Origin of the sequence: Bradyrhizobium sp. NBAIM14, from assembly GCF_020193895.1 — a bacterium.
GTDB lineage: Bacteria > Pseudomonadota > Alphaproteobacteria > Rhizobiales > Xanthobacteraceae > Bradyrhizobium > Bradyrhizobium yuanmingense.
On record NZ_JADYVQ010000019.1, the window covers coordinates 1 to 56,999 of the forward strand.

Annotated in this window: 49 protein-coding genes and 3 pseudogenes (1 of these 52 running past the window's edge); 22 read left to right on the forward strand and 30 right to left on the reverse strand. The window is 64.0% G+C overall.

Features of this window, described 5'->3' with window-relative positions:
* Positions 1-869: 869 nt before the first annotated feature.
* From I6F28_RS30360 to I6F28_RS30400, 9 genes and pseudogenes are all read right to left on the reverse strand, one after another.
* Positions 870-1,883, reverse strand: a complete 1,014-nt coding sequence (locus I6F28_RS30360) for a TetR/AcrR family transcriptional regulator C-terminal domain-containing protein (RefSeq protein WP_225142607.1) — start codon at positions 1,881-1,883, stop codon at positions 870-872.
* Positions 1,880-2,536, reverse strand: a complete 657-nt coding sequence (locus tag I6F28_RS37550) for a TetR/AcrR family transcriptional regulator C-terminal domain-containing protein (protein WP_225142707.1) — start codon at positions 2,534-2,536, stop codon at positions 1,880-1,882. Before I6F28_RS37550 ends, I6F28_RS30360 begins: the two co-directional genes overlap by 4 nt.
* A 30-nt stretch (positions 2,537-2,566) precedes the next feature.
* Positions 2,567-4,144, reverse strand: a pseudogene (locus tag I6F28_RS30370) (DHA2 family efflux MFS transporter permease subunit); the annotation flags it as partial.
* Complete coding sequence (locus tag I6F28_RS30375) at positions 4,141-5,184, reverse strand: HlyD family secretion protein (RefSeq protein ID WP_225142611.1); 1,044 nt, start codon at positions 5,182-5,184, stop codon at positions 4,141-4,143. The pseudogene I6F28_RS30370 and the gene I6F28_RS30375, both read right to left, overlap by 4 nt.
* Positions 5,185-5,274: 90 nt before the next feature.
* Positions 5,275-5,922, reverse strand: coding sequence for an NAD(P)-dependent oxidoreductase (locus tag I6F28_RS30380; RefSeq protein WP_225142612.1), 648 nt, complete (start codon positions 5,920-5,922; stop codon positions 5,275-5,277).
* Positions 5,923-6,023: 101 nt separating this feature from the next.
* Positions 6,024-6,113 (reverse strand): annotated as a pseudogene (locus I6F28_RS37905) (alkylhydroperoxidase AhpD-related protein); the annotation flags it as partial.
* A 126-nt stretch (positions 6,114-6,239) separates the two neighbouring features.
* The gene (locus I6F28_RS30390; protein WP_225142616.1) at positions 6,240-7,169 is read right to left on the reverse strand and encodes an MBL fold metallo-hydrolase; all 930 of its coding nucleotides are present in this window, start codon (positions 7,167-7,169) and stop codon (positions 6,240-6,242) included.
* Between the two features lie 93 nt (positions 7,170-7,262).
* Complete coding sequence (locus I6F28_RS30395) at positions 7,263-8,480, reverse strand: NAD(P)/FAD-dependent oxidoreductase (protein ID WP_225127700.1); 1,218 nt, start codon at positions 8,478-8,480, stop codon at positions 7,263-7,265.
* Between the two features lie 1,162 nt (positions 8,481-9,642).
* The gene (locus I6F28_RS30400) at positions 9,643-10,599 is read right to left on the reverse strand and encodes a helix-turn-helix transcriptional regulator (protein ID WP_057026662.1); all 957 of its coding nucleotides are present in this window, start codon (positions 10,597-10,599) and stop codon (positions 9,643-9,645) included.
* 381 nt (positions 10,600-10,980) lie between these two features.
* On the opposite strand from I6F28_RS30400, the gene I6F28_RS30405 reads away from it, so the two are divergent.
* Positions 10,981-11,910, forward strand: coding sequence for a helix-turn-helix domain-containing protein (locus I6F28_RS30405; RefSeq protein ID WP_225142617.1), 930 nt, complete (start codon positions 10,981-10,983; stop codon positions 11,908-11,910).
* A 27-nt stretch (positions 11,911-11,937) separates the two neighbouring features.
* Here the strand turns inward: I6F28_RS30405 and I6F28_RS30410 are convergent, their stop codons facing one another.
* Together I6F28_RS30410 and I6F28_RS30415 are read right to left on the reverse strand one after the other, a co-directional pair.
* On the reverse strand, positions 11,938-12,849 hold the full coding sequence (locus I6F28_RS30410) for a catalase (RefSeq protein ID WP_036008212.1): 912 nt from the start codon (positions 12,847-12,849) through the stop codon (positions 11,938-11,940).
* Between the two features lie 141 nt (positions 12,850-12,990).
* Positions 12,991-13,236: a hypothetical protein gene (locus I6F28_RS30415; protein WP_157784020.1), complete on the reverse strand. Its 246-nt coding sequence runs from the start codon at positions 13,234-13,236 to the stop codon at positions 12,991-12,993.
* 154 nt (positions 13,237-13,390) lie between these two features.
* Here I6F28_RS30415 and I6F28_RS30420 point away from each other — a divergent pair.
* Positions 13,391-13,583 (forward strand): annotated as a pseudogene (locus I6F28_RS30420) (type III glutamate--ammonia ligase); the annotation flags it as partial.
* A gap of 14 nt (positions 13,584-13,597) precedes the next feature.
* On the opposite strand, the gene I6F28_RS30425 reads toward I6F28_RS30420, so the two are convergent.
* Complete coding sequence (locus I6F28_RS30425) at positions 13,598-14,713, reverse strand: L,D-transpeptidase family protein (RefSeq protein WP_346276401.1); 1,116 nt, start codon at positions 14,711-14,713, stop codon at positions 13,598-13,600.
* Positions 14,714-15,251: 538 nt separating this feature from the next.
* A complete protein-coding gene (locus I6F28_RS30430; protein WP_036008091.1) occupies positions 15,252-16,112 on the reverse strand; it encodes an AraC family transcriptional regulator in 861 nt (286 codons plus the stop codon).
* A gap of 211 nt (positions 16,113-16,323) precedes the next feature.
* Here I6F28_RS30430 and I6F28_RS30435 point away from each other — a divergent pair, with 211 nt between their 5' ends.
* The 6 genes from I6F28_RS30435 to I6F28_RS30460 are packed head-to-tail and all read left to right on the forward strand — an operon-like array spanning position 16,324 to position 23,384.
* Positions 16,324-17,901 (forward strand): ABC transporter substrate-binding protein, encoded by a 1,578-nt coding sequence (locus I6F28_RS30435; RefSeq protein ID WP_036029296.1) that lies wholly within the window; start codon positions 16,324-16,326, stop codon positions 17,899-17,901.
* On the forward strand, positions 17,898-18,899 hold the full coding sequence (locus I6F28_RS30440; RefSeq protein ID WP_225114620.1) for an ABC transporter permease: 1,002 nt from the start codon (positions 17,898-17,900) through the stop codon (positions 18,897-18,899). Before I6F28_RS30435 ends, I6F28_RS30440 begins: the two co-directional genes overlap by 4 nt.
* A complete protein-coding gene (locus I6F28_RS30445) occupies positions 18,899-19,732 on the forward strand; it encodes an ABC transporter permease (RefSeq protein ID WP_225127698.1) in 834 nt (277 codons plus the stop codon). The genes I6F28_RS30440 and I6F28_RS30445 overlap by 1 nt, the downstream gene beginning before the upstream one ends.
* Positions 19,729-21,417, forward strand: coding sequence for a dipeptide ABC transporter ATP-binding protein (locus tag I6F28_RS30450; protein WP_225142619.1), 1,689 nt, complete (start codon positions 19,729-19,731; stop codon positions 21,415-21,417). The genes I6F28_RS30445 and I6F28_RS30450 overlap by 4 nt, the downstream gene beginning before the upstream one ends.
* Positions 21,414-22,709: an ArgE/DapE family deacylase gene (locus tag I6F28_RS30455; protein WP_225142620.1), complete on the forward strand. Its 1,296-nt coding sequence runs from the start codon at positions 21,414-21,416 to the stop codon at positions 22,707-22,709. The genes I6F28_RS30450 and I6F28_RS30455 overlap by 4 nt, the downstream gene beginning before the upstream one ends.
* A 39-nt stretch (positions 22,710-22,748) precedes the next feature.
* A complete protein-coding gene (locus I6F28_RS30460; protein ID WP_109142917.1) occupies positions 22,749-23,384 on the forward strand; it encodes a pyridoxamine 5'-phosphate oxidase family protein in 636 nt (211 codons plus the stop codon).
* A gap of 152 nt (positions 23,385-23,536) precedes the next feature.
* Here I6F28_RS30460 and I6F28_RS30465 read toward each other — a convergent pair whose 3' ends face one another.
* A complete protein-coding gene (locus tag I6F28_RS30465; protein ID WP_225127695.1) occupies positions 23,537-24,034 on the reverse strand; it encodes an EamA family transporter in 498 nt (165 codons plus the stop codon).
* 249 nt (positions 24,035-24,283) lie between these two features.
* Between I6F28_RS30465 and I6F28_RS30470 the strand changes: the two genes are divergently transcribed.
* On the forward strand, positions 24,284-25,141 hold the full coding sequence (locus I6F28_RS30470; RefSeq protein WP_036029308.1) for an SDR family oxidoreductase: 858 nt from the start codon (positions 24,284-24,286) through the stop codon (positions 25,139-25,141).
* 64 nt (positions 25,142-25,205) lie between these two features.
* On the opposite strand, the gene I6F28_RS30475 is transcribed toward I6F28_RS30470, so the two are convergent.
* Positions 25,206-25,721, reverse strand: coding sequence for a YciE/YciF ferroxidase family protein (locus I6F28_RS30475; protein ID WP_225127693.1), 516 nt, complete (start codon positions 25,719-25,721; stop codon positions 25,206-25,208).
* Positions 25,722-25,808: 87 nt separating this feature from the next.
* Between I6F28_RS30475 and I6F28_RS30480 the strand changes: the two genes are divergently transcribed.
* From I6F28_RS30480 to msrA, 5 genes are all read left to right on the forward strand, one after another.
* Complete coding sequence (locus I6F28_RS30480; protein WP_036029310.1) at positions 25,809-26,003, forward strand: hypothetical protein; 195 nt, start codon at positions 25,809-25,811, stop codon at positions 26,001-26,003.
* Between the two features lie 123 nt (positions 26,004-26,126).
* On the forward strand, positions 26,127-26,306 hold the full coding sequence (locus I6F28_RS30485) for a hypothetical protein (RefSeq protein WP_036008060.1): 180 nt from the start codon (positions 26,127-26,129) through the stop codon (positions 26,304-26,306).
* Positions 26,307-26,487: 181 nt separating this feature from the next.
* Complete coding sequence (locus I6F28_RS30490) at positions 26,488-28,809, forward strand: molybdopterin guanine dinucleotide-containing S/N-oxide reductase (RefSeq protein WP_225127691.1); 2,322 nt, start codon at positions 26,488-26,490, stop codon at positions 28,807-28,809.
* 20 nt (positions 28,810-28,829) lie between these two features.
* Positions 28,830-29,252 carry an OsmC family protein gene (locus tag I6F28_RS30495; protein ID WP_036029314.1) on the forward strand — a complete coding sequence of 141 codons (423 nt, stop codon included), beginning with the start codon at positions 28,830-28,832 and terminating at the stop codon, positions 29,250-29,252.
* A gap of 269 nt (positions 29,253-29,521) precedes the next feature.
* Positions 29,522-30,037, forward strand: coding sequence for a peptide-methionine (S)-S-oxide reductase MsrA (gene msrA, locus I6F28_RS30500; RefSeq protein ID WP_036008049.1), 516 nt, complete (start codon positions 29,522-29,524; stop codon positions 30,035-30,037).
* 70 nt (positions 30,038-30,107) lie between these two features.
* On the opposite strand, the gene I6F28_RS30505 is transcribed toward msrA, so the two are convergent.
* The 7 genes from I6F28_RS30505 to I6F28_RS30535 all read right to left on the reverse strand — a co-directional run bounded on the left by I6F28_RS30505 (position 30,108) and on the right by I6F28_RS30535 (position 37,358).
* The gene (locus I6F28_RS30505) at positions 30,108-31,268 is read right to left on the reverse strand and encodes an MFS transporter (protein WP_225114627.1); all 1,161 of its coding nucleotides are present in this window, start codon (positions 31,266-31,268) and stop codon (positions 30,108-30,110) included.
* 117 nt (positions 31,269-31,385) lie between these two features.
* A complete protein-coding gene (locus I6F28_RS30510) occupies positions 31,386-32,618 on the reverse strand; it encodes a Zn-dependent hydrolase (protein WP_225127690.1) in 1,233 nt (410 codons plus the stop codon).
* Entirely contained in the window at positions 32,611-33,396 is a 786-nt protein-coding gene (locus I6F28_RS30515) for an ABC transporter ATP-binding protein (protein ID WP_036041970.1), read from the reverse strand. The genes I6F28_RS30510 and I6F28_RS30515 overlap by 8 nt, the downstream gene beginning before the upstream one ends.
* Positions 33,393-34,166 carry an ABC transporter permease gene (locus tag I6F28_RS30520; RefSeq protein ID WP_225114630.1) on the reverse strand — a complete coding sequence of 258 codons (774 nt, stop codon included), beginning with the start codon at positions 34,164-34,166 and terminating at the stop codon, positions 33,393-33,395. The genes I6F28_RS30515 and I6F28_RS30520 overlap by 4 nt, the downstream gene beginning before the upstream one ends.
* Positions 34,167-34,227: 61 nt before the next feature.
* Positions 34,228-35,172 (reverse strand): ABC transporter substrate-binding protein, encoded by a 945-nt coding sequence (locus tag I6F28_RS30525; RefSeq protein ID WP_225127688.1) that lies wholly within the window; start codon positions 35,170-35,172, stop codon positions 34,228-34,230.
* 105 nt (positions 35,173-35,277) lie between these two features.
* Positions 35,278-36,003, reverse strand: coding sequence for a histidine utilization transcriptional repressor HutC (hutC, locus tag I6F28_RS30530; protein WP_225127686.1), 726 nt, complete (start codon positions 36,001-36,003; stop codon positions 35,278-35,280).
* On the reverse strand, positions 36,000-37,358 hold the full coding sequence (locus tag I6F28_RS30535; protein ID WP_225127684.1) for a formimidoylglutamate deiminase: 1,359 nt from the start codon (positions 37,356-37,358) through the stop codon (positions 36,000-36,002). The genes hutC and I6F28_RS30535 overlap by 4 nt, the downstream gene beginning before the upstream one ends.
* 87 nt (positions 37,359-37,445) lie before the next feature.
* On the opposite strand from I6F28_RS30535, the gene hutI reads away from it, so the two are divergent.
* Genes hutI through hutU form a run of 3 tightly spaced genes read left to right on the forward strand, consistent with a single transcriptional unit; the run spans position 37,446 to position 41,897 of the window.
* On the forward strand, positions 37,446-38,660 hold the full coding sequence (hutI, locus tag I6F28_RS30540) for an imidazolonepropionase (RefSeq protein WP_225127682.1): 1,215 nt from the start codon (positions 37,446-37,448) through the stop codon (positions 38,658-38,660).
* A complete protein-coding gene (hutH, locus tag I6F28_RS30545; RefSeq protein ID WP_225127680.1) occupies positions 38,657-40,216 on the forward strand; it encodes a histidine ammonia-lyase in 1,560 nt (519 codons plus the stop codon). Before hutI ends, hutH begins: the two co-directional genes overlap by 4 nt.
* 10 nt (positions 40,217-40,226) lie before the next feature.
* Positions 40,227-41,897 (forward strand): urocanate hydratase, encoded by a 1,671-nt coding sequence (gene hutU / locus I6F28_RS30550; protein ID WP_225127678.1) that lies wholly within the window; start codon positions 40,227-40,229, stop codon positions 41,895-41,897.
* A gap of 89 nt (positions 41,898-41,986) precedes the next feature.
* Here the strand turns inward: hutU and I6F28_RS30555 are convergent, their stop codons facing one another.
* Positions 41,987-43,996, reverse strand: coding sequence for a putative bifunctional diguanylate cyclase/phosphodiesterase (locus I6F28_RS30555; RefSeq protein ID WP_225142622.1), 2,010 nt, complete (start codon positions 43,994-43,996; stop codon positions 41,987-41,989).
* A 268-nt stretch (positions 43,997-44,264) separates the two neighbouring features.
* On the reverse strand, positions 44,265-45,398 hold the full coding sequence (locus I6F28_RS30560) for a hypothetical protein (protein WP_225127676.1): 1,134 nt from the start codon (positions 45,396-45,398) through the stop codon (positions 44,265-44,267).
* A gap of 453 nt (positions 45,399-45,851) precedes the next feature.
* Between I6F28_RS30560 and I6F28_RS30565 the strand changes: the two genes are divergently transcribed.
* Positions 45,852-46,658: an ABC transporter substrate-binding protein gene (locus tag I6F28_RS30565; RefSeq protein WP_225127675.1), complete on the forward strand. Its 807-nt coding sequence runs from the start codon at positions 45,852-45,854 to the stop codon at positions 46,656-46,658.
* On the opposite strand, the gene I6F28_RS30570 is transcribed toward I6F28_RS30565, so the two are convergent.
* The gene (locus I6F28_RS30570) at positions 46,632-47,330 is read right to left on the reverse strand and encodes an ABC transporter permease (protein ID WP_036007971.1); all 699 of its coding nucleotides are present in this window, start codon (positions 47,328-47,330) and stop codon (positions 46,632-46,634) included. The two genes, I6F28_RS30565 and I6F28_RS30570, sit on opposite strands and share 27 nt — an antisense overlap.
* Positions 47,331-47,627: 297 nt before the next feature.
* Here I6F28_RS30570 and I6F28_RS30575 point away from each other — a divergent pair, with 297 nt between their 5' ends.
* The 4 genes from I6F28_RS30575 (at position 47,628) to I6F28_RS30590 (ending at position 51,827) form a co-directional block, all read left to right on the forward strand.
* On the forward strand, positions 47,628-48,479 hold the full coding sequence (locus tag I6F28_RS30575; RefSeq protein WP_036007996.1) for a 3-hydroxybutyryl-CoA dehydrogenase: 852 nt from the start codon (positions 47,628-47,630) through the stop codon (positions 48,477-48,479).
* Positions 48,480-48,616: 137 nt separating this feature from the next.
* Positions 48,617-49,081 (forward strand): group III truncated hemoglobin, encoded by a 465-nt coding sequence (locus I6F28_RS30580; protein WP_036029348.1) that lies wholly within the window; start codon positions 48,617-48,619, stop codon positions 49,079-49,081.
* 237 nt (positions 49,082-49,318) lie between these two features.
* The gene (locus tag I6F28_RS30585; RefSeq protein ID WP_036007969.1) at positions 49,319-49,972 is read left to right on the forward strand and encodes a QcrA and Rieske domain-containing protein; all 654 of its coding nucleotides are present in this window, start codon (positions 49,319-49,321) and stop codon (positions 49,970-49,972) included.
* A 130-nt stretch (positions 49,973-50,102) separates the two neighbouring features.
* The gene (locus I6F28_RS30590; protein WP_085972394.1) at positions 50,103-51,827 is read left to right on the forward strand and encodes a methanol/ethanol family PQQ-dependent dehydrogenase; all 1,725 of its coding nucleotides are present in this window, start codon (positions 50,103-50,105) and stop codon (positions 51,825-51,827) included.
* Between the two features lie 94 nt (positions 51,828-51,921).
* Here the strand turns inward: I6F28_RS30590 and I6F28_RS30595 are convergent, their stop codons facing one another.
* The 5 genes from I6F28_RS30595 to I6F28_RS30615 all read right to left on the reverse strand — a co-directional run.
* Positions 51,922-52,179, reverse strand: a complete 258-nt coding sequence (locus I6F28_RS30595) for a hypothetical protein (RefSeq protein ID WP_225127674.1) — start codon at positions 52,177-52,179, stop codon at positions 51,922-51,924.
* Positions 52,180-52,251: 72 nt separating this feature from the next.
* On the reverse strand, positions 52,252-54,564 hold the full coding sequence (locus I6F28_RS30600; RefSeq protein WP_225127673.1) for a xanthine dehydrogenase family protein molybdopterin-binding subunit: 2,313 nt from the start codon (positions 54,562-54,564) through the stop codon (positions 52,252-52,254).
* Between the two features lies 1 nt (position 54,565).
* Positions 54,566-55,018 carry a (2Fe-2S)-binding protein gene (locus tag I6F28_RS30605; RefSeq protein WP_024342565.1) on the reverse strand — a complete coding sequence of 151 codons (453 nt, stop codon included), beginning with the start codon at positions 55,016-55,018 and terminating at the stop codon, positions 54,566-54,568.
* A gap of 648 nt (positions 55,019-55,666) precedes the next feature.
* Positions 55,667-56,230, reverse strand: coding sequence for an S-(hydroxymethyl)glutathione synthase (gene gfa / locus I6F28_RS30610; RefSeq protein ID WP_036007953.1), 564 nt, complete (start codon positions 56,228-56,230; stop codon positions 55,667-55,669).
* A 31-nt stretch (positions 56,231-56,261) separates the two neighbouring features.
* Positions 56,262-56,999, reverse strand: the 3' portion of a protein-coding gene (locus tag I6F28_RS30615; protein WP_027574628.1) for an S-(hydroxymethyl)glutathione dehydrogenase/class III alcohol dehydrogenase. It continues 372 nt past the right edge of the window; 738 of the gene's 1,110 nt are visible here — the last part of the coding sequence; its start codon lies beyond the right edge, outside the window; the stop codon is at positions 56,262-56,264.

The following is a 56,999-nucleotide window of genomic DNA, read 5'->3' on the forward strand; positions in this document are numbered from 1 at the left end:
CGCCCGGCCCGACCCAAAATGCGCGGGTGACGAGGCGGCTTTCTCTCGGGCCGGTTCAACGGACGACGACGTGTCGACTTGCTCAAGCCCAAGATTGTCGGGGACGCGATCCGCCGTCGTCAGATGCGCGGCAGGGTGGAACGGATCCATCTGCTTATCGAGCCGGCCCATCTCCGCTCTCCATGCAGCTATCTATCAACTTCGCCAGTTCCGCCGACGCGGCGGAATGAGGGTACCCGAGGATTCGATCAATCGGAACGGAAAAGGCTCCAATCCGCGCGTGAGCCACTCTAACGGTAGCTTGCAAGAGACACGGCGCCAACCAGATGCCAGGGTCTACCCCGCGGATGCTCCGACCGCGCGGATGTTAGCCGGTGAAATGCAGCACTTTGATCGTGCGACGAACGCCCACTTTCAGTCGGATTAGCCCGGTCGTGCGACCAGCAAGTCATTGATCGTTCTCAACCCAAGGCTGACTCTTAATCAGCGGGTCCCAGGTTCGAGCCCTGGTGCGCCCACCAAGTTCTTCAAGGACTTGCCCTCGCGAACCGTTTGAGACGACCGAACTGAAACGGTTTTTCAAACGGTGATTTTGGCGACCAATCGGCGAGGCCACTCTCGGCATTGTGATCTACTTTACCCGCCGAGGCGGAGGCGAAGCCGACTCGAAGGCCGCCCGACAGAACCGCTTTCAACGTTCTGTCTGGATTAGAGCCGGCCGACATAGCCGGCATCTTCCCACTTCGTTTCTTTGTCGTCGGCGACGCATGGGGGCAGCTGCGCCGCGCTGCGAGTATGTAGAGAGACCGGCGCATCCTGGCCATGGCAACCCCACCTCACAGTAGGATTGTCGCTGCGAGTGGCACCAGTCATGCCGTCAATGCCGCTCGCGCAACGATTCCTGTCCTCTCGTCAGGCTCGGCGCCGTCGAGAAAGACTTTCACCGCGGTGCGAGCGCGCAAATCGATGTCGGAAAGCGTTGGTAGGTCGCCGAGCTGAAGCACGGCCTCCAGATGGACGTTTCCATGGAGCATCCCAAGAAACTGACGGGCGCCGGCTTCGCAATGTGCTAGATCGATTTCTCCGGCCTGCTTCGCTTTTGCCAGAATTTTCGTAAGGACCGCGATGGCCGGCGTAGGTCCGTGTTGCGCGTAGGCCCGTGTCGCATCGGGGTAGCGGTCCGCTTCAAGTATGGCTGTATAACAGACCTCCAGCAACGACGGCGTCATCATCGTTTCGAGGAGATTGCGCCCAATGATGATGAGTAGTTCCCTGAGTGGCAAGGAAAGCTGGTCGGCACTGACGCTCAGCGCGTTGGACGAGTAATGGCTGACGACTTTGGTGAACTGGTCGACGAGAAGTTGCTGCACGTTCTCGCGCCGCGTTGACCTTTCGCGCAGTAGCTGCCGGTAGAGACCGTGCGGTGTCCATGTCCAGCTCGGTCGGCCGAGCAAGAACGCCGAGAGAACCGCGCAGTTCGACCAACCGCGAAGCTGGCTCGCCTTGCCCGGGACCGCTTCGCGGACCCGCAGGATATCGCCCGTCGCACCCCACCGAAGAAATCTGACGGCATCGGCCGGTGGCAGGATCGTCACCATCATGCGCGTCCACCACGGCTCAACGAGCAGCCAACTCCCCGTGCTCGTGGGCCGCATGGCAAAGACATGCTTATGCCTGTGATGGACGAAGCGATGCCACCATTGCCGTCGAAGGCCGGGCACGAAACAGACGATCCAGTCGGCGGGGTCGACTGTCACCAGGGACCCATTATCGTCGATGCTGTTCGCCAGGTCCGCCGGGACGTCGCCGACAACCTTCAGTCTTGAAGGGCTCTCGCTCGGGCCAGACCATCTTGACCGGCCAATATCATTGGCTGCGCTCATCGCTTCATACTCCGCGTGCTCCCGCATCCATGAATGAAGCTTTCGATACTGGCTCTGACGCGGTCGGCGGCTGGGGCTTCCAGGCTCATTGCCGGAGTCAGCATCAGCGCCTGGTAGAGCGGTTCTCTCAATAGTCCCAGCAGTTGCTCGGCGTATAGCTGAGCGTCCGATATCGACAGGATCCCCCGCTCATCTGCTGCGGACAGAAACTCCCGTAGCTTGAGTGTGACAATCGCTTGTCCCGCCTCGTGCACCCGCTTCTTCAGCGCAGGATTGCGTGCACCCTCGGTCATCATCATCCGAACGAAGCCGACCAGGGTGGTCGAGTATTCCTTCCAGGCGACGCGTCCGAACGCGATGAGTGTTTCGCGTGCATCATCTACGGTGCCGGGGCGCGCTCTCCTCACCAATGGCTGCGATATGAGGAAGGCTTTGTGTTCGGCGATCGCGACAATGAGATCGTCGACGCTCTCGAATGCCGATAGAATGTCTTCCGTGGAGTATCCGCTTCGATCCAAGATATTGTCGAGGTCAGCGGGCGCGCCGCTCGGATTGGCGAGAGCCTCGCTGACCGCCAGCACGATCTCGGCGCGAGGGTCTGGCCTCGACACGGCATTGGCTTGGCGGGAGGGTTTCGACGCGGGGTATGTCATGTACGGCTCCTCGGTTCGGGCTAACTGCGCCGCGCGCTTCTTCGCGTGCAGGGCAAACGCGATCTTGATGGTGACCAGAACCGGCGCAGCGATGACGAAAAGAAGAGCGATGGCAGCGAACGCGGTGTCGAAAGCGATCACCGTGGATTGACCGGTGAGGGCTCGACCCAACAGACCCATCGCAGTCCGGCCGGCGGCCACGCTGTCCATTCCTCGTGCTGCGAGCATGGCACTCGTCGTTCCCAGCCGCTCGCTGACCGCGGGAAGGCCTGCGGTGACACTCGCGCCAAGCACCGTGGCATTGGTGGTGACATTGTGGTCGATCATGGTCTGGAGCCCGGCTACCCCCATGAGGCCACCGAGCTGGCGCCCGGCGTTGAAAAGACCGATGCCGGACGCTCGATTGTGGTTGTTGAGGTCGCTGAAAGCGATAAGGGTGATCGACAGGAAAAGGAAGCCAAGTCCAAAGCCGCGAAGCAGGATGGCGGCCATCATGTCGTCGGCGCCACTTTCGCTGGTCGAGCCGGACAGCATCCACATCGCGGCCATGATCATCAGGATTCCGAACGGCACCGTGGCGATAGGGGGAGCGCCCCTGACCTGCATGAGAAAGGCAGCAATGAGGAGCGCGCCGACGAAAAGCGCGCCGCTCGGCAATAGGAGCTGGCCGGCCTCACTTGGCGTGAACGCGAGTACGGACACGGCAAACGACGGGATCAGGAACGCGCTGCCGAACAAGGCGGCACCGGCGACGAAACTGACGATGAAGGCGAAGGAAAAATCGCTCGACCGGAACAGGGTGAAATCGAACAGGCCTTGGCTTTTGGCGATCGCCTGTTGGCCGAGAAACGCCAGCAAGGCGGCTGCGCCGATCACGGTCAGCCACGCGATGCGAGGCTCCTCGAACCAGCGCCATCGGCTGCCTTGGTTGAGAACATAGGTGAAGCAGAAGAATGTGACTGAGATCAGCAAGAAGCCGACCCAGTCGAACGGAAGGCGCGCAGCCGCAACGGGCCTGGGGCCGTCTGCGATCAGCAGAAGTCCGATAGCGGCGAGGGCTACCGGAACAACGCCGAAGAAGATCCATGCCCACGACTGGCTCTCGATCAACCATCCCTGGAGCGCCGGAGCGATGGTCGCAGGAGCGACCACGGACCCCATCGCAAACAGAGCCTGAAGGATCGGCTGGCAGGATCGCGGATAGGCGAGAAAAATGATCGACTGTCCCGCGACAAGCAAGGTGCCGCCGGAGAAGCCCTGTATGATGCGGAGTGCGACCAGCAGATCTAACCGATACGTGATGGCGGCGATGCCGCAGGTAGTGCCCATGACCAGCGTCGAACCGATGATCAGGCGGCGCGGAGTGGTGCGTGTCATGAGCCAGGAGGCGGCCATGAACCCGACTAGCTTCGTTGCGGTGTATCCGATGTCCAGCCAGGCGAACTCGTCGGGAGTCGCATGGGTGTCGCCAATGATGTCGTTGCGCCCGAGCGACAGGACGGTGCTTGCGATTGCCTCCGTCAGAGTGGCGAGCACGATGCCCGCGACAAGAATGCTTCCCGCCGCGCGCCTGTCGTAGCCTGGCGTGGCGTCGGCGATCGCGGTCATGTGCCGCTTCCTCGATCTATTTCGACACGCGCCGACAGGCCAGGCACGACGCGGCCGGGCAATGGATTTCTGTCGAAGCGGATTTTCACAGGCACGCGTTGAACGACACGAATGAAGTTCCCCGTCGCATTGTCAGTGGGGAGCAGGGTGAACGCAGAACCGCTGCCGGGCGCAAAGCTGTCCACCACACCTTCAATCGTCTGGTTCGGATAGCCGTCCACCTTGATGCGGGCGCGCTGACCGGGCCGGATATGTTCGATCTGGCTTTCCTTGAAGTTCGCCACCACCCACACGTCCTTGACCGGAACGATGTCGAGCAAGGAGGTGCCCGGCGCGACAAGCCGGCCGACGCGAACCTGGCGGTTGCCGACGACGCCGTCGACCGGCGCATGCACCACGGTGTGGTCCAGATCGATCTGGGCGAGGTCGCGTGCGGCGTGCGCTTGCGCCACTGCAGCAAGTGCAGCTTCGCGCTGGCTGGCAAGGACGGCGATGCGTGCCCGCTGGGCCTCCACCGTTGCCGCCGCCGCCGATACGCCCGCCTCGGTTCTCGATAACGCCGCATCGCTTTCATCGACCTGCGCCTGGCTGACCGCGTTGGTGCGGATCAGTTCGCGGCGGCGATCGGAGGACTTCCGCGCCAGATTCATCTCGGCCACGCTCGCAAGTCTTTGAGCTTCGGCCTGCCGTATCAGGGCATGCTGGAGTTGGATCTCCGCATCGACATTGGTGAGGCGGGCTTGGGCGGCTTCGACATTGGCCTCGGCTTGCGCCAGGCGTGCGCGGTAGTCGCGATCGTCGATCCGGAACAGGACGTCGCCTGCACGAACGGTCTGGTTATCCTGAACCTCCACGGCCGTGACGTAGCCTGCAGCCTTCGGCGCGAGCGAGGTCATTTCGCCGCGAATATAGGCGTTATCGGTGAATGTCTCGTTCGAATGGGCATACGCCCAGCCACCAGCCACAAGCACGACAGCGCCGAGGCACAGCACCAAGCCGACCGCCTTCTTGTTAGCATGCACCACAATACCCTCCTGCAACGGTTGTTGTCGCTGACAGCTCTGCCCATTCACTCGCGTTCCGGCCGCCATCGGCGGAGATCGCGGTTTCACCGCAATTCGTCGCCAAACCTAGTTGCGCACCGTTATGGCCTTCTTGTATGTCGCGGGGTCATCGAGGATCTTGACCAAATACTCGGCCACGTCCGCGCGGGTGGCTGTTGAGGTGATATTCCAGCGCAGATCGGTCCCGGCTTTCAGGTTTCCGCGAGCACGCTTGAATGTCAGCGTCGCCGGTCGAACGATCGTCCAATCGCAGTCACTCTCCCGGACAGCTGCCTCCTGCGCCTCCTTGTCTGCCATCACCTCCTTGAGTGCGAGCTTGACCATGAAGCCTGCGCCAAAACTCCCGGTGTGGTAGCTCTCACCGACACTCACCGAGCTCTCAACGATGAGTCGACTCTGGCCTGGAGGCATGGCGGCCAGAATGTTCTTGGTTCCCACCGAGCAAACCGGGACACCGGGCTGGCGTCGACCCAGATCCTCCTTCGCCTGAGGTACCATCCCCAACGTGCAGATCACCGCATCCGCACCTTGGACCGCAGAGGCCACCGAGGCTGCATCCATTGCATCGCCCCTGACGATCCTGAGATTCGGATGCGTCAAGGGCATGCGCTTTGGGTCACGGACAAAGGCAGTGACGACGTGACCCGCGGACAAGGCGGACTCAACGACGAGCCGTCCTGTCGACCCCGTTGAGCCAAAGACAACGACGTTCATCACACTCTCCCATCGCGCGGCTTCGAGGCGCGATCGCCGTGCGGAGGGTCCGTGAAGCCAGCAGCATCTTTGCGCGGACACTCAGGTTGCGCCGGGGTCATCAACGGGAGCGGGCACTCACCGTGGCGGGTGGCTTCCTTGATATGCATGTGCACGCAGAAGGCGCAGCCGTTGACCTGCGAGGCGCGCACGGTCTCGTGTTTCATCGAGGTAGAGCTCCAAAAGGATTTTGGGTGAGCGGGCCGCGCTCCGGCGCTGGTAGCGCGGCCCGTATCGAATGAAGCGCTTACGAGGCGTCTCTCGATCGAACTGTACGATCAGTAGTCCCAGAAGACCGGCACCCAGCGAAAGGCGTCGCCGTCGACTGCCACATGTCCGACGGACGGGAACGGCAGGTGAGTGGCCACCAGCAGTCCACCGGTCTCAGCCAGTTCCCGCAACAGATTGATACGAACGCGGGCCGACTCCTCGGGATCGTGTTCGAAGCCGTTGTACCAGTCGGGGTGCTCGAACCCGACCGCGAACACGAGGTCGCCGGCGAACGTCAGCCGGTCGCCGCCGGACGCCACGCGGACCACGCTGTGCCCGGGGGTGTGGCCGCCGGTGCGAGTGACGATCACTCCCGGTGCCACCTCGTACTCCTCCTCGAACGGCCGTAGCTGGCTGCGGTACTCTTTCACGAAGCGCTTGGCGGTCGATCGAAGCGCGTCCGGGAAACCCGGCGGCATGGCGACGTGGGAGAAATCGGGCGCCTCCCAGAACTTGATCTCGGCGGCCGCCACGTGGATCCGCAGGTCCGGACGTAGCCGTTCCTTGACCCCTTCGACGAGCAGCCCACCGATGTGGTCCATGTGCATGTGGGTCAGCACCACGTCGGTCACGGACGCAAGATCGATGCCGGCGGCCTCCAGTCGCTTGATCAATTGCCCGGCGCGCGGCAAGTGCAAGTCCGGGTCGAGCCCAAGCCCAGCATCGACGAGTATGGTCCGGTCGCCGCTGCGCACCACGACCACATTCAGCGCCCAATCGTAAGCGTCGGGCGGCAGGAACATGTCTTTCAGCCAGGTCGCCCGGACGGCCGGGTCGATGTTGTGTGCCAGCATCGCGGTTGGGAGCGGTAGCACGCCGTCGCTGACCACCAGCACGTCAATGTCGCCGACCTGAACCGCGTAGCGCGACGGAACCAGTTCGTTGGGCCCCGGTCCGCCGGAGTGTGAGGTGTTGGCTAAGCTCGTGTCGACGTCCATGCTCGATCTCCTGTTTCATGTTCAAGGTACTGGCTGATCTCGGTTGAGTTGGCCGCGCAGCCAGCGAGAGGCGCGGCCCATTTCGCGTGAAGCCTAGAAGAAGCCACTCACGTCAGTCACACGCTCCGGATCGGCAGAGGCCAGCGCGGCGGCACGCTCGGGCTGTGGCGGATAGATCCAGACGGTGTTGATCTCCTGCTTGGTCTTCTTGGCGACCTCGCCGACCATCGCCACTTTGCGTTCCCAGCCAACGGTGAACAGGGCACCGGCTTCGCCGAGGTCGAGGCAGGTGACATAGCCCTTCTGGTGATAGGGCTTGGTCGGAACGCCCAGCAGTTCGGCGGCGGCGTTGTTGCCGGCAAAAGCGCCCATTCGCGTGGCGTGCTGACACGACATCAGCGCGTAATTGCCGATATCGTCGCTTGCGGCCCTGGCGGCATCACCGGTAGCGAAGACACCTGGCACTGATGGCACGCGCAAATCCCGGTCGACCAGTAGGCGGCCGAAATTGTCGCGCTCGGCCGGGATCTGCTGGGTCAACGGTGCCGCGCGAATACCTGCCGCCCAGATCACGGTCGCGGCCTCGATGTGTTCGCCGTCGGAAAGCGTGACGCCGGATTCGTCCAGCGATGTAATGCCGGCGCCAAGCCGGGTCTCCACGCCGAGCTTGCGCAGGGCCTCTTCGATGACAGGACGGGGGCCTTCGCCCATATCAGGCGCGATCGCCTTGTTGCGGTCGACGATGATGACGCGCGTCTTGGCGTCCTTGCCGAGGATTCCGCGCAGTCGCGAGGGCATCTCGGTGGCCGCCTCGATGCCGGTGAAACCGCCGCCGGCAACGACAACCGTGTCACGCCCGTTCGCCGCCGGCCGTTTCGCCAGGCCGTGCAAATGCTTGTCGAGGGCGACTGCATCATCGAGCGAGTCGACGCTAAATCCGTGCTCGCTGAGGCCCGGAATGTTCGGACGGAATAGCCGGCTGCCGGTCGCCACCACCAGCCGGTCGTAGGAAAGGGTCTTCTTCGCACCCTTGGTGGCGACGATGCCCACCGTGCGGGATTTGGCGTCGATGGTTTCGGCGCTGCCTTGCACGTAAGTAACATCGACGGCCTTGAGCACATCCAGCAGCGGCGCCGTCAGGGTCTCGGGCTTCGGTTCGTACAGCCGCGGCCGGACCACCAGCGTTGGCTCTGGCGCGACCAGCGCGATCTCGAGCTCCTCGGGCGAAACGCCCTGGATATCGCGAAGGCGGGCTGCGGAAAGTGCGGCGTACATGCCAGCGAAGCCGGCTCCTATGATAACAAGTCGCATGTGATCTACTCCTTGGTTTGATTTTCTCGGTAGTGCCCGCCGCTTCTCTTTGGCGGCAAGCATCCTCCGATCGACGTCGACGCGAACAGGCGGACCGAAGACCGGCGGGCCCTATGGTAGGCAGTTCGGTGCCGAAGACATCGGCGTGGGATTTTCACAAGCCGCGCGGCAGCCTCCGAAAGGGGATGCCCAGCCACGGTTAAGGGTCACGGGCAAAGCTGGGCTCGGGCCCCAGTTCTGGTAGGGGAGCTGGGCGCCTACTTTGGACATGATGGAAATCACGGGACTGGTCCGTTGCACGGCCTGCGCTGGAATTTCCACCTCCTCCCCCGCTGCTGAAGTGAAGCGAACTCCCAATGAAAGTCCGTACACGAGTGCGGTCACGAAGCCTTTTCGGCGTGAAGTGATTGCAAGCCGGTCGACCAAGTTCTTCCTGAGCATGTTGTCTCCGTCTGCTGGGGCGTGGGGCACCCTCATGATCTAGCGGACCGAAGATGCGACTGCGCCAGAGCGATTGCTGTACCTGCAGAGCGATTGCTGCTAACGCACGCGGCGTTGCGCTAGGGCTTTCGCCCAGCCAATCGCTGAACGCCACGGCGGGGCGTACGAGGACCGCGTAGCCGAGCTCCGCCGCCAGCGACAAAAAACCATGCGTCGGCGACTTGCAGCATGTTCATGGTGATCGAGCGGTACTGTGGCGCAGCCGAACGGACGGCGAGATCCCGGTGCTTTCCTTGAAGGCTCGGCAGAAGTGGAAGCTCGACAGGCCCGCCTCGCGAGTGAGACATCGGTATCGATGTCCGCGCAAGTGTTCGCCGGTGCGGCGGCATTGCCATCGGCGACAACGCGTCAATGACCGGCTGGATCGCGGTCCAAGAGATCGCAGGGGATGATGCCGTGCCGGACAACGCGCTCGACTGTTGTCTGCGGATTACAGCATCATGTTTCAAGAACCCGGGAATACCCATCGCGAGGTTGAGCCCGGTCGATGAGTGTCATCGTGCGAGAACGCGCCGCTCCAAACACCGCCGATATCCCACTCACCGCTAGAACCGCAGTGATGCCGTGGGGGAGAGCCATGGACGTGGTCGGCCATAAGTGCGACTGCGTCGTGGACATTTCCCGCTGTGGGGAAAAGCTTGTTACGGTAGAACGAATGCCGTCAACGCTTGTGACGTCTCCAGTCGCTTGGCGTTTCGCCGGTCAGTTTCTTGAATGCCGCGGCGAAGGCGGTCTGGGAGGAGTAGCCGAGGGCCGCCGCGATCGAAACGACGGATTCATCGCTATCGCGCAGCATGCTCATGGCCTGCTCGAGCCGGTACTGGCGCAGCCAGGCATGAGGCGAAAGCCCGGTGCTTTCCTTGAAGGCACGGCAGAAATGAAAGCGCGATAGACCGGCATCCGAAGCCAGCGCCGCGAGCGAGACGTCCGAATCGCTGTCCGAGCGCAAGCGGTCGGTGGCACGGAGCAGGACCTTCGGCGAAAGCCCGCCCATTGTTGGCTGGATCGTCGTTGGCGAGCCGGTGTGCGCAGCCAGAAGACGCGTGGCCAGGAGGTCTATTAATTGGTGCCTGAACAGCGTATCCAGCGCCTCATTGCTCTCCAGGACATCCGTCGCGCTCAAGATCAATCGGGACGTAATGGGGTCGTGATGCGCCGTTCGCTCCACGAGGTCGATCGGTGTGGCGGTGTTGGCTTCGTCAGCGACGCGCTTGAGCACTGCGTGAGGAAGATAGAGCTGGACGACATCAACAGGTTTCGGAATATCCCATCGTGAGCTTGATCCTTCCGGTATGATTATCAATACACCAGGCCGAAACGTTCCGATCGCAACCGATCTGCCTGTCCGACGCTCCATGCGCTGCATCGAGCCGTTGTAAGCCATGATGACGTGATGGCTCATAGGCTCGACGACGTCGTGCAATGGCTCATGTTTCCAGTGAGCGATCGCGCTCCCAGAGGGGTCCAAAGCCATGCTGAGTGGTTTGGTGTGAAGCACGCGTGCCATCTCAACATCGGCAGGACGGCGGTCGGCAACCTGCAAATAACGCTGCTGCGCGCCGGAAGCGTCTGACTGGTTTTGTTGGTGCGAATGATCGCGCAAGATTGGCTGGCTCATGAACCTGTCCTAGCTTCGAGGAGCATCGTTGAGCGTTCGGCGCGCGTTCTAAGCGGGTACAGGCCCAGCGTCTTTCTCAAAACTCCCGTGCTTTGCCTGATCCTGCTGTAAGCTGATGCTAGGCGCCCGCGCCGCGATTAGAGTCGCAATCAGCGCGGCGGACGGTGGCGGTTAACTGCTGTCGAAATAGGCAATCGACGCCGGGAGCCGTCGTAAGCGGCAGCGAATGGACAAAATCGCTGACGTTCTCGAGCAGACATCGAGCTTTGTGTCACGAAACTGCCACGACGAAACTGGACGACCGTGCGCTAGCGTCAGATAATGGTTCACGAAATCACGTGCGGGCGCTTGTCAGTCCAACTTCGCTGAGAGAGTTATCCTATGACCCAGGCGAGCGCCTTCGGCCGGAAGCTCGGGCGGTTTTTGCACCTGAAGGATGCGCCGCCCTCGCTGATAACGAGTTCGCTGCGCGGGGTGGAGCTCGCGGTCACCGAAACCCGGGATGACAATCCAGTGCCGGGTCTTTCCGGTTCCTTTACCGCGGAGGATGCTTTCGTCGTCAGCCTCAAACTTCACGATTATCCCGACTGCGAACTCTGGGAAAATGGCAAGTGCGTGATGAAAGCGGATGTTCCCGCGGGAGCGACCTATCTGTACGACCTCAAGCGCGATCCGCGCTACGTGATCGACAAGCCGTTCCACTCCCTGTTTTTCTATTTGCCGCGCTCGGCGCTCGACGCTCTCACTGAGCAGCCCCGCATGCCGCGCGTCGGTCAGCTTGCCTGTGAACTCGGCGTAGGCCATGACGACACGGTCGTCCGTCATATCGGCGCGTCATTGCAACAAGCGCTGCGTCGACCAGACGAGACGAACCAGCTTTTCATCGATCACATGATGCTCGCGCTCACCGCACACGTCGCCCAGGCCTACGGCGGGCTACGTCCTTCTGAACCGAATCGCGGCGGCCTTGCGCCGTGGCAGGTCAAGCGCGTCTGCGAAAGGCTGGAGTCCGATCTCGGCGGAAAGCTTTCGTTGCAGGAAATCGCGGCCGAGTTCGATCTTTCGATCAGCCACTTTTCGCGCGCGTTTCGCATCTCCACCGGCCTGCCGCCGCACCAGTGGCTGCTGCGCCAGCGTGTGAAGGCGGCCAAGCAACTGATGACGGTTCGCGACCTGTCGCTGTCGGAAATTGCAATATCGGCCGGGTTCGCCAATCAAAGCCACTTCACGAGGGTGTTTTCGTCTGTGGTCGGCGTCAGCCCGGGAACGTGGCGCCGCGAGGCGCAGGGTGCACCGGAAAGCAAGAAGTGATCGGAGCCCCGGCAGAAGCCTTTTCGCTCAGCGACGCGTTGCCTGCGAGATTGCGTAAGCGGCGCGACGCACCGCAAACATCTCGTCCAACGGATGACCGATTCCATCGGCCAGAGTTGCCGGATTGAACATGGGTTCGTCGCAGGCATCATTTTCTTCGACACCAGTGATCACGATCGTTCCCAGCCGTACCGCTTCGCGTCCGTCCTCATCGGGCCATCGGACGGTCACGTCCATGACCGGGTCGCCCGGACGGTCCAGCAGCGCCATCACACTGAACCTCATATCGCGAGCCGCGATCCGGGATTCGAGGTCGTGCAGCAGCTCGGTGGGTTTTGCATTGGCTGCGGCCCTGCGCCTCGCCGCCTGTTCGCCGACTGGCGTGACCTTGAACTTGATGAACCTTGTCTCGCCTCTTGAATTGGTCGCGGGAAACGCGTGCACGCCCCAATAGGTTGTTGAGGCAAAGCTTGCGGCAGGCGGATGCGCGACGATGTAGCTCGCCTGATGCAGCGTCTCGGGATTGGCAACTGAAAATGTCTCGACCATTCCCAGATCCGGCTCGCCGTCGGGTCCTGGAGTACGTGCTCGAAGGAAAGCCAGCATCTGGTCGGGGGTCCTCGCGAAATGAACCGGGGCACTCTGGGTTAAAATATCCGAGCGCTCGCCATCGCTGCCAAGCCGGAAGCTGAATCCGCGCAATAACAGGTAGTTGGTGTCTGGGCCTTCCGCCACCGAGAAGCGCGCCAGGAGGCGCGAAGGCTTGGTGAAGCTACAGGATTTCGTGATCTCCTTGGCCTGGTCCGATGGGGTATAGGTGCCGCGAACGCAGCGGCCATTGGCAAAGCTCGCACGTGACTTTGGCGGAAGGCCGGCAACCGTCTTCATGGCGGCGACTATGGATGCGGAGCCGGCAAGGCCGCGGGGGAACTTGGGCAGGACGGGACCTCGTGATCTAGAGTTGGTAAAGTTCTTGGGCAGGACAACTTGGGCGTCTTTCCCGAATCCTTCCCGCCTTGTCCGTTTCTGCGACAAAGCTTGCCGACGGCAGCATCCCCGATGCGTACCGTTCGCAGGCCCTCAGTTCGCTTCTGGTCCGGCGAACTTTGGCCAAGGCTGATGCTTGGCCCGCCATTTCGGGCCAGGACCACGCATGTAGTGCAGCTCGGGCCGGTAGCTATCGCGTAGGTCCAAAAACAGGTTCTGAAGAATGCTGGCGATGTCGGACACGGTCACAGCCGTCTTCGAACAAAAAACAGACTTTGCGGACCAGCGCGCAGAAGCCGGTGCGATCACACGAGGACTGACAATGTTTTTCCAGATCATCGTTCTTCTCCGTCCGCTTGGATGTCGGCCGATGATTTAGCGGATCGGGTCTGCTGCTGCGCCAGAGCGATTGCCGTACCTACAGAGCGATTGCTGCTAATGCATGCGCCCGGCCAATCGGTCGGGCCTCCGCAGGTTCCGCGAGACCTTCAGGCACACCGTGACCTCGGCCAAGCGGCTCCCGATGAATCTGCTCGATGCCTTGCGAGCGCTCGAACATTTCAAGCGTGCTGCGGGATCATCTCGGGGAGTTCGTACCCGCCTATCTCAAGCTGAAGCATGAGGAGTGGAACGATGACGCACGCCATCTGACCCAATGGGAGCGAGACAACACTCTGGACTGTTGAGTCGCAACAGGTGTTCAGCACTGGCGCGATGGGAAGCCGGCACGCGCCGTATCACACATAGACGATCCGGAGGACCAGGTACCAAACCATTTGCTCGTCAACGAACCATCATTGTCGGTCCAGGGGATCGGTGGCAATTGCGGCAGGTAGGATGCATATGGCATCACTTTCGCAAGCGTCACCCTGCCCGGGTACCGTGCGAGAAAAGCCTTGTTCATTCCGCCGTCGAATCCGCTGTAGATCGGGGCAACTGGCACGTTGTCTTCAAGCAATTGCGCGTACGCGCGCTCGTCGGCGCGCCGTTTTTCCAGCGCCCTTCGCGCGATTTCCGGATTGACGACAAAGGGAGGGCATTTCTCGATCGGATTGAACACGAGAGGGTGCGGCGAACTCGGGGAAGGTTGCGCATCGAACACATAGCGGCGGTTACACACATCCACTTTGGGTTCGAGTTGTGTCGTCTCGAAATGATCGTTGCCGACCTTGAGCATTTCCCAGAAGGGCAGGTTGGGATTGTTTCGATGGCGCGCCAGATTCACCGGTGTCAGGCGGAACGGATAGGCCTGGACCTGGAACGATGTTCGGCCGCCGCGGAATGAGTCACGCGCCAGCGAATAAATCTCGCTGATCTGCTCGTCCGTCATGGCATAGCAACCGCTCGACCAGCAGTCGCCGTGGATCATGAGGAAGCTGCCGTTTCGCTTGTTTGCCCTGTCGAAGCTGTTCGGATAGCCGAGGTTGATCGAGAGATAGAAATTGGAGTTGGGGTTCATCAACTCAGGCGTAACTGTATAAAACCCTTCCGGAGCCTGTCGGTCGCCCTCGTACAATTTCGGCCCGAGATCGCCCGACCACCGGCAGATCGGATAGGTCTTCAGCAATTGGAAACGGCCGGCCGTGTCCTGCTTCCAGACTTCGAGCTCTGCCTCGTCCTTGAAAAGACGCACAAGGATAGGGGAGTATTTCGGCATCTTCTTCTGTTCGAGCAGCGCGAGCAGCTCGGCCGGCAATTCCTGCGTCGCCTTGGCGGGCAACGGCTTGCTGCTTTCGCCAAAGCATGTGGCAGGTGCTAAGGCAGCGGCAAAAGCCGCCGCCAGCACAATTGCGTGTCGGACCATGGCGCGTATCACTGCTGTACCTCCGGCCCGCCGCGCGCCGCTATTTCTCAAATCCGACGAACATCGTAGCCTCCTCGACCGACTTCCGCTCCGACACCATCGCATTCGCCGGAAAAGTCTATTCATTCTACCCCCGATGTCGCCGAACCACCGGACGCTGTTTCAGCAGTTCGACGCCGCGCCGGCAAGCACGCGAAGGCGCAACACAAGTCGTTCGATTGCAATACTATGGATCAATCAAACGACATCGTCTACGGAGTGAACGACCTCGAGGCAAGGTGCTCTCCGCAAGCCTCGCCGGTTCGGCAGGCTCGGCTGAACTCGACGAGAGGTGATCGCGCTGGTGCACCGTGCCTCGCCGGTACCTCCGGCAGGCGCCAGGCGATCCATCACGGCGCCTGTACGCTTCAGCACGCGATGACACATCATGGTTCTGCTGCAAGATGGTCCCCGCTACGGGCGAACGCACACGCTGGCGCGACCACCTTTACTACAAAATGGCTGTCTCGGCGCGGCTTTCATCTCGACGAATCGGCGTCGTCGCTAGCGACTAGCGCAGCACGACTTCTTGATCTGTCCAGCGAAGATAATGCCGCGGTGCAGCGCCTAGCTCGCGCTTAAACATGGCGGCGAATGCGCTCGGGCTGTCATAGCCCACGTCCAGCGCTACGCATGTGACGGGTTCGCCTGCGCCCAGGCGTGCCAAAGCTTCCAAGAGCCGCACGCGTTGTCGCCACACTGAAAAGCTCTGACCGGTCTCGCGGCGGAACAGCCTCGTCAGCGTTCGCCGGCTGAGGCTGCATTTGTCTGCCCAGTCGTCGAGCGTGAGGTCCGAGGAGGGGTCGCCAAGCACTGCCTTACAGATCGCCGCAAGGCGGGGGTCCGGTGGCACCTGCACGTGAAGCGTCACCTCCGGCATGAGTGAGATCTCGGCGAGCAGGAGTTCGAGAAGCTTGCCGTCGCGTCCGTCCTGGTCGTAGGTCTGCGGCATCCGCACCGCCTCGTCCATCAGGGCTTCGACGAGCGAGGATGCACGAATCAGGCGGCACGTCTCCGACGTTCCTCGTCGGCGATCAGGCGTGACATAGATCGTCTGGGCCTCGACTTCACCCCAGGCGCGCGACTGATGTACAACGCCAGCCGGAATCCATAAACCATGGCCGGGTGGAACCACGAAATGACCGCGCTCGGTCATCATCGCCGTGACGCCGGTGATCTGCAGGATGAACTGGTCGCGCCGATGCGCGTGCCGCGTGCTGGTGCTCTCGTTCGGATAAGTTGCGGTCATCGCGGCGACCGGCCGCGCGATCGTCTGAAGTTGTCCGGCATAGTTGGCGGCCGCTGCGGGGCCCTCCTGTTTGCTGCAGGTGCGCAATTCGCCAGTCACATCTCGCCGCGCTACGACTTTCACGTGTCGTGAACTCCCGATCCAAGTCCTTTTCTGCAAGGCTCTTATGCATCTTCCGGGCCAGATATGGCCCGATCGCGATGGTTCTTGTCCCCGATCAGGTAGCGCGGGACAGGGCGTTTGGCAACAATGCTCGCGCCGGCCAGATTCGTCAAAGCCGAATACGGCGTCTGGCAACGTCCTTCTCACGCCGATATGCGACACGGAGAGCTCGATGAACAGACGCGAATTCACCCAGGCCATGCTGGCCGCCGGCGCCGCTATCCCCTTCGGCATCACGCGAGCGGCCGGCCAGACCCGCGGTGGAACACTCAACACCATCATCCAGCCCGAGCCGCCGCTGCTGGTCACCGCCTTCAACCAGCAGCAGCCGACGCTGACGCTCGGCGGCAAGATCTACGAGAGTCTTCTCAAATATGGCGCTGACCTCAAGCCGATGCCGGGCATGGCGCAGTCCTGGGAGATTTCGCCGGACGGGCTGACCTATACGTTCAAGCTGTTTCCCAACATCACCTTCCACGACGGCAAGCCGATGACGTCCGAGGACGTCGTGTTCAGCTGCATGAAGGTGTTGACCGAGACGCATCCGCGCGCGCGGCAGAATTTTGCGCGCGTCGCTTCGGCCGAGGCGCCTGATCCGCTCACCGTCGTGTTCAAGCTGAAGCAGCCCTTTGCGCCGTTCCTCGGCTGCTTTGACTGCACCTCGGCGCCGATCGTGCCAAAGCACATCTATGAAGGCACCGACTACCGCAAGAACCCGCTGAACGACAAGGCAATCGGCACCGGCCCATTCAAGCTGAAGGAATGGGTGCGCGGCTCGCATGTCCATCTGGTGCGCCATGAAGGATACTATCTGAAGGACCAGCCGTACCTGGATGAGATCATCTACCGCATCATCCCGGACTCGGCATCGCGCGCGCTGGCGCTGGAGAACGGCACGGTGCAACTCGCGCAATGGACCGACGTCGAGTTCTTCGACGTGCAGCGCTTCAAGGCGCAGAAGAACCTCGAAGTCACCACCAAGGGCTATGAGTATTTCGCGCCGCACCAGTGGCTCGAGATGAACAACCGTATCGCGCCGATGAACGACAAGCGCTTCCGGCAGGCGGTGATGCACCTGATCGACCGCGACGCGCTCGCCAAGCGGGTCTATTTCGGCAGCGCCAAGGTCGCGACCGGCCCGATCTCGTCCAAGACGAAATTCTACGACGGCAAGGTCAAGCGCTACGACTATTCGATCGACAAGGCCAAGGCGCTGCTCGACGAGATGGGGCTGAAGCCCGACACCAACGGCAAGCGCGCTGAGATCAAATACATCGTGCCGCCTTACGGCGAATCCTATCAGCGCGCCGGCGAGTTCTTCCGCCAGAGCTTTGCCCGCGTCGGCATCGATCTCGTCCTCGTCGGCACCGACATGGCCGGCTGGGCCGAGAAGGTCGGCAACTGGGACTATGAGATGACCCAAAACCTGCTCTACCAGCTCGGCGACCCCGCGCTCGGCGTCTCCCGCACTTACGTGTCGTCGAACATCAAGAAAGGCATCCTGTTCTCGAACACCGAAGGCTATTCCAACCCTGAGGTCGACAGGCTGTTCGACGAGGCCGCCGTCACGCTCGACGAGGCCAAGCGACTGGAGCTTTATTCCAAGGTGCAGCAGATCCTGGTCGAGGACGTGCCGGTCGCCTGGACGCTGGAGCTCGAATATCCGATCATCTACGACAAGGCGTTCAAGAACATCGTGTCGACCGGCATCGGCTCGCACGAAACCTTCGGGTCGGTCTACAAATCGTGATCCGTCTCGGCAGCGCGGCGACGATCGGGCTGATGGCACTGAGCCGGATTGCCCAGCTCGTCGCCGTCATCCTCGTCATCGCCACTTTCAACTTCGTGCTGGTGCGGGCCGCCCCTGGCGATCCCGCCCAGGTCATGGCCGGCCAATCCGGCGCGTCCGATCCGAAGCTGCTGGAAGATCTGCGCAAGGAATATGGGCTCGACAAGCCCTACGCCGTGCAGCTCGCAAGCTATCTCGGCCGCGTCGTCAGGCTCGACCTCGGCTATTCCTACCGCCAGCGCCGCGCGGTGGTCGATCTCATCCTGGAACGGCTGCCGGCGACGCTGCTGTTGACGGTGACGGCCTTCTGCCTCGCGCTGCTGATCGGCACGACCCTTGGCGCGCTCGCGGGGCTGGCGGCGGGCAGCGTGCTCGATACGGTCTTCACCGTGCTGTCGCTGGTGCTTTATGCGACGCCGGTGTTCTGGCTGGGGCTGATGCTGGTGCTGGTCTTCTCCGTGACACTCGGCTGGCTGCCGCCGTTCGGTTACGAGACCATCAACGTCAAGCTCTCGCCGCTGGAGCATGCGCTCGACATCGCCAAGCACATGATCATGCCGGTGACCTCGCTGGCGGCGATCTATCTCGCGATCTATGCCCGGCTGATGCGGTCCTCGATCATCGAGGTCGCCCAGCAGGACTTCATCAAGACCGCGCGCGCCAAGGGCCTGTCCGGGCCCAGCATTGTGGTCGGCCACATGCTGCGCAACGCGCTGGTGCCCGTCGTCACCGTGGCCGGCATGCAGGCCGGCGCGCTGGTCGGTGGCGCCGTGGTCATCGAGACGGTGTTCGCCTGGCCGGGCCTCGGCCGGCTGACCTTCGATGCGCTGCTCCAGCGTGATTATCCCGTGCTGCTCGGCATTTTTCTCATTCTGTCGATTGTGGTCATCGTGCTCAATCTGCTGACCGACCTGATCTACAGGCTGATCGATCCCCGCATGACGACAGGAGCTGCGTGATGGATGCGGTTCGCGCCTTCCTGCGTCATCCTAGCGGCATGGTCGGCCTCGTCGTGCTGCTTGTCGTGGTCGTCATCGCGCTCATCGCGCCCACCGTCTTTCCGGTCTCGCCCTGGGAAATGGTCAGCGCGCCGTTCACGCCGCCCGGCGAGGACGGCCTGCTGCTCGGCGGCGACACGCTCGGCCGCGACGTTGCGGCCGGCGTTGCCTATGGTGCCCGCGTGTCGCTCGTCATCGGCATCGCCTCGGCCATGGCGGCTATGGTGATCGGCGTCACGATCGGCGCAATTTCCGGCTATTTCGGCGGCAAGGTCGATCTCGTGCTGATGCGGGTGACCGAGCTGTTTCAGACCATCCCCGCTTTCGTGCTTGCGATCCTCTTGGTCGCGACCTTCAACCCGTCGCTGCTGACGATCATCCTGACCATCGGCGCCGTGAGCTGGCCGCCGCTGGCGCGCCTCACCCGCGCCGAGTTCCTGCGCCTGCGCAATCGTGAGTTCGTCGAAGCCGCGCTGTGCCAGGGCGAGGGCTCCTTGCAGATCGTGCTCGGCCATATCCTGCCCAATGCGATTTCGCCGATCCTGGTCGTGACCTCTCTGACGGTCGCCACCGCCATCCTGCTCGAAAGCGCGTTGTCCTTCATGGGCCTCGGCGACCCCAATCTGATGTCCTGGGGTTTCATGATCGGAGCCGGCCGCACCGTCATCCGTAATGCCTGGTGGATGAGCGTGTTTCCGGGGCTCGCGATCCTCATCACCGTGCTTGCCATCAACCTGTTCGGCGAAGGTCTCTCCGATGTGCTCAATCCGCGTGTATCGAGGCGTCGGTCATGAGCGAGGCCGTGCAAGCCAAGGCACCCGTTCTGTCCGTCGAGGGGCTCTCGATCGCGCTGCCCGAAGGCGGCGATCGCCCGTTCGCGGTCGAGAACGTCTCCTTCCAGGTCAAGCCCAACGAGGTCGTCTGTCTCGTCGGCGAGTCCGGCTCGGGCAAGTCGATGATCGCCCATGCGGTGCTGTCGCTGTTGCCGAAGAGCGTCAATATTGCCGCGGGCGCCGTGACTGTCGCAGGACAAGATCCGGCAAAGCTCGACCGGCAGGCGCTGCGCCGCCTGCGCGGCGGCGAAGCCGCGATGATCTTTCAGGAGCCGTTGTCCTCGCTGAATCCGCTCAAGCGGGTTGGCAGGCAGATCGAGGAGATGATCCTCACCCACCAGAAGCCGATGCCGTCGGCAATTGAGGTGCACGAACGCGTGCAGCAGCTCCTGACGCAGGTCGGGCTGCCAAATCCAAAGCTGCTTGAGAAGAGCTATCCGTTCGAGCTGTCCGGCGGCCAGCGCCAGCGCGTCATGATCGCGATGGCGATGGCCAACCGTCCGGCACTCCTGGTCGCTGACGAGCCGACCACAGCGCTCGACGTCACCACCCAGCGTCAGATCCTGCGCCTGATCGACGATCTCCGACGCGACCGCGGCATGGGCGTGCTGTTGATCACCCATGATTTTGGCGTCGTTGCCGATGTCGCCGACCGCGTCGTGGTGCTTCGTCACGGCAAGGTGGTGGAGCAGGGGACGGTCGAGGAAGTCCTGCGCAGTCCTAAGGCTGACTACACCCGCGAGTTGATCGATGCCGTTCCGAAGGCGCGGCTCGACGAGATCCGCCGCACCGCGGTCCATCCTACACCGCTGCTCGAAGTCATCGGTCTTGAGAAGACATTCCGGGTCAAGCGCGGCCTGTTGCAGCCGCCGCGCGAGGTCGTCGCGGCCGACGGCATCTCGCTGACCTTGTACGAGGGCGAGACGCTCGCCGTCGTCGGCGAATCCGGGTCCGGCAAGTCGACGCTCGGGCGCATGATCATGCGTCTGACCGAGCCGGATGGCGGTGCCATCCGCTTCAACGGCCAGGATCTGCGCCAGCTCCGCGGCGAGGCGCTCCGGCAGGCGCGAAAACAGCTCCAGATCGTGTTCCAGGATCCGTTTGCGAGCCTCGATCCGCGCCAGAAGGTCGGCGATGCCATTGCGCGCGGACCAATGGCCTTTGGCACGTCGCGCACGGAAGCGATGGAGCAGGCGAGGAAGCTGCTGGTGCGAGTTGGCCTCAACGCCGTCGCCGCCGATCGTTACCCCCACGAATTCTCTGGGGGCCAGCGCCAGCGCATCTGTATTGCGCGCGCACTGGCACTCAAGCCGCGCGTGCTCATCGCCGACGAAGCCGTGTCGGCGCTCGACGTTTCCGTCCAGGCTCAGGTACTGGCGCTGCTTGCCGAGCTCCGTCAGGAGATGAAGCTCGCCATGATCTTCATCACCCACGACCTGCGGATCGCCGCCGAGATCGCCGACCGCGTCATCGTGCTCCAGAAGGGGCGCATCGTTGAAGAGGGCGCGACCGCGGACGTTTTCACGGCCCCTCAAGCCGCCTACACACGCGAGCTGCTCGATGCGATCCCGGGCCGCGATTTCTTCGACCAGCCGGGCTTTGCCAGCGTGACCGGCACACTAGCGACAGCAAGGATGAGTTCATGACCGACAGCCGTCCCCTTCCAGCCGGCGCGCGCGAGCGCATCGAGGCCGCTGTGGATGCCGCCTTCGACGAGCAGATCGACACCACGATCGCGTTCACGGCGATCCCGAGCACGCGCGCGGCGGAGGCGCCCTGTCAGGACATGTTCGCAAAGCTGTTGCGCGATCGCGGCTACGAGGTCGATGACTGGGTCATCAACCCGGACGATCTGAAGGCGCTGCCGGGCTATGGTCCGGTCGAGACCGATTTCTCGCGTGCCCGCTCCGTCGTCGGCACCTGCCGGCCGGCCAGGGAAGAGGGCCGCTCACTGATCCTTCAGGGCCATTGCGACGTCGTGCCGGCAGGTCCGCTCGACATGTGGGAGCGGCCACCGTTTCAGCCGGTGGTCGAGAACGGTTGGCTCTATGGTCGCGGCGCCGGCGACATGAAGTCCGGTACCATCTCGGCGCTCTACGCGCTCGATGCGATCAAGGCCGCGGGCTACAGGCCCAAGGGCCGCATCCACCTGCAATCGGTGATCGAGGAGGAGAGCACCGGCCTCGGCGCGCTCTCCACACTTCAGCGCGGCTATCGTGCCGATGTCTGCATCCTGCCCGAACCGACCGACGAGAAGCTGATGCGTGCCCAGGTCGGCGTGATCTGGTTCCGCCTGAAAGTGCGCGGGATACCAGTCCATGTCGCACGCGCCGGCACCGGCTCAAATGCGATCAAGGCTGCAATCCACCTGATCCAGAAGCTCGAAGGTCTCGAGGCCGAATGGAACGAGCGCGCCAAGACGCACCCCTCGTTCAAATCGGTCGAGCATCCGCTCAACTTCAATCCTGGAATCATCAAGGGCGGTGACTGGGCCTCCAGCGTGCCCGCCTGGTGCGATGTCGATTGCCGCATTGGTGTGCTGCCCGGCTGGAAGATCGCCGACGCCCAGGCCGAGATCGTGGATTTCGTCGCCAAGGCGGCGCGCTCGCATCCATTCCTCGCCAACAATCCGCCGGAGATCGTCTGGTCCGGCTTCCTGTCGCCGGGCTACGAGGCGACGGAGATTCAGGAAAGCGAGGCGGTTCTCGCTCCGGTCTACGAGCATGTGTTCGGCCGCAAGCTGACCAGCTTCTCGTCAACCGCACTGACCGATGCGCGCTTCTATGGTCTCGATTTCGGCGTGCCTGCGTTTTGCTTCGGCGCCACGATGGAAGGCGCGCACGGCTTCAACGAGCGCGTCGATCTCGCCTCGGTCAAGCGCGTCACCAAGGCGCTTGCGCTGTTCACCGCGAGCTGGTGCGGCATCGAGGCCAATTAGCCGAAAGAAGGAAACTCACCGCAAAAGGGAAGTTCGCGAATGGACAGCCAGGGTGCAGGCGGCAAGCCGCCGGTCAAGACGCAAGAGGATCTGCGCGCGCATTTCGGGCAGCTCAGCCCGCTCGCCGAGAAGAAGGTTCTCAGCCATCTCGACAGGTTCTGTCGCGACTTCATCGCGCTTTCCCCGTTCCTCGTCCTTGCCACCAGCGACGGCAACGGTCATGCCGATGCAAGCCCGCGCGGCGACGCGCCGGGCTTCGTCGCCGTGCTCGACGACAAGACGCTGTTAATCCCGGACCGGCGCGGCAACAACCGCGTCGACACCTTCGGCAATATCATCGCTTCCCCCGGCATCGGTCTGATCTTCCTGGTGCCGGGGATCAACGAGACCCTGCGCGTCAATGGCCGCGCCGAGATTTCGCAAGATGCCGAGCTGTTGACGCCGCTCGCGGTGCAGAACGTGGTCCCAATCATCGGGCTGAAGATCCATGTCGAGGAGACCTATTTTCATTGTGGCAAGGCGCTGATGCGCTCGAAGCTCTGGAATCCGGCTGCTCAGGTCGAGCGCAACAGTTTCCCGACGCTCGGCCGGATCATCGCCGAGCAGACTGTCGCCATCGCGGTCGAAGAGGCCGAGAAGACGATGGAAGAAGGATACCGTACGAGGCTCTACTGAGAATGACCAATCTGATCTAGCGGTCCGCCCTGCAGAAAGTTTCGACGATACGCTACATGCTCGCAGCCTGCCGCCGTGAAATGTCTGCGAGGTAGGTAGCGAGCGGCAGCACTGAGCGCACAGACGCGACGAATCCGAACGGAACGGCATCGTCACGCTGCGAGGAAGAACCCGATGGCCGATGCCACGCTGTTGCCGCCGGCGCGCATGCCCGGAATGGCAACGAGCACTGCGCCGACGAGCAGAATGAGAACTGCAATGAGTTGCCGCTGGGACGGCACGCGCCGTGCGACAAGCAATCCTAGCAGAATGGTGAAGATCGGCAGCGAGCCGTTGGCGAACGCTCCCCCGTATGCCGCCGACGCCCCCTTCAACCCGAAGTACATCAAAATGCTGTATAGCGCGCCGGGACCACAAATTGACATCGACAGGATTGCGTGCAGCGGCAGGTGGCGCGGCCACCAGGCCTTGGCGAACGGAAGAACCAGGGCGCCGGTGACCAGGAACCGAAGTGCGGTCAAATCGAAGGGTGTCAGGCCGGATTGCATGCCGGCCCTCGAGAAGACCAGAAAGCCGGACCAGATGCAGAACACGCCAGCTGCGCTCAGGAGACCGAAAATCCGCTCGTTCGATTTGGCTACAGGTGTCAAGCCCGTGTCCGATTGCTTGAGATATCTTAGCGCACTTTAAAACACCTGCGAGTTTCAAGATGCTCTCCGCAACATGGCCCTCCAAGGTGCCGCCATGGTGAGCGATCCTTGGGAGTTTTTCTAGCCGAGAGTTCCGCAAGCCGCTGTAATCGGATCTCTGGGGTGCAGCCACGCTGTGCGATGACGGAATCAACGCCAGGAACACTTCCGGCGGCGCTCCGTTAGCGCAGCAAACGCCGGGAGTTGTCCATGACCAATTATCCAAAGCCGCCTTATCCTGCGCAGCAGCAGCCGATGCCGGGCTCGACGCGGGCCATGCAGCCGCGCCCGGATCATGGCGAGGAGAGTTACAAGGGCTCCGGCCGTCTTGCCGGAAAGAAGGCCATCATCACGGGCGGCGACAGCGGCATCGGCCGCGCGGTGGCGATCGCCTATGCGCGTGAAGGCGCGGATATCGTCATCTCCTATTTGAACGAGGACGAGGATGCGGCCGAGGTCAAGGCGCTGGTCGAGCGGGAGGGACGCAAGGCCGTCCTGATCCCGGGCGATATCAGCAATCCCGAACATTGCAGCGCCATCGTGCGCCGCACCGTCGAGGAGCTCGGCGGCATCGACATCCTCGTCAACAACGCTGCCCATCAGGCGACGTTCAAGGACATCGCGGATATCAGCGACGACGAATGGCGGCGGACATTCGAGATCAACATCCACGCCATGTTCTATCTGGCCAAAGCCGCCGTCCCCCACATGCGGCCGGGCTCCGCGATCATCAACACGGCCTCGGTGAACTCCGACATGCCGAATCCGAGCCTGCTGGCCTACGCCACGACCAAGGGTGCGATCCAGAATTTCACTGGCGGGCTTGCGCAGATGCTGGCCGAGAAGGGCATTCGGGTCAATGCGGTGGCCCCGGGGCCGATCTGGACGCCGCTGATTCCCTCGACCATGTCGGAGGAAAGGGTCAAGAACTTCGGCAAGCAGGTGCCCATGCAGCGCGCCGGCCAGCCGGCCGAGCTCGCGACGGCCTATGTCATGCTGGCCGATCCGCTTTCGAGCTACACGTCGGGGGCGACGTTGCCCGTCACCGGCGGCAAGCCTTTCATCTGATCCGGGCGAGCACCGTGGCGGCACCGCACTACCGGCGCCCCCACTCTCAATCGGTAGCTTTCAATCACGCAGCGCTGGACGCCTTGGCGTTGACGCCTTTACGCAGGGCCACCGTGTTCAGCTTGGTGTTGGCGGCCTTCTCTTCGTTCAGATTGGTGGTGAGGAAGCGCACGATGTCGTCGTGGCCGAGCTCTTCCGCCCAGGCGATCAGCGTGCCGTACCGGCACATTTCATAATGCTCCACCGCCTGTGCGTTGGCGACGATCGCGGCGTCCAGCACGGCCTTGTCCTCGATCTCGCCGGCGGTCTCGTCGGCTTCCTTGATTAGGCCGTCGATGGCCGGGCAATGCGTGCCGCTCGGCTCCTTGCCGAGCTTGGCAAAGACCTTGTCGAGGCGCTCGACCTGCTTGGTGGTCTCTTCCAGATGCGCCTTCAGCCCGGCGACGAGATCCCTGTTGGTGGCCTTGTCGATCATTTTCGGCAGCGCCTTCAGGATCTGCTGTTCCGCGTAATAGATGTCCTGGAGCCCGTGCAGCAGCAGGTCTTCCATCGATTGGATGTCCTTGGTGAAGAATCCCATAAAAGACGTCTCCTTTTCACAATGATGGCAGTGGAACGCGGAGCGGCCGCCGCTGTTCCATTCCCGTGTGCAGATCGGGAGAGCCGAATGAGCGATGGAGTGGATCATTTTGTTGGCCTGCTCGGACGTGCGGCGATGGACGTATGGGGCGACATGCCTCGCGACATCCAGGAGGCACTGTTCGAGACCGCGATGAAGGGCCGCGACACCGAGCGTGAGGAGCTGGCGCGATTGCTGCACGAGCGGCATCCGCGCACGCTGCATCCGGCCCGGCCGGGCTGACGCCGGCGGGCTGGGAACGAACATGCGATCTCCTGATTGGTGAATCGGGTGGCGCCACACGGGCTCCAACGAGGACCGCGCGGGGCGCATCGCCCGAGCCTGTCAACCTGTGAGTCGACCGACGTGACTGAAAATATCGGCAAATGGTACGACCCGATTTCGGAGCGGTGGATCGTGCCTCGCCAACCCCACACCATCGCCGCGTTCGATCGGTCGAGCGCGGAGAACGTGCCGGAGGCGAACAAGAGAGAAGAGACGCAGCGGATCTGGAATCTGCTGGTCGATTGCTGCGCACGTGGATGATGCAGCGTCGGCGCCAAAACGAGCGACATGACGCGCTCGACGACGCTCGGGAGTGTCAACGGCCTTGAGGCTGGCTTTGCGCGGGGCAGGTCAGCGTTCCCGTCAACCCTGATCTCGACGACGTCCGGAGCGGATCGGTATATTACCACCCATGCCGACGCCGCCGGAATAAGGATCAGAGATGGACGATACGATTGGCTTCCCCGACCCCGGTCTTGACCTGTCGGACGGCTTCAAGCCGCACACCTCGCATTGGGGCGTGTTCTCCGCGCGCCAGGGCGCGGCCGGGCTGGAGGTCAGGGCCTATGCGGGCGATCCCGATCCGAACGGCATCATCGACAATTTTCCCGGCGCGCTCCGCCACCAGGCGCGCATCGCCCAGCCGGCAATCCGCCGCGGCTGGCTCGAGCGCGGGCCGGGCCCCGACGATCGCCGCGGCCGCGACGAGTTCGTCTCCGTCAGCTGGGAGAAGGCGCTGGATCTTCTCGGCGACGAGCTTGGCCGCATTCGCGACACCCGCGGACCCGGCGCCGTGTTCGGCGGCTCCTATGGCTGGTCGAGCGCCGGGCGCTTCCATCACGCCCAGAGCCAGGTGCATCGCTTCCTCAATATCGCGTTGGGCGGCTATGTGCGCTCGGTCAACACCTATTCGTCCGGTGCGTCCTCGATGCTGCTGCCGCAGATCCTGGCCGGCTACGAGGACATCACCAAGCGCAACGTCACCTGGCAGCAGATCGCGGCCGAGACCGACATCGTGCTGGCGTTCGGCGGCATGGCGCTGAAGAACTCCATGGTGGCCGGCGGCTCGATCAGCAAGCATGTCGAGCGCGGCGCCATGGCGGCGGCGCGGGCGCGCGGCTGCGAGTTCATCCTGGTCAGCCCGCTGCGCGACGATCTGCCGGTGGAGGCCGGCGCCGAATGGATGAGTTGCGTGCCCGGCACCGACACTGCCTTGATGCTCGGCATCGTCCATACGCTGGTCAGTGAGAACCTGCACGATCAGGCCTTCCTCGACCGCTACACCGAGGGCTGGGCAATCTTCCTGCGCTATCTCAACGGTGAGAGCGACGGGCAAGCCAAGCACGCCGAATGGGCCGCCGCGATCTCAGGCGTCAGTGCGGATGCGATCCGCAAGCTGGCGCGGCGTCTCGCCGGAAAGCGCGCGCTCGTCACCGTCTCCCATTCGCTGCAGCGCGCCGAGCATGGCGAGCAGCCGGTGTGGATGGGCATGGTGCTGGCGGCGGCCCTCGGCCAGATCGGCCTTCCCGGCGGCGGCTATGCCTATTCGCTGGGTGCGATCGGCTATTACGGCCGCCGCGTCAACGACGTGCCGGGACCGACGCTGGGGCAGGGCCGCAACGGCGTTGCCGATTTCATTCCGGTGGCGCGCATCGCCGACATGCTGCTCAATCCGGGCACCACGTATCGCTACAACGGCGAGACGCGCACCTATCCGGATATTCGTCTGGTCTACTGGGCGGGCGGCAATCCGTTCCATCACCATCAGGACATCAACCGCCTGCGCAAGGCCTTCGCGAAGGTGGACACGCTGGTCGTGCACGAGCTCGCCTGGACCGCCACCGCCCGCCACGCCGATATCGTGCTGCCCGCGACGATGACGCTGGAGCGCGAGGACATCGGCTATTCCACCAACGATCCCCTGATGGTCGCGATGCACCGGATCGCCGAGCCGTTCGGGCTCGCGCGTGACGATTACGATATCTTCGCCGATCTCGCCGAGCGTCTTGGGGCGCGCGAGCCGTTCACCGAAGGGCGCACGTCGCGGCAATGGCTGGAGCATCTCTACGAGCCGACCCGCGCATCGCTTGCCAAACGCGGCCTCGAAGCGCCGAGCTTCGAAGAATTCTGGGCGCGCGGCAGCCTGGTCGTGCCGCAGCAGCCCGATGACGGCGGCCGGCTACGCCGCTTTCGCGAGGATCCCATCAATCACGCTTTGCCGACGCCGAGCGGACGCATTGAGATCTACTCGGCCAAGATCGCGGGGCACGGTGATGCGGATTGTCCCGGACATCCGGTCTGGCTCGACAAGACCGATGTTCCCAAGCCGGGGGCACCGTGCTTCCTCGTCGCCAACCAGCCCGTGACGCGCCTGCACAGCCAGCTCGATTTCGGCGGACATTCGCTGGGCTCGAAGCATCGCGGCCGTGAGGTCGCGCGCATGAACCCGGTCGATGCACAGGCGCGCGGCATCAAGGACGGCGACATCATCCGCCTGTTCAACGAACGCGGTGCCTGTCTCGCCGCGGTCCGCGTCACCGACGGCATCGTATCAGGCGTGGTTCAGCTGCCGACCGGCGCGTGGTACGATCCGATGGATCCGGAAGACGAGGCGCCGCTCTGCGTTCACGGCAATCCGAACGTGCTGACCCGCGACGTCGGCACCTCGTCCCTGGCGCAGGGCTGCACCGGCCAGTTGACGACCGTCGAGGTGGAGAAGTTCACCGGCAATCTACCGCCGATCCGCGCGTTCGATCCGGTTTAGGCAAACAAGGAGACCTTTAGATGATCCGCAAGGCAACAGCAGTCTGGAAGGGCACTGGTCGCGATGGCACGGGCCATCTGTCGAGCGAATCCGGCGTGCTTGCCGGGACGCCCTATTCATTCAAGACCCGCTTCGAGAACGAGAAGGGCACCAATCCCGAAGAGTTGATCGCCGCGGCCCATGCCGGCTGTTTCACCATGGCGCTAGCCTTCGGCCTGCAGATGGCGGGTTTCACGCCGGACGAGCTGTCGACCGAAGCCGCCGTTACGCTCGAGCCCGAAGGCAAGGGTTTCAAGATCAGCAAATCCGCCCTGACCCTGCGGGCGAAGGTGCCTGGTCTCGACGATGCCGGCTTCGCCCGGCTCGCCGGCGAGGCCGAGAAGAACTGCCCGGTGTCCAAGGTGCTCAACGCCGCCATCACGCTCGACGCCAAGCTGGTCTAGGGCGATGGACTGAGGCTAATCGCTGCAAAGGCGGAGGTGCGCTCCCTCTCCCGCTTGCGGGAGAGGGTTGGGGAGATGGTGTTTCCGCAATGGGATAGTCTCCTGGAGGAGAAAGCCCTCACCCCGCCTACGGCGCGACCTCTCCCGTAAGCGGGAGAGGCTGCACCGAGCCCTAGCGACCGGGTGGGCGTCAACGCGCGGCTTTCGGCCGGGCGGCCGAAAGCCTATATGATGGACAAGCTTTTGAGCGATCATTGGGAGCACATCACATGACGACGGAACGCGCAGTTTTGGCCGGCGGCTGCTTCTGGGGCATGCAGGATCTGATCCGCAAGCAGCCGGGCGTGATCTCCACCCGCGTCGGTTACACCGGTGGGCACGTCAAGAACGCCACCTACCGCAATCACGAAGGCCATGCCGAAGCGATCGAGATCGTGTTCGATCCGGCCAGGACCAGCTTCCGGACCATGCTGGAGTTCTTCTTCCAGATCCATGATCCGACCACGCTCAACCGTCAGGGCAACGATATCGGCACGAGCTATCGGTCGGCGATCTTCTACACCAGCGAGGAGCAGAAGCGGATTGCCGAAGACACCATCGCCGACGTCGAGGCGTCCGGCCTGTGGCCCGGCAAGGTGGTGACCGAGGTCGCGCCCGCGCGCGAGTTCTGGGAGGCCGAGCCCGAGCATCAGGATTATCTCGAACGTTATCCTGACGGCTACACCTGCCACTTCATCCGGCCGGGCTGGAAGCTGCCGCGGCGCGCTGCGGCAGTCGGAGGCTAGAGCCTGAAGAAGGTGGCTCGCCGGCTGTGGCGGTCCACCTCCTCATCGGTCAAAGCCGACGCGAGTCCGGTCACGCATCGACATGCAAGGTCCGGCGCTGCTCCGCGGTGACGGTCCGGGCGGTCAACGTGACGAGACCCATCAAGGCAGCGAGCAGCCAGAATGCCAGCGGCAGTCCGCCGAGCTGTGCGACGAAGCCGACGCCGGCAGGGCCCAGCAGGACGCCTGCATAGCCGGCCGTCGTGATCGCCGCGACCGCAAGTCCCGTGGGCATCACCTTTTGTTGCGCCGCCCGGCGGAATAGCACGGGCACGAGGTTCGAGGCGCCGAGCCCGATCAGCAGGAATCCGGCGATGGCGACCGCCGCCACGGGCGCGGTGAGCAGCACCACGAAGCCGGCGATCGCGATGAGGCTGCCCCACAGCAATGTCGTGCGGTCTCCGATGCGCGCAACGATGGCGTCGCCGCTAAGCCGGCCGATCGTCATCGCGATCGAGAACACGATGTAGCCGATGCCGCCTTGGGCCTCGCTGACGAGCCCGGCGCCGATCACGAGCAGCGCGCCCCAATCGAGCATCGCGCCTTCGACCAGGAAGGTGATGGCGCCGAGCAGCGCCAGCAGCAGCACCGATCCATGCGGCAGCACGAACAATGGGCCTTCCTGCACCTGCACCGATCGAAGCAGGCGCGGCCAGGTCACGAGCATCGCGATCAGCATCAGCACGGAGCAGATCAACGTCGAGGCGAGCGCGCCGAGCTGCAGAGAGAGCAGCGCCGTCATCAGCGCGGAACCGGCGAAGCCGCCGATGCTGAACAGGGCGTGGAAGCCGGACATCAGCGGGCGTCGCGCGGCGCGCTCCACTTCCACGGCGTGGATATTCATGGCGACGTCAATCGAGCCGAGCGCGGCACCGAAGACGAACAGCGCCAGCGCGAGCGTCGCGGGCGACGCCGCGATGGCCAGCAATGGCAGCACCAACGTGAGACCAAGTCCGCCCGCGATGATAATCGGTTTGCTGCCGTAGCGCGCGCTGAGCACGCCGGTCAGCAGCATCGCGATCACTGAGCCGATGCCGAGGCTGAGCAGCAGCAGCCCGAGAACGCCGTCATCGACCGCGAGCCGCGCCTTCGCGAACGGCACCAGCGGCGCCCAGCACGCGATGCCGAAGCCCGCAACGAGGAAGGCAAGCCGGGTGGCGAGGCGGGTCGCCGGCCGGTCGGCAGAAGACATGGGAACTCCGGGAAAGCAGGGGAGGAGACGGTCGACAGGCCCGAGGATTGCCGCGGCTTTATGGCAGAGCCCTGCTCGAATGGTCGTGGCAGGCGCTCAACGGCTGCATGCCTCGACCTAGCCCCCGAGGATCCGCCGGCACGCCTCGACGAACACCTCTGCGCCCGTCACGATATCGGCATCCGCCGTGTTCTCGGTCCAGTGATGGCTGATGCCGCCGATCGACGGCACGAACAGCATGCCGGCGGGCATCACGGTCGCCAGCATCTGCGCATCGTGGCCGGCGCCGCTGGGCATGCGGATGGAGCGGCCGCCGGCGACGGCCTTGCTTGCGGCCTCGATCGCGTCCTGAAAGCCCGCATTCATCATCGCAGGTGCGCCGGTGCGCAGCTTCGTCACGCTGACGGTGCAGGGGCCGTTGGCACTGGCCTCGTCCGCCATGGTCCGGAGCAATTGCTCCAGCCGGGCGATGACGGTCGGGTCGTCGTCGCGGATCTGGAACAGCATCTCGGCGCCACCGGGGATGATGCTGGGCGCGCCCGGATCGAGCGTGATGCGGCCGGTGGTCCAGACCGTGCGCGGGCCGGCGGCGGCGGGGAAACGCTCGTCGATCGCGACGCAGAACTTGGCCAGCGCCAGGCCCGCATCCTTGCGCACCGCCATGCGCGTGGTGCCCGCATGGTTCTGCTCGCCTACGAAGTTGATCTGGTACTGCCAGATACCGACGATGGAGGTCACGACGCCGATCGCCAGGCGCTCGCTTTCGAGCGTGTCGCCCTGCTCGATATGCGCCTCGAGATAACCGACGTGCCGTCCCGGCTCGGTGGTGATGCGCGGGCGCCCCGCGAGCCCCATGTCGGCAAGGGCATCGCGCATGCTGCGGCCGCTGGTGCGGTCGCGCGCGGCGTCGATATCGGCCTCGGTCACCTGTCCGACATAGGAGCGCGAGCCGAGGAAATGACCGAAATGTCCCTCCTCGTCGCACCAGGCGGCGACCTCGACCGCGCCGTTCACCGAAGTGTCGGCATTGAGCACGCGCGCCGCCTCCAGCGCATAGACGACGCCGAGCGGGCCGTCGAGCCAGCCGGCATAGTTCTGGCTTTCCAGGTGCGAGCCCGCCAGCAGCTTCGGCCCGGGCTTCGAGCTCGTCCCGAACACATTGCCAATGCCGTCGACCGTCGCGGAGAGCTCGGCCTCGGGCAGCTTCTGGACGAGCCACTCCAGCGACAGCTTGTGCGGCTCGGAGAAGGTCGGTTTGTGCACGCCGGTCTTGTAGGCGCCAAAGGCGCGCAGTGCATGGAGGTCGGCGAGAACGCGATGTCCGTCGGCGCGGGGCTGGGTGTCAGGCATGTTCGGCAACCTTGAGCGCCTCGGTTCGGATCTCCTCGACCAGCCGTTCCTTCAGCTGGACGAATTCCGGCGTGGTCTTGATCTTGTAGGAGCGGGGATGCGGCAGGTCTACATGAATGTCCGCCTTGATGCGGCCGGGGCGCGCGCTCATCACGATGACGCGGCTACCGAGGAAGATGGCTTCCTCGATATCGTGAGTCACGAACAGCACGGTCTTCTGGTCGCGCTCCCAGATCCCGAGCAGCATTTCCTGCATCAGGGCGCGGGTCTGGTTGTCGAGCGCGCCGAACGGCTCGTCGAGCAACAGGATCTTCGGGTCGTTGGCGAGCGCGCGTGCGATCGCGGTGCGCTGCTGCATGCCGCCGGAGAGTTGCTTGGGCCAATGGTTTTCGAAGCCGGACAGCCCGACCTGGCGGATGAAGGCATCGGCGATCTTGTGTCGCTCCGCCTCGGACACGCCGCGCTCGCGCAGGCCGAAGGCGATGTTCTCGCGCACCGTCAGCCAGGGAAACAGCGTGTAGGACTGGAACACCATGCCGCGATCGGCGCCCGGGCCGGTCACTTCGCGTCCGTCGAGCGTGACGCGGCCGCCGGTCGGACGGTCGAGGCCGGCGACGATGCGCAGCAGCGTGGACTTGCCGCAGCCGGAGGGACCGAGGATGGTGACGAAGTCGTTGTTGCCGATGGTGAGATCGGTCGGCTCCAGCGCCCTGGTCGGCGCGTTGCCGTGGCGCGCGGGGAAGGTGCGCGAGACCTGCTCGATCCTAAGAATGGTCATGCCAGCTTCCAGGGAAACAGCCAGGCGTTGAACGCCTTGAACAGGAAGTCCGAGATCAGGCCGATCAATCCGATCACGATGATGCCGAAGATGATCTGGCCGGTGTTGAGCAGCGCCTGGCTGTCGGTGATCATATGACCGATGCCCGAGGACGAGCCGATCAGCTCGGCGACGATGACGTAGGTCCAGGCCCAGCCCAGCACCAGCCGCAGGATCTCCGCGATCTCCGGCGCGGAGGAAGGCAGCAGCACGCGGCGGATGATCCCGCGGTCGCTGGCGCCAAGCGTATAGGCGGCCTCGACCAGATCGCGCCGGGTGGCGCCGACCGTCACCGCGACCATCAGGATCACCTGGAACACCGAGCCGATGAAGATGACGAGCAGCTTTTGCAGCTCGCCGATGCCGGCCCACAGGATCAGCAGCGGAATGAAGGCCGAGGCGGGCAAATAGCGTGCAAATGAGACGAAGGGTTCGAGGAAGGCTTCGACCGGCTTGTAGGCGCCCATCAGCACGCCGAGCGGCACCGCAATGACCGCCGCGAGCGCAAAGCCGCCGACGACGCGCCAGATTGTCATGCCGATGTCGAACAGGAAACCGTGCTTGGTGAGCAGCTCGACGCCTTCCTGCACCATGGTGAGCGGATTGGCGAGGAAGGTCTTCGACACATGGCCGCCGAACGTCGCCCACGACCAGAGGGCGACGAACAGCACGAAGAACGCCAGGCCATATGCCGCACGTTGCTTCGATGTCACGGGATCCAGGGGACGCATCAAACTGTATCCGAATGGTGCGCCGGCTCCGCTTGAGGCGGAACCGGCAGCTTGGAGAACGTTACTTGATGAAGCTCGCGTCGTAGAGGTCCTCGACCTTTGGCACGGCCTTGATGATACCGATCTCGAGCAGGAGCTCGGCGGCCTCCTTGTTGAAGGTCAGGAAGTCGCCGGCGAAGAACTTCTGGTTCGCCGCCTTGTCCTGCCAGCGCAGGTATTTCGCCGAGTTGCCGAACTGCTCGGCGGTCTGCTTCACGTCGGCGCCCATGATCTCGTAGGACTTGGCCTGGTCCTTGGCGATCATCTCGAGCGCCTCGAAATAGCTGTCGGCGAGCGCCTTGGCGGCCTTGGGATTGTCGGTGAGGAACTTCGGCGTGCAGCCGAACGTGTCCATGACCATCGGATAGTCCAGCGTGGTGGCGATGATCTTGCCCTTGTCCGGCGCGGCACGCACGGTCGACAAGTATGGCTCATAAGTCATCGCTGCATCGTTCTGGCCGGAGACGAAGGCCTGCGCGGCCGCCGCCGGCTCGAGGTTCACCACGGTCACGTCCTTGGTGGTGAGGCCGTTCTTCTTCAGCATCCAGGCCAGTGCAAAGTAGGGCGAGGTGCCCGGCGCGGAGGCGGCGACGGTCTTGCCCTTCAGGTCCTTGATCGCGGCGATGTCGTTGCGCACGGCCATGCCGTCGGCGCCGTAGCTCTTGTCGAGCTGGAAGATCTGCTTGGTGGCGACGCCGTTGGCGTTCCAGGAGATCCAGGTCTCGACCGTGGTCGCCGCACACTGGATGTCGCCGGAGGCGATGGCGAGATGGCGGTCCTTCTGCGGGATCTTCTTGATGGTGACGTCGAGGCCGTTCTTCTTGAAGATGCCGGCCTCCTTCGCCAGTGTCAGGGGTGCGAAGCCGGTCCATCCGGAAATGCCGATGCCGACCTTGACGTCCTGGGCGAGCGCCGGAGTGGAGGCCGCGAGAGCAATGATTGTCGCAAATACTGTCGAACTACGCATGATTATCGTCCTCTTGCCGATCGATGGTTTGACGTCCTGTTGATCTCTGCCGGCCCATATGGGCGGTTCCGCGAAGCGTTGCACGATTTGTGCCGACATATCCTCTCAGCCTCCCTTGAATCGCGCGACAAGGCGGTGTGAGTCACCGGGATAGAGCAGGCGCACGGCGGTGATCGTGCGTGCGCTGCGCCAGGTATAGCGGTCGATCACGAGACAGGGGGCGCCGACGGCGATCGCGAGCGCTTCCGCCGCGCGGTCGTCAGCAACGATGGCGCTGATCGTGTGCTCGGCCTCGGTCCATGGGACATGGTGAAGCAGCCACGAGCCGGGCGGCTCGCGCGAAAAATCCGCGGTCGCAGCATTGGGCACAGACGAGAGGTCGATCAGCCTGTCCTCGACCGCGAACGGGACCTTGTCGGCGCTGTGCCGGCAGGTGATCGCGACCACCTTGCCGGCCTTCTTCACGCCGAGCCGGTCGCGGTCGGCAGCCGTCGCCGCGCGCAGCTTGCGGCCGATCAGCTCGTAGCCGTAACTGCGCCCGAGCGCGGTGATCTCGGCGCGGATGTCGGCGATCTTGAGCACCGCCGACTGATGCTGCGGCCGTCGCACGAACGAGCCGGCGCGCCGGCGCCGCTCGATCAGATCGGCCTGCGCCAGCTCAGACAGCGCCTTGTTCACGGTCATGCGCGAGCAGCCATAGCGCGCCACCAGCTCATGCTCGAAGGGAATACGATGTCCGGGCGGCCATTCGCCGGTCAGGATGCGCTGCTCGATGTCGGCGCGGATGCGCTTGTAGAGCGTCGGCTTGTCGGCATCGGTGACGAGGCTCATGCAACGAGCCTCCGCATCGATGCGTTGAAGCGCTCGCGTGCGGCTTGGCGCAATCCATGCTGACCGCGCTCGACCACCTTGTTGCCCCCGGCCCAGACGCAATCGATGGCGGCGCCGCCGGCAGAAAAAATCCAGCCGTCGATGACGGCATCCTGCGCGCGTCCCGCCAGCGATGGATGCGCCGTGTCGAGCGTGACGATATCGGCGCGCGCGCCGGGTGTGAGGCCGACCGTCGGCTGCGCCAGCGCCCGCGCGCCGCCGGCGAGCGCCCCGTCGAACAGCGAGCGTCCCGTAGAGCGACCTGCGCCGCCGGAGAGGACGTTGCGCTGGCGGTGCTTGAGCCGCTGGCCGTATTCGAGCTGGCGCAACTCGTCTGCGGCGCCGATCAACACGTTGGAATCGGTACCGACGCCGAAAAAGCCGCCGGCGTCGACAAACTCCCGCGCCGAGAAAGTGCCGTCGCCGAGGCTCGCCTCCGTGATCGGGCAAAGGCCGGCGACCGCGCCCGTCTTGGCGAAAGCCGTCACTTCCTCACTCGTCATGTGGGTCGCGTGAATGAGGCACCAGCGCCGATCGACAGGCGCGTGCTCCAGCAGCCATTGCACCGGACGCCGGCCCGACCAGGCGAGGCAATCCTCGACCTCCTTCACCTGCTCGGCGGCATGGATGTGCACCGGCCCGCCCTCGGCGAGCGGAAGGATCGCGGCGAGATCGTCCGGCGTGACCGCGCGCAAACTGTGCGGAGCGATGCCGATATTGGCGCCGGGCAAGGCGCTGATCGCCTGGCGCGAGGCCGTCATCAATGCGGCGAACTGATCGACCGAGCAGATGAAGCGGCGCTGCCCGGCATGCGGCGCTGCGCCTCCAAACGAGCCATGCGCATAGAAAGTCGGCAACAACGTCAGCGCAATGCCCGAGGCTTCGGCCGCCTGTGCAATCCGCGTGGCCATCTCGGCGGGGTCAGCGTAGGGCGAGCCGTCGCGGTCGTGGTGCAGATAGTGGAATTCGCCGACGCGGGTAAAACCCTGCTCGAGCATCTCGACATAGAGCAGCGTCGCCACAGCCGCGACGTCGTCAGGCGTCATCGCCAGCGCAAAGCGATACATCGTCTCGCGCCAGGTCCAGAACGTGTCGGTGGAATCGCCGCGCAATTCGGCAAGGCCTGCCATGCCGCGCTGGAAGGCGTGGCTGTGCAGGCTCGCAAGTCCGGGAAGCGCGATAGCATGGCGCTCGTCGCCGGCGGACGGCGCCACGCCCGGCGTCACCGCGGCGATCGCGCCGGCGGCGATCACCACCTGCACGTCATTGGCCCAGCCGGAAGGCAGGAGCGCGGAAGCGAAATGCAGTCGGGTCATGATCTACACGCCGGCTGGACAGAACCGCCTTACGATTATATGTCTAGACATATAAGTCAAGCATCCCCAGGGCGAAGGGATACCCGCATGGCAGAGCGCTTCGACCGGATCTGGCACAATGCCCGCCTCGCGACGATGCGGGTCGATCGTCCCGATCTTGGCGAGATCGAGCATGGTGTCATCGCCGCACGCGGCGGTCGCATCGCCTATGCGGGCGCGAAAGCGGATTTTCCCGCCGATGCAGACGCTATCGAGCGGATCGATTGCAAGGGGCGCTGGATCACGCCTGGTCTCGTCGACTGCCATACCCATCTGGTCTATGGCGGCAACCGCGCGCATGAATTCGAGCTGCGCCTGAAGGGGGCGAGCTACGAGGAGATCGCGCGCGCCGGCGGTGGCATCGTCTCGACCGTGGCGGCAACGCGCCAGGCGAGCGAAGCCGAGCTCGTCGCAGGCGCGCTGCCGCGGCTCGACGCGCTGACGGCTGAGGGCGCCACTACGGTCGAGATCAAGTCCGGCTACGGCCTCGACACAGAAACCGAGATGCGCCAGCTCGCGGCTGCGCGCAGCCTCGGCCGTGAGCGGCCTGTTACGATCCGCACGTCGTTCTTGGGTGCGCATGCGCTGCCGGTCGAGGCGGGTGGCGACAAGGATAGTTACATCGATCTCGTCTGCAAGGAGATGCTGCCGGCGGTCGCAAAAGCGGGCCTCGCCGATGCCGTCGATGCCTTCATGGAGGGCATCGCATTCTCCGCCGAGCAGACCGCGCGGGTGTTCGAAACGGCGAGGGGACTTGGACTGCCAGTCAAGCTCCATGCCGACCAGCTCTCGAATCTCGGCGGCGCCGCGCTTGCCGCGAAATTCTCGGCACTCTCGGCCGATCATCTCGAGCATACAGATGAAGCCGGTGCCGCCGCCATGGCGAGGGCCGGCACTGTCGCCGTGCTGCTGCCGGGCGCGTTCTACTTCATTCGCGAGACGCAGAAGCCGCCGGTCGAGACGTTCCGCAAGCACAACGTTCCCATGGCGCTGGCGACCGACTGCAATCCCGGCAGCTCGCCACTGACCTCGCTGCTGCTCGCGATGAACATGGGCGCGACATTGTTCCGGATGAATGTGGCCGAGTGCCTCGCCGGCGTCACCCGTGAAGGCGCGCGGGCGCTCGGCCTCCTGCATGAGACCGGCACACAGGATGCCGGCAAATGGTGCGACCTCGCGATCTGGGAGATCGAGCGGCCGGCCGAACTGGTCTACCGCATCGGCTTCAATCCGCTGCACAAGCGGGTATGGAGGGGGCAATGACGGAGCAGGAGACAGCGATCGTCGTCAAGCCGGGAACAGTGAGCCTCGACGATCTCGCGCGCGTGCTCGAAGGTGCTCCCGTCTTGCTCGATCCTTCGTTCTGGCCGCGTGTCGATGCGGCTGCGCTGATCGTTGCGCAGGCCGCGCAGGCCGACGTCCCCGTCTACGGCATCAACACCGGCTTCGGGAAGCTCGCGTCGAAGCGCATTCCGCCGGACCAGACCGCGCTGCTTCAGCGCAACCTGATCGTCTCGCATTGCTGCGGCGTCGGCCAGCCGACGCCGGAGCCCATCGTCCGCCTGATGATGGCGCTGAAGATCGTCTCGCTCGGCCGCGGCGCTTCCGGCGTGCGCCGCGCGGTGATCGAGCAGTTGCAGGACATGCTGGCCCGTGGCGTCTATCCGCTGGTGCCGCAGCAGGGCTCGGTCGGCGCCTCCGGCGATCTGGCACCGCTTGCGCATATGACGGCCGTGATGATCGGCCAAGGGCAGGCGATCATCGATGGCAAGACTGTATCCGGCAGCGAGGCACTTGCGGCCGCCGGCCTCACGCCGCTGACGCTTGGGCCCAAGGAAGGCCTCGCGCTGATCAACGGCACGCAATTCTCGACCGCCTACGCGCTATCGGGCGTGCTGCGTGCATATCGCCTCGCCCGCGCCGCACTGGTGACCGGTGCACTGTCGGTGGATGCGGCGATGGCCTCGACGGCACCGTTCCGCCCCGAAATCCAGGCGCTGCGCGGCCATGCCGGCCAGATCGCGGCGGCTGCGACGCTGAATGCGTTGCTCGACGGCAGCGACATCCGGCTGTCGCATCTCGAGGGCGATGAACGCGTGCAGGATCCCTATTGCCTGCGCTGCCAGCCACAGGTTGCGGGTGCCGCGCTCGATCTGATCACGCAGGCCGCGCGCACGCTGATCGTGGAGGCCAATGCCGTCACCGATAACCCGCTGGTGCTGGTCGAGACCGGGGAGATCGTCTCCGGCGGCAATTTCCACGCCGAGCCGGTGGCGTTTGCCGCAGATGCCATCGCGCTGGCGCTGTCGGAAATCGGCGCGATCAGCGAGCGGCGCATCGCGACGCTGGTCGATCCCGCGCTCAATTTCGGCCTGCCGCCGTTCCTCACCCCCGATCCCGGCATCAATTCCGGCTTCATGATCGCCGAGGTGACGGCGGCCGCACTCTATGCCGAGAACAAGCAGCGCGCGCTCGCCTGCTCGATCGACTCGACGCCGACCAGCGCCAACCAGGAAGACCATGTCTCGATGGCCGCGCATGCCGCGCGGCGCCTGTCCGACATGGCCGACAATCTCGCCGCCATCCTCGGCATCGAGCTTCTGGTCGCTGCCCAAGGCATCACGCTGCGCGCGCCGCATGCAACCAGTGCGCCGCTGGTCGCCGTCATTGCCGCGTTGCGTGAGCAGGTGCCCGCACTGGGTGCCGATCGCTACATGGCCGGCGATCTCGCCAAGGCCGCTGCATTGATCGAAGCCGATGCGCTTCCAGCTGCCGCGCTCGCCCAGCTTCCCACCGATCCGTTTCCGAGACTCGTCTGAAGAGGTCCGCATGAACCGCCGTCTGGACAATGACCGCACCATCCGCGCTCCCCGCGGCAGCGACATCAGCGCCAAGAGCTGGTCGACCGAAGCGCCGCTGCGCATGCTGATGAACAATCTCGATCCTGACGTCGCGGAGCGCCCGAGCGAGCTTGTCGTCTATGGCGGCATCGGCCGCGCCGCGCGCGACTGGGAGAGTTTTGACCGGATCGTTGCGGCCTTGCGCAAGCTCGAGGCCGACCAGACGCTGCTGGTGCAGTCCGGCAAGCCGGTCGGCGTGTTCCGCACCCATGCCGATGCACCGCGCGTGCTGATCGCGAATTCCAACATCGTGCCGCATTGGGCGACGCTCGATCATTTCAACGAGCTCGATCGCCAGGGCCTGATGATGTACGGCCAGATGACGGCGGGCTCCTGGATCTATATCGGCAGCCAGGGCATCGTGCAGGGCACCTATGAAACGTTCGTCGAGGTCGGTCGGCGTCATTACGGCGGCAGCCTCGCCGGTAAATGGATTCTCACGGCCGGCTTGGGAGGCATGGGCGGCGCGCAGCCGCTGGCGGCGACCATGGCCGGCGCTTCGATGCTTGCGGTCGAATGCCAGCCGAGCCGCATCGAGATGCGCCTGCGGACCGGCTATCTCGACCGGCAAGCCGCAACGCTTGATGAAGCGCTCGCGATCATGGCGGACGCCGCGAAGACGAACAAGGCGGTCTCGGTCGGCCTGCTCGGCAACGCCGCGGAGATCTTCCCTGAGCTGGTGCGCCGCGGCGTCAAGCCCGACATCGTCACCGACCAGACCAGCGCGCACGATCCCATCAACGGCTACTTGCCGAAGGGCTGGACGCTTGCCGAATGGGAAGCCAAGCGCGCGTCCGATCCGAAGGCAGTGGAGCGCGCCTCGAAGACGTCGATGGTCGAGCATGTCCAGGCCATGCTGGATTTCCATGCCCAGGGCATTCCGACGCTCGACTACGGCAACAACATCCGCCAGATGGCACAGGACATGGGCCTGAAGAACGCCTTCGATTTCCCCGGCTTCGTGCCCGCCTATATCCGCCCCCTGTTCTGTCGCGGCGTCGGGCCATTCCGCTGGGCCGCGCTGTCGGGCGATCCCGAGGACATCTTCAAGACCGATGTCAAGGTCAAGGAGCTGATGCCTGACGACAAGCATCTGCACAATTGGCTCGACATGGCAAAGGCGCGCATCAAATTCCAGGGCCTGCCGGCACGCATCTGCTGGGTCGGCCTCGGCGATCGCCATCGCCTCGGTCTTGCCTTCAACGAGATGGTGGCGCGTGGCGAATTGAAAGCGCCGATCGTGATCGGCCGCGATCATCTCGACAGCGGCTCGGTGGCGAGCCCCAACCGCGAGACCGAGGCGATGAAGGACGGATCGGATGCGGTGTCCGATTGGCCGCTGCTCAATGCGCTGCTCAATTGCGCCAGCGGAGCGACCTGGGTGTCGCTGCATCATGGCGGCGGCGTCGGCATCGGCTATTCGCAGCACGCGGGCATGGTGATCGTCGCCGACGGCACGCCCGAGGCTGCGAAGCGGATCGAGCGCGTGCTGTGGAACGATCCCGCCACCGGCGTCATGCGCCACGCCGATGCAGGCTACGACATCGCGATCGAGTGCGCGCGCGACAAGGGGCTCGATCTGCCGAGTCTGGCGGAGTAGACGAGGCTTTAGAGCATGATCCGGAAAAGTGCGTAGCGGTTTTCCGAAAAGATTATGCTCAAACAATAACCTAAAGTGCGCATCGCGCTTTAGGCCACGACCTTGGTCCCGGTGCCGTCGAGGCGCCGGCTCTCCTTCGCAAGATGGTCGCCAATCGCATCGGCCGGCATGGGCTTGGCGAAATAGTAACCCTGGATGAAGTCGCATCCCAGGCGGCGCAGGGTGTCGAGCTGAGCACGCGTCTCGACGCCCTCGACGACGCAGGCGATCTCCATGTCGTCGCAGAGACCGGTGAGCGATTTGATGATCTTGTGGCTGACGGGATTCTCGTTGATGTCGGAAACGAAGCTGCGGTCGACCTTGATCTTGTCGAGCGGCAGCCGGTGCACGTGGCTCAGCGACGAATAGCCGGTGCCGAAATCGTCCAGCGAAATGCCGCAGCCCATTGCCTTCAGCGTTGCGATCGATTGCTGTGCGCGGACGAAGTCGAAGGTGACGGCGGTCTCGGTGATCTCGAAATCGATCCGGCGCGGCGGCAGCCCGCTCTTCTCGATGATCGAGATCAGCGGCAGGATGCCCTCCGCCGCACAGACATCGTGGGCTGAGAGATTGAACGACAGGCGGATGTGATCGGGCCATGTCCTGGCGATGGCGAGCGCGCGCACGAGCAGCGCTTGCGTCAGCGGCCGGATCAGTCCGATGCGCTCGGCGGCCGGAATGAAATCGGCCGGGGAGACCAGGCCGAGGCGGGCGCTGCGCCAGCGCGCGAGAACCTCGAAGCCGGCGGTGTGCTCGCTCATGGCATCGACGATCGGCTGGAACACCAGGTCCATCTCGGTGCCGAAATCGGCGGTGCGCAGCAGATTCTCGATGACTCCGCGACTGCGGATCTCGGCCTCGAGCTCGCTCGAGAAGATCACGGTGCGGCCGCGCAGATGGCGCTTGGCATGATAGAGCGAATAGTCGGCACATTCATAGAGTGCTTCCGCGGTCGTTGCCGATTGGGGAAACGAGGCAAAGCCGATCGAGCAGGACAGCCCGGTATGGGCAGTGTCGAGCTGATAGGGAAGTCTGACCTGGTCACCGATGCGCTGGCCCAGCCGCAGCAGGTCCGCATCGTCGGGGTCGCCGCAAACGACCAGGCCGAACTCGTCGCCGCCTAATCGGGCGAATTCGACCCGTTGCGGACCAAAACTCTCGCAGACCTCGCGGATGCGCCGGCCGGCCTCGATCAGGACGCGGTCTCCCACCGAATGGCCGTAATTGTCGTTGATCGGCTTGAAACCGTCGAGATCGATGATGCCGACCGCGATCCGAACTTTCCTGCGTTCGGCATCGGTGAAGGCGCTCGACAGCTCGGCGAAGAAGCGGCGGCGGTTCGGCAGCTCGGTGAGTGAATCGAGATTGGCAAGGCGGAAGTTCTCGTCAGAGAGCGCCTGCGTCGCCGCCTGTTGCGAGAGCAGCGACTTGCGGCTGGCGACGAGATCGGCGAAGTCGCGATAGTAGATGAACAGCACCGTCACCATCGCGGCGGAAACCAGGAGGTTGTTGACCGCGATCGCCTTCAGCGTCGGCTCGCCCGTGGCGAAGAAGAACAGCACATAGGGCACGTCGACGATCAGCGTCACGATCAGCGCCGCCGAGCGCAGATGCATCAGCGAGAAGATGCAGCCGATCACGGTGACCGCCATGTAGAACGCGACCTGGCTCTTGGCGAAGGGATCGCCGTAGGGGTAGAGCGCGAAGGACCAGGCGGTGAAGCCGGCACCGATCGGCAGGGTCAGCCAGTTGGTGGCGCGCAGATTGCGCAGGATGTCGGCATCGCTGCGCACCAGCCGGCGCTGGCGCAGCCACCAGAAAGTCCGTAAGGCCGCGAGCACCGTCAGCACGGCCGGCACGATCATCGTCAGCCAGTCCGGCGCCACGTTCACATAGGTGTAGGCGACCGCAATCGTGTTGCTGATGAGGATGAAGTAGAGCAGCGGGATCTGCTTGGAGAAGGCGTCGAACTGCGCCCGCGTCAGGTCCGGATTGTCGGCGGGAACGCGAAACAATCGCATCGCGGCGGCAAGATGAGATTTCAAATCGGCAACAGGCATTGCAATACGAGCCCCAGATCCCCTGAAAAACGTGGGCAATCTTGCACGGCAGGGGTAAAGGGCCCGTTAGATCAATTCTGGCCCGGGCAGGCCAGCACTGGTTGCGCGCTGCCTTACGATTTTCCGATCGCGTGCATTGGTGAGGTCCCGTTAAGGATATCCGGCCGCAGCGTGCGCACGTCTCAGGCAGAGGTCGCCCGAAATCGCTGCAGCTACCGCCTGCTATCGCCCATGCGCGACATCAGCCTAGCACATGGCCACGGTCGGATCAGGCGAGGACGGCCTGGCGCTCGCGCGCCGGTTCGCGGACGCGCTCGCTGGTCCGCGGCTCGGCAAGCTGCGTGAAGCTCCGATGGCTCGCCTGAACCGGTGCCTCGACGATCACGCCCTCACAGACGATCTGTCCGCCGAGCATCCTGAATTCCAGCTTGTCGTAGCGCGGCATTGTCTCGCCGGGTGCCGGGGGCAGCAGCCCGATGCTTCCCTGGATGTTCAGCGCGGCTTCGCCGGTGCCGTGCAGCCGCGGATTCCACATCCTGATTCCGCTCTCCGCCCAGCGCTGCCGGATCAGCGCGGCGCGGTCGGCGGGCTCTGCGGCTCTCGCGCGAACTTTCGGTACGCGGCGGAGCTCGGAAGGGGGAGACGCGAGAGGCTGAACCGGCTCGATGGCGGTGACGCCGCTCAAGGAGTCGTTAGTTGCCGCAGCGAGCGGAACATCGTTTGTAGGGACTTGCGGGCTTTCGACAACGGGCGCCGGTTCGCTGTCGGCGCTGGCTTCAGAGGCATCAGTCGTGACGCTATCGGCCTCGGCGCGGAGAAGCTCGACTTCTTCGACAGCGACCGGATCGACGGCGGCGGAAACGTCGGGCGAGGAGGCTGCCTCGATGATGACATCAGGGACATCAGTCAAGGCGGTCGTGACGTCCGCTGACGAAATCACAACCTGCTCTATGACGGCGGAGTCGATCTCTGCAGGAATCTCAGCAGGCGATGCATCGTCGTCAACGATGGCGAGATCAGAGGCTGCAACTGGCCCGCTCTCCGCACCGACCGATGCAGTCAGCACCTCCTCGGAGACTGGCGGCGTCGCGGGCGCCTCGATTTCCGTCACGGTCTCCGGAGAGGCGTCCCCGCTGATACGGATTTCGTCGGACGGATTCTCCGCGACGACAGACACAGCCGCATCGTTCTCCGCGACCAGAGCCTTGGTGCCGGGGGCAGCGTCGTCGCGCACCGGGGCGGTGCTGATCTCGGCGCTTGGAGCTTGAGCCCGGACCTCGACGTCTTCGATGATGGCGGGCGAAGCGTCCGTGGCGGTCGGCGCGACCTCAATGTTGCCGCTGTGCGGCACAGGCCGGAGTCGGGAAAACGCCCAATTCACCGCAGGGATGCGGCGCAGCAACGATATCAGTCTCGAAAGCACTGGGAGTTGTCCAAGAGGTGCTCGGCGTGAGGCAATCGCTGATTCGTCAGCAATATGAAAACCTGCCCCGGCCGTCACATCCGTGTCAATGTAGGGTGGACCAATTGCAGAACATCCGCGCATCCAGTGCGCATCCGCCCGAGTTACGCAACCCGCACAGCAGCCGATGATGCAATAATACCCCTGTTTTGCCCGACGCCGCAAGCGTGTCTTCGGCAACACCGAAATGCTCAAGCCTTTCAACCCCATCGCTACTGTGCATGGGGTTGTTTTTTCACTTCTTGTTTTGCAGGCGTGCCTAGCGCGCGCCGGCGCGCTTTTTCTGCGAGGTGCACCGCCCGCATCAACTCTCGTTGCGATCCGAAGCTTGGGGTTCCCGCCATCCTCGCGAGCCGCTATTCAGAGCCGTCATTGTCTGGCCGAGGTCGTCGCATGAGGAAGCTTGTCACCATCGCGGTTCTGCTCTGGTCCACCATCGCATCCGCACAGGATCGCACCATCACCGTGGCTTCAACCACCTCGACGGAACAGTCGGGGCTGTTCGGTCATCTGCTGCCGCTGTTCTCTAAGGCCGAAGGCATCGGCGTGAAGGTCGTCGCCGTCGGCACCGGCCAGGCGCTGGACATCGGGCGGCGCGGCGATGCCGACGTGGTGTTCGTCCATGACAGGCCCGCCGAGGACAGGTTCATGTCCGAAGGGCAGGGCGTGAAGCGCTTCGACGTCATGTACAACGACTTCGTCCTCATCGGCCCCAAAAGCGATCCGGCGCAGATCTCGGGCAGCAAGGACGTGGCCGAGGCGCTGCGCAAGATTGCGACCGCAAAGGCGCCGTTCATCTCGCGCGGCGACAAGTCCGGCACGCATGCGGCCGAGCTGAGACTATGGAAGGAGGCTGGCGTCGACCTCAGTGCCGGCAAGGACATTTGGTATCGGGAGATCGGCCAAGGCATGGGCCCGGCGCTGAACATGGCCTCGTCGTCGAACGCCTACCTCCTGTCAGACCGCGGCACCTGGCTGTCGTTCAAGAACCGTGGCGAACTCGCCATCTTGACCGAGGGTGACAAGCGGCTCTTCAACCAGTACGGCGTCATGCTGGTCAATCCTGCAAAGCATCCGAACGTGAAGGCAAAGGAGGGACAGGCCTTCGTCGACTGGCTGGTTTCGCCGCAAGGGCAGCAAGCGATCGCCGGGTACAAGGTCGGCGGCGAGCAGCTATTTTTCCCCAACGCGCCCAACTAGGACGAAGGCGACGGTCGAGACCGCGACGCTGAGAGCGAGCAGGATCAGCCCGAGTCCGAGCGCCAGCGGCAGCTCGCCTTTGCTGGTTTCCAGCGCGATCGCCGTCGTCATCGTGCGGGTGAAGCCACGGATGTTGCCACCGACGATGATGATGGCACCGACTTCCGCAATGGCGCGCCCGAACGCGGCGAGAAAGGCCGTCAGCAACGAGGTCCGGCCGAGCGCGAACAGCAGGGCCATGCTGCGCAGGGCCGACAGCCCGTCGATCCGCGCCAGGTCGCCATACTCCGCCCACAACAGGCTTGCCGGCCGGTGCACCAGCGCCACCACGATCGGCGTCGCCAGTAGCGTCTGCGCGATCACCATGGCGGCCGGCGTGAACAACAAGCCCGCCGCCCCGAACGGGCCGGACCGCGACAGCAGAAGATAGAGCGCGAGCCCGACCACGACCGGCGGAAGCCCGAGCAGGGCATTGGTCAGAATGATGATGATTTGGCGTCCCCGGAAGCGGGTGATCGCAAGCAGGGCTCCAAAGGGGGCGCCGATCAGGAGCGCCAGGATGCTGGCGGTCAGGCTGACCCGCAACGACAGGGCGACGATGCCCAATAGCTCGGTGTCGGCGTCGCCGATCAGCGCAAAGGCGGCACCGATGGATCGTGCGAAATCGTTCATCCGGTCTCGGGCAAGCCCCTGTTCCGCGGTAGCCCCGCGCCGCCCTTCTCGCTGCTGCCGCTGCCATAATCAAGGGGCCAGGGGGTGGGCAGCCCCGCCGGAGCCGTTGGAGAAGGGCTCAGGATGATCGGTCAACGAGGCACCTGGCCGGCCCCGCGGGCGGCTTTCTTCCGGCCTCGGATGCGCTAAGGAACAGGATCGGGTCGCGCCGGCCCAATGGCGGTGCTAGACCCTAATGCAGGAACAATGGAGCCGGGCTGCGACTGGCGCGCCCGCAAGGATGAAGGATGTGACGCAATGATCCAGACCGTTGGCATCATCGGGGCAGGGACCATGGGGAACGGCATCGCGCAGGTCTGCGCGGCCGCCGGCCTCTCGGTCGTAATGGTCGATATTTCCGATGCGGCGGTGAACCGCGGCCTTTCGACCGTCGGCGGAAGCCTCGAGCGGCTGGTCAAAAAAGAGAAGATGTCGGCGGCCGACCGCGAGGCGACGCTCAAGCGCATCACCGGCACCACGGACCGGGCGAAGCTGTCGGATTGCGACCTCGTCATCGAGGCCGCGACCGAGAACGAGGAGCTCAAGGTCAAGATCCTGAAGGATCTCTGCGCCACCCTGTCGCCGCGCACGCTGGTCGCGACCAACACCTCCTCGATCTCGATCACCAAGCTCGCCGCCGCGACCGACCGTCCCGACCGCTTCATCGGCATGCACTTCTTCAACCCGGTGCCGGTGATGGCGCTGCTCGAGCTCATCCGCGGCCTGCAGACCTCGGACGACACCCATGCCAAGGCGCTGGATTTCGCCAAGCGCGTCGGCAAAGTGGCGATCACGGCCAAGAACAGCCCGGGCTTCGCCGTCAACCGCATCCTCTGTCCGATGATCAACGAGGCGATCTTCGCGCTCCAGGAGGGCATCGCGACGGCGGAAGAGATCGACGCGGGCATGAAGCTCGGCTGCAACCATCCGATCGGGCCGCTCGCACTTGCCGATCTCGTCGGGCTCGACACCATGCTTTCGGTGATGGAGGTCTTTTACAAGGGCTTCAACGATCCTAAATATCGGCCAGCGCCGCTGCTGAAAGAGATGGTCGATGCCGGCCATCTCGGCCGCAAGACCGGGCAGGGCTTCTACACTTATTCCGCCTGACGAAGGCATTGGCGGCGGGCGCCCAGCGTCCGCCGCCACATCCCGCAATTTGCGCTGCGACAAAGACGCCGCGTGCGATAGGCCCGACAATGTCGAACGGGCGGCCTGCGGGGATAACTGAACGGATAGCAAAGGACATGTCGGATCGACTGAAGGCCGAGCGGGAAGCTGCGGCCGCGCGCCGGAGCCTGTTGACCCAGGATGCGATCGAGCGAACCGGGATCACCGAGGAGATGATTGGAGAACTCGTCACCCGCTTCTACGGACGCGTGCGCGAGGACGCGCTGTTGGGGCCCGTCTTCGGCGTCGTGCAGAATTGGGACGAGCATCTCGCCAAGCTCAGGGATTTCTGGTCGTCGGTCGTGCTGATGAGCGGCCGCTATCATGGCTCACCGATGCGGGCACACCTGCCGCTCAGCCTGGCCGGCGGCCATTTCGATCGCTGGCTCGACCTGTTCGAGCAGACCGCGCGCGAGGTCTGCCCGCCGGCGGCGGCTGCACTCTTCATCGACAAGGCGCGTCGTATCGCCGACAGCTTTGAGATGGCCTCGGCAACACTTGCGGGCCGCATCGCTTCGCCGCGTCACGTGCTCAGGTCGTGAAGGACACGATGCCTGCGTGGGATTCCGCATCGCATCGTGGCGTCGCAGCAATTCCTCCATCATCGGATCTGATCTGCGAAATCATCATGCCATTCGCGCAACGCCATGTAGAAATCGCGAAAACGCGCTTGAACGCATTTACTCCGACGCAATCAGCGCGAGCAAAGCCATATTGATGCACTGCGGCGCCAAGTCTTCGCCTTGTTTTCGGCAGAGTTCCAGCGCCTGCTAGCGGGCATGGCTCGCGCATCGTTCGATACCCATTCATCATCTTCCGAAAATGCTACGGAACCCGACGTCGAAGCGGGCACCGAACAGACACGGCGATCCCTGCTGCTCGGTGCGATGGCCACGACGGCGTGTCTCGGCTGTTCAACCAGGGCCCGCGCAGGTGAGGATCCGCCCGGCTCGGATGAGCGGCCGCAGAAAGGCGATCTGCTCGTCTTCTCCGAAGGTGACCAGGAGGGAAAGCTCATCACTGCGGCTGATCTACGGGTCGGTGGACCGCCGATCCATGCCTGGCCGAAGGACCCCACCACATCGGTGGTGCGCAGCGCCTCGCGGCTCAACGAAATCCTGATCATCAAGCTCGATCCCGCCGACCTCGACGAGAAGACCCGCGCGCGCGCCGTCGACGGCATCATCGCCTATTCGGCGATCTGCTCGCATGCCGGCTGTCCCGTCACCGCCTGGGTGAAGAGCGATGTCGGCGACAAGGAGGTTTTCAAGTGCATGTGCCACAACTCCGAATTCGATCCCCGCGCGGGCGCGCAGGTCGTGTTCGGGCCGGCGCCGCGGCGGCTAGCAGCGCTGCCGCTGGCGCTCGCTGACGGTTCGCTCAGCGTCGCCGGCAATTTCATGGGAAAGGTAGGTGGCACACAGCCAGGATGATGGACGGTTGCGGGCTGGGCCCGCCTCACGACTAGCCGCCACCGCCGAAGGGCGGAAGACGGGACGAACGACAAGAAATCACAAAAAGAATTCAAGCGGATGAAAAAGGGGAACGTCCATGAAAACTTCCATGATCAGGAAGCAATGGTTACTGTCCGGCTTGGTCGCCTTCACGTGTCTTGCCTCAACCGCCGCTCTATCGGGGCCGATCGAGAGTTATTCTCCGGTCACCGCGCAGCGGCTGGAAAACCCCGAGCCCCACAACTGGATGCTTTACCGGCGCACCTATGACGGGCACGGCTATAGCCCGCTCGATCAGATCAACACCTCCAACGTGAAGAACCTCACACCGGTCTGGACCTTTTCCACTGGCGTGGTCGAAGGCCATCAGGCCCCGCCGATCGTCAACAATGGCGTGATGTTCGTGACGACCCCAATGGGCCAGGTGATCGCGCTGAATGCGAAGACCGGCGACGAATACTGGCGCTACAAGCGGCAGCTTCCTGACGATCTGTTCCAGCTGCATCCGACCAACCGCGGCGTTGGTCTGTGGGAGGACAAGCTCTACCTCGCCACCACGGACGACCACGTGGTCGCGCTCGATGCCAAGACCGGCAAGGTGCTGTGGGACACGAAGGTGCAGGACTACAGGAAGGGGCAGTACCTCACCCTGATGCCCTTGATCGTCGACGGTAAGGTCATTGTCGGCGGCTCCGGCGGCGAGTTCGGCGTGCGTGGCTATATCGTTGCTTATGATGCCAAGGAGGGAAAAGAGTTGTGGCGGACCTACACCATCCCCGGTGAAGGCGAGCCCGGTCATGACACCTGGCAAGGCGACGACTGGAAAAACGGCGGCGGGTCGGCCTGGATGACAGGCAATTACGACAAGGAGACCAGGACGATCTATTGGGGTGTCGGCAATGCCGCGCCATGGCCCGGCGACTCGCATCCCGGCGACAATCTCTACACAGCATCGGTGCTCGCGCTCGATCCCGACACTGGCAAGATCAAGGCCTATCACCAATACCACCAGAACGATTCCTGGGATTGGGATGAGGTCGACGCGCCGATGCTGATCGATTTGCAACGCAACGGCCGCACCATCAAGAGCTTGGTCCATCCCGGCCGCGACGCGATCTTCTGGGTGCTGGAGCGGACTCCGACCAAGATCAATTACGTCGCCGGATGGCCGTTCGTCTTCACTGACGTCTGGAAGGGCATCGACGAGACCGGCAAGCCGATCGTGGATCCAGCGCACAAGCCGGTGATCGGCAAGCGCGTCGAGTTCTGTCCCTCGCTGTGGGGCGGCAAGGATTGGCCATCGGCGGCCTACAGCCAGAGGACCGGCCTCGTCTACGTGCCTGCCAACGAGAATTTCTGCGGCGGCTTTACCGGCGAGAAAGTGCCACTCAAGCCGGGCGAGCTCTGGCTCGGCACCAAGCCGGAAGACATCGGCCTGAAGGTAAAGCCGGGTGCGGATCATTTTGGCGAGCTGCAGGCCTGGGATCCCGCAACCGGAAAGAAGGTCTGGCAGCACAACTTCCCCAAGTCGCATCTGTTCGGATCGGTCACGGCGACTGCGGGCGATCTCGTCTTCGTCGGCGGGACCAACGACCGCTATTTCCGCGCCTTCCACGCCAAGACGGGCGAACTGTTGTGGGAGCAGAAGACCAACTCCGGCATCGTCGGCATGCCGGTGTCATATGAGATCGACGGCACGCAATACATCGCGATCCAGTCGGGCTGGGGCGTCGACGCGCAGCGCATCCAGGATGCACTCGTGACCAACAATATCGGCATTGAAGCCAACGTGCCGCAGGGCGGCGTCGTCTGGGTCTTCGCGCTGAAGAAATAGCTCCGCGGGCGGATCGAAAGAAGCGGAGCAGCGGGGGGTGGCGAATGCGGCGGATGGCAACATCCGCCGCATTTGTTTGCGCAGCGCCAGATAGCTACTTCCCCTCGCGCTCGACCTTATCCTTCTCCTTCTGGTTCATCTCGCGAATCTTGGGATCCGGATTGTGCTGCCCGGTGGTCTGGTTGGTGGTGGCGGGCGGGGCATTGGCGTTCGGCAGCGAAGTCTGGTCGGGGCCGGTGGGGCGCGTCGCGGTGGTCGGCGGCGTCGTGTTGCTCTGGGCGAATGCGCCCGCGGCGGTCAAAAGAAAGGCGCCCGACAGCGAGACTGCGAGCGCACTTGAGATGTTGGTCATCGATCTGCTCCTGTCAGATCGATGGAAACGGCGCGAGGCGGCTTGTGTTCCGCCTCGCACTTCGGTTCCGTCTCACGCCTCCAATTGCTTGCCGATCGGAAGCGCGCGGATGCGTTTTCCCGTCGCTGCGAAGATCGCGTTGATCAGGGCTGGCGCGAACGGAGGAACGCCGGGCTCGCCGACGCCGCTCGGCGGCGTGTCGGGTCCGGGCGGCACGATGTAAACATTGGTCACCACAGGCGAGTCGTCCATCCTGACGACCTGGAAGTCGTCAAAATTCTTCTGCTGCACCTTGCCGTCCTTGAAGGTGATCTCGCCGTATTTGGCGAGACTGAGCCCCATGATCGCCGCGCCCTCGATCTGCGAAGCGATGCGCTCGGGGTTGACATAGGTGCCGCAATCGATCGCCGTGTCGACCCGCGGCACCGTCAGCTTGCCTTTGTCGTCGACGGCGACCTCGACGATGGTCGCGATGTAGCTGACGAAGCTGCGGTGCACGGCGATGCCGAGACCGTGGCCCTTCGGCACCTTTCGTCCCCATTCGCCCTTCTCGGCGACCAGCTCGACCACCTTGCGCAGGCGCGCGGTGTCGATCGGGTAGCTGTCCTGGGGCTCGCCGTAATTCCAGAGGTCCTTCACGTTGGGCTTGACGATGCGAGGCGAGCCGATCAGCTCGAGCAGCATGTCTTTCTGGTCGCGGCCCGTTGCCTGCGCGATCTCGCCGACCATCGACTGGACGGCGAAGGCGCGCGGGATGTTCGAGACCGCGCGGAACCAGCCGATGCGGGTGAACGCCGCGGCTTGCGGGTTCTCACACGAGATGTTCGCGATCTCGAACGGCATATCGACCAGGCCCATGCCGATCTCGAACGGCGCCTGATGCACCGTGCCGGCGGCAAAGGTCGAGGCGATGCTGGGAGCCACGCTGCGGTGGCGCCAGGCGATCACCTTGCCGCTCTTGTCGAGGCCGGCCTCGATCCGCTCGACCGAGACGGTGTGCAGGAAGCCGTTGTGGATGTCGTCCTCCCGCGTCCACTGCACCTTCACCGGCGCGCCGAGCTCCTTCGAGAGCAGCGCGGCTTCGAGCGCAAAGTCGCATTTCGACTTGCGTCCGAACCCGCCGCCGAGCAGCGTCACGTTGACCGTGACGTTGGCCTCGGGAATGCCGAGCGTCTTGGCGACGTCCTCGCGGGTGCCGCCGGGGCTCTGCACCGGCGCCCAGATCTCGGCCTTGTCGCCCTTGACGTCCGCGACCGCCACCGGCGTCTCCATGGCGACATGGGCGAGATGCGGAAGGTAGTATTCGCCGACGATCACCTTGTCGGCGCTCTTCAGGGCAGCGTCCGCATCGCCCTCCTTGCGCAGCACGAGCCCCGGCTTGCGCGAGGCCTCCTCGAGCTCCTTGCGGTAGGCGACGGAGTCGTATTTGCCGTTGGGACCGTCGTCCCAGGTCAGCTTCAGCGCGTCGCGGCCCTTGATCGCCGCGCCCGTGTTGCGCGCGATCACCGCGACGCCGCCGAGCGGCTGGAATTTCGAGGGCCACGGCCAGCCGCGCACCTGCATCACCTTCTCGACACCGGGGACCTTCAGCGCCTCCGCCGGCTCGAACTTGACCAGCTTGCCGCCGGTCACCGGCGGACGGGCGATCACGGCATATTTCATGCCGGGCAGCCGCACGTCGGCGCCGTAGTTCGCCTTGCCGGTGGTGATGTCGTGGAGATCGACGATGCCGATCTGGCCCTTGCCGAGATAACGGAAGTTCTTGGGGTCCTTCAGCTTGAGGCCCTCGATGCTGGGCACCGATTCCTTGGCGGCGTCGGCAGCGAGCTCGCCGAAGCCGAGCTTGCGCCCGCTGGCGCTGTGCACGACCTCGTGGTTGACCGCCTTGACCTCGGTCGCCGGCACGCCCCAGCGCTTGGCCGCGGCCTGCTCCAGCATGGTGCGGGCCGAAGCGCCGATCTGGCGCATCGGGATCAGATAATGCCGCGTGCTGCGCGAGCCGTCGGTGTCCTGGTTGCCGAACTTGACCTCGTCGCCATGGGCTTGCTGCACCTTGACCCTGGACCAGTCGGCCTCCATCTCCTCGGCCACGATCAGCGGCAGGCTGGTGCGCACGCCGGTGCCCATTTCCGAACGATGCCCGACGATGGTGACGATGCCATCCGCGCCTACCGAAACGAACACGCGCGGATCGACCACGACGCCATGCGGCATCTTGCCGGCGCCGGTCTCATAGGCGAGCGCCTGGCGCGACATCACGGGGGCGGCGAGCACGAAGCCGCCGGTGACGCCGAGCCCCTTCAGGATGCTGCGGCGCGACACCTTCTCGACCTTGATGTGCTTTTCGAAGCCGCGAAGCTTGCGGGGATTGTCGATGAAGTTCATGTCACACTCCCGTCGATGCGAGATGGACGGCATTCTCGATGCGCTGATAGCAGCCGCAACGGCAGATGTTGCCGGACATCGCCTCGCGGATCTGGTCGTGCGAGGGTTTGGGATTCTCCATCAGAAGCGCCGCGGCCTGCATGATCTGGCCGGCCTGGCAGAAGCCGCATTGGGGCACGTTGACCTGGCGCCACGCCTTCTGCACCGGGTGATCGCCGTTCGGATGCAGGCCTTCGATCGTGGTGACCTCGCGTCCGGCGACGTCGTTGACGGACGTGATGCAGGCGCGCACCGCTTGCTTGTCGACGATGACCGTGCAGGAGCCGCACAGGGCCTGGCCGCAGCCGTATTTGGTGCCGGTGAGACCGGCCTCGTCACGCAGGAACCAGAGTAGCGGGAGATCCGGGTCACCGTCCCAGCTCTGTTCCTGGCCGTTGATCTTCACCTTGATCATGATCGTGCCTCGCTCTTCATAAGCATGCCAAATTCAAAGTCCGCCGACGCCGGTCGGCGACCGCTCGTGCGTCGTCTCGCCACATCCCGCCGTAGTCCCGCGCGAGCAAATCCCGGAGGGAGGCAGGAACGCAGGTAGCGATGTCTGGATGTGCTCGATACCTCCCGTTTTCTTCTTAATTGATTGTACGTCGTGCGGCATCGTGACGGCGCGACCCTAGCAGAGATCGCGCCGACCCGGCGTTCACAGCCGAGTGTTCTCACCGGGAAAAGATTGCATCGACGGTTTGTCAAAAGCAGGGCGCGTCATCCGCCACGTTGCGCATCAAATGGGCGCAACGAAAAAAGCTTCGTCCGCCGGCTGCACCGAACGGACGAAGCAGTAGGCCTCAGTCGAGGGAGGGAGAACGCAGAGCACCGCGAACTTCAAGCAGGAAGCGGACGGTCCTGCGCAGTCATTCAGAGACCAGGACTGAGGAGCCGATGGTCCTCACCCACGCGTGGTGCAGAAGCGGCGGCATCGCGCCGCGGTGGTCCCGGCAGCGGGGACCCGTGAGGCTCGCTGGCGGCAACGAACGCCAGCGAGCTCCAGATGGTGTAGCCAAGATCCGGCGGCCGGCCAGTTCAGGCGGGCGTCCAGGCAGTCTTCCTAAGCGGCTTTGGCCTTCGCGACATGGGTCGCGATCGCGTCCATCAGGGGCGGGGACAGGCAGTCATAGGGCTCGAGGCCGATCTCCTTCAGCCGCGAACGGATGCCGGCCATCTGCTCGGGCTTCACACCCGATTCGATCACGGAGGAAACGAAGGCGGCGAATTGCGGCGCCTGCGAGCCCTGCTCCTGGAACAGTTCGGGATGGATGAAGTCGAGGCCGTAGAACGGATGGTTCTTGTTCTCGATCCGGCCGTACATGTGCGTGCCGCAGGCCTTGCAGGCGTAACGCTGGATCACCGCGGAGGGGTCGACGATCTGGAGCTTGTCGCCGTTCTCGAGCACGGTGACGTTCTGGCGCGGCACGACGGCGACGACGGAGAAGGTCGCGCCCTGCGGCTTCCAGCACTTGGTGCAGCCGCAGGCGTGATTGTGGGCGACGTCGCCCTTGATGCCGACCTTCACCGGATGGTCGCTGCATTTGCAGGCCAGCGTGCCGCCGGCGAAGCTGCCGCTGCCTTGCTTGATGCCGTTGTCAATCGAGGGATGGAGTGCAACAGTCATGGTCGATCCTCCTTGGTGTGACGTTTTCGAGCTAGAACACGACGACTGAACGGATGGATTTGCCCTCGTGCATGAGGTCAAAGCCCTTGTTGATTTCCTCGAGCTTGAGCACGTGGGTGATCATCGGATCGATCTGGATCTTTCCGTTCATGTACCAGTCGACGATCTTCGGCACGTCGGTGCGCCCGCGCGCGCCGCCGAAGGCCGTGCCGCGCCAGTTGCGGCCGGTGACGAGCTGGAACGGGCGGGTGGCGATCTCCTTGCCGGCCTCGGCGACGCCGATGATGATCGAGGTGCCCCAGCCGCGATGGCAGGCCTCCAGTGCCTGGCGCATCACGGTGGTGTTGCCGGTGCAGTCGAAGGTGTAGTCGGCGCCGCCGTCGGTGAGGCCGACGAGGTGCTGAACGATGTCGCCGGTGATCTTCTTCGGGTTGACGAAGTCGGTCATGCCGAACCTGCGACCCCATTCCTCCTTGGAATCGTTGATGTCGACGCCGATGATCTTGTCGGCGCCGGCCATCTTGGCACCCTGGATGACGTTGAGGCCGATGCCGCCGAGGCCGAACACGACCACGTTGGAGCCCGGCGTCACCTTGGCGGTGTTGACGACGGCGCCGACGCCGGTGGTGACGCCGCAGCCGATGTAGCAGCTCTTGTCGAACGGCGCGTCCTCGCGGATCTTGGCGACCGCGATCTCGGGCAGCACGGTGAAGTTCGAGAAGGTCGAGCAACCCATGTAGTGGTAGATCGGCTTGCCCTTGTAGGAGAA

Coding starts and splice junctions, on each gene's coding strand:
- I6F28_RS30415 (WP_157784020.1), bottom strand. CDS start 13,236: ATGATCTGGAAAAACATTGTCAGTCCTCGTGTGATCGCACCGGCTTCT.
- I6F28_RS30535 (WP_225127684.1), bottom strand. CDS start 37,358: ATGACCCGACTGCATTTCGCTTCCGCGCTCCTGCCTTCCGGCTGGGCC.
- I6F28_RS30590 (WP_085972394.1), top strand. CDS start 50,103: ATGATCAGGAAGCAATGGTTACTGTCCGGCTTGGTCGCCTTCACGTGT.
- I6F28_RS30490 (WP_225127691.1), top strand. CDS start 26,488: ATGGACGATACGATTGGCTTCCCCGACCCCGGTCTTGACCTGTCGGAC.
- I6F28_RS30555 (WP_225142622.1), bottom strand. CDS start 43,996: ATGCCTGTTGCCGATTTGAAATCTCATCTTGCCGCCGCGATGCGATTG.
- hutH (WP_225127680.1), top strand. CDS start 38,657: ATGACGGAGCAGGAGACAGCGATCGTCGTCAAGCCGGGAACAGTGAGC.
- I6F28_RS30445 (WP_225127698.1), top strand. CDS start 18,899: ATGGATGCGGTTCGCGCCTTCCTGCGTCATCCTAGCGGCATGGTCGGC.
- I6F28_RS30605 (WP_024342565.1), bottom strand. CDS start 55,018: ATGATCAAGGTGAAGATCAACGGCCAGGAACAGAGCTGGGACGGTGAC.
- I6F28_RS30395 (WP_225127700.1), bottom strand. CDS start 8,480: ATGCGACTTGTTATCATAGGAGCCGGCTTCGCTGGCATGTACGCCGCA.
- I6F28_RS30400 (WP_057026662.1), bottom strand. CDS start 10,599: ATGAGCCAGCCAATCTTGCGCGATCATTCGCACCAACAAAACCAGTCA.
- I6F28_RS30505 (WP_225114627.1), bottom strand. CDS start 31,268: ATGTCTTCTGCCGACCGGCCGGCGACCCGCCTCGCCACCCGGCTTGCC.
- I6F28_RS30515 (WP_036041970.1), bottom strand. CDS start 33,396: ATGACCATTCTTAGGATCGAGCAGGTCTCGCGCACCTTCCCCGCGCGC.
- msrA (WP_036008049.1), top strand. CDS start 29,522: ATGACGACGGAACGCGCAGTTTTGGCCGGCGGCTGCTTCTGGGGCATG.
- I6F28_RS30455 (WP_225142620.1), top strand. CDS start 21,414: ATGACCGACAGCCGTCCCCTTCCAGCCGGCGCGCGCGAGCGCATCGAG.
- I6F28_RS30360 (WP_225142607.1), bottom strand. CDS start 1,883: ATGAGCGCAGCCAATGATATTGGCCGGTCAAGATGGTCTGGCCCGAGC.
- I6F28_RS30600 (WP_225127673.1), bottom strand. CDS start 54,564: ATGAACTTCATCGACAATCCCCGCAAGCTTCGCGGCTTCGAAAAGCAC.
- gfa (WP_036007953.1), bottom strand. CDS start 56,230: ATGACTGTTGCACTCCATCCCTCGATTGACAACGGCATCAAGCAAGGC.
- I6F28_RS30480 (WP_036029310.1), top strand. CDS start 25,809: ATGAGCGATGGAGTGGATCATTTTGTTGGCCTGCTCGGACGTGCGGCG.
- I6F28_RS30380 (WP_225142612.1), bottom strand. CDS start 5,922: ATGAACGTCGTTGTCTTTGGCTCAACGGGGTCGACAGGACGGCTCGTC.
- I6F28_RS30575 (WP_036007996.1), top strand. CDS start 47,628: ATGATCCAGACCGTTGGCATCATCGGGGCAGGGACCATGGGGAACGGC.
- I6F28_RS30495 (WP_036029314.1), top strand. CDS start 28,830: ATGATCCGCAAGGCAACAGCAGTCTGGAAGGGCACTGGTCGCGATGGC.
- hutI (WP_225127682.1), top strand. CDS start 37,446: ATGGCAGAGCGCTTCGACCGGATCTGGCACAATGCCCGCCTCGCGACG.
- I6F28_RS30475 (WP_225127693.1), bottom strand. CDS start 25,721: ATGGGATTCTTCACCAAGGACATCCAATCGATGGAAGACCTGCTGCTG.
- hutU (WP_225127678.1), top strand. CDS start 40,227: ATGAACCGCCGTCTGGACAATGACCGCACCATCCGCGCTCCCCGCGGC.
- I6F28_RS37550 (WP_225142707.1), bottom strand. CDS start 2,536: ATGACATACCCCGCGTCGAAACCCTCCCGCCAAGCCAATGCCGTGTCG.
- I6F28_RS30525 (WP_225127688.1), bottom strand. CDS start 35,172: ATGCGTAGTTCGACAGTATTTGCGACAATCATTGCTCTCGCGGCCTCC.
- hutC (WP_225127686.1), bottom strand. CDS start 36,003: ATGAGCCTCGTCACCGATGCCGACAAGCCGACGCTCTACAAGCGCATC.
- I6F28_RS30565 (WP_225127675.1), top strand. CDS start 45,852: ATGAGGAAGCTTGTCACCATCGCGGTTCTGCTCTGGTCCACCATCGCA.
- I6F28_RS30570 (WP_036007971.1), bottom strand. CDS start 47,330: ATGAACGATTTCGCACGATCCATCGGTGCCGCCTTTGCGCTGATCGGC.
- I6F28_RS30580 (WP_036029348.1), top strand. CDS start 48,617: ATGTCGGATCGACTGAAGGCCGAGCGGGAAGCTGCGGCCGCGCGCCGG.
- I6F28_RS30510 (WP_225127690.1), bottom strand. CDS start 32,618: ATGCCTGACACCCAGCCCCGCGCCGACGGACATCGCGTTCTCGCCGAC.
- I6F28_RS30435 (WP_036029296.1), top strand. CDS start 16,324: ATGAACAGACGCGAATTCACCCAGGCCATGCTGGCCGCCGGCGCCGCT.
- I6F28_RS30595 (WP_225127674.1), bottom strand. CDS start 52,179: ATGACCAACATCTCAAGTGCGCTCGCAGTCTCGCTGTCGGGCGCCTTT.
- I6F28_RS30520 (WP_225114630.1), bottom strand. CDS start 34,166: ATGCGTCCCCTGGATCCCGTGACATCGAAGCAACGTGCGGCATATGGC.
- I6F28_RS30450 (WP_225142619.1), top strand. CDS start 19,729: ATGAGCGAGGCCGTGCAAGCCAAGGCACCCGTTCTGTCCGTCGAGGGG.
- I6F28_RS30460 (WP_109142917.1), top strand. CDS start 22,749: ATGGACAGCCAGGGTGCAGGCGGCAAGCCGCCGGTCAAGACGCAAGAG.
- I6F28_RS30390 (WP_225142616.1), bottom strand. CDS start 7,169: ATGGACGTCGACACGAGCTTAGCCAACACCTCACACTCCGGCGGACCG.
- I6F28_RS30585 (WP_036007969.1), top strand. CDS start 49,319: ATGGCTCGCGCATCGTTCGATACCCATTCATCATCTTCCGAAAATGCT.
- I6F28_RS30405 (WP_225142617.1), top strand. CDS start 10,981: ATGACCCAGGCGAGCGCCTTCGGCCGGAAGCTCGGGCGGTTTTTGCAC.
- I6F28_RS30470 (WP_036029308.1), top strand. CDS start 24,284: ATGACCAATTATCCAAAGCCGCCTTATCCTGCGCAGCAGCAGCCGATG.